This is a genomic window from Castellaniella denitrificans, assembly GCF_042653765.1.
Taxonomy (GTDB): Bacteria; Pseudomonadota; Gammaproteobacteria; order Burkholderiales; family Burkholderiaceae_B; genus Castellaniella; species Castellaniella denitrificans.
In genome coordinates this window covers 54,112-98,467 of sequence record NZ_JBHSEZ010000009.1, presented here as the reverse complement: position 1 = coordinate 98,467, position 44,356 = coordinate 54,112, and the positions used below count along the sequence as shown (strand labels likewise).

Here is a 44,356-nt window from a genome sequence, read left to right as displayed (position 1 = left end):
ACGCGGGCGCGTCCGCGCCGGGCGCCGGCGCCGCGCGTCCCGCCCAGCCGGCGCGCCTGCCCTCGGCGCCGGAGAAGGTCGTCAGCCCGGCGCCGCAGCGGCCCCGCCAAAGCCCGCAGGCCGACGCGCCCGCGCCCCGTGCCGCCGCCAAGCCGGCCTTGCGCGCGCCCGGCAAGCCCGCCCCGGCCTCCGCCGACACCGAGGAGTGGACCGAGTTCTAGAAACGCCCGAAGACCGCCCGGGCCGGCCATCCGGAGCCGGCGGTCTTCCAGTGCTTTTCATTACAATCGTGTGAGATCTGCGCACGGCCCGCAATCGCGGGCCGTGCTTCATTCAGGAGACATCCGCCGTGAACATCCGCATCCCCGGCGCCGCCCTGGCGGCCGCCCTGGCCCTGGCCTTCCCCCTCCACGCCCATGCCCAGGTGAAAGTCGGCGTGGTCGTGTCCGCCACCGGCCCGACGGCCCTGGTCGGCATCCCCCAGAAGAACACGGTGCCGCTGCTGCCGGCCAAGGCGGGCGACCAGGACATCGAATACATCACCCTGGACGACGCCAGCGACCCGACGCAGACCGTCACGGCCTTCAAGAAGCTGATCAGCGAAGCGCACGTCGACGCCCTGATCGGCCCCACCGGATCGCCCAACGCCATGAGCGTGCTGCAGTTCGCCGCCGAATCAGGCACGCCGATGCTGGCTCCCGTGGGCGCGGCCTCGGTGGTGCTGCCCATGACCGACCAGAAGAAGTGGGCCTTCAAGACCACCCAGAACACCGACATCATCGCCCAGGCGCTGGTCCAGGACATGGTCGGGCGCGGCATCAGGACCGTCGGCTTCATCGGCTTCGCCGACGCCTACGGCGACGACTGGTACCAGGTCTTCAGCCGCATGGCCAAGGACAAGGGCCTGGACCTGACCGTGGCCGAACGCTACCAGCGCACCGACAGCTCCGTCACCGGGCAGGCCCTGAAGCTGCTGGCCGCGAAGCCCGACGCCATCCTGATCGCCGGCACGGGCGGCGCCGCCGCCCTGCCGCAGGCCACGCTGGCGCAGCAAGGCTACAAGGGCCGCTTCTACCAGACCCACGGCGCCGCCCTGCCCGCCTTCCTGAAGTTCGCCGGCAAGTCGGCCGAAGGCACCATCCTGGCCGCCAGCCTGATGCTCGTGCTGCCCGAGATCCCCGACAGCAACCCGTCCAAGCCCATCGTCCAGGACTACATCCAGCGCTACCAGGCGATGTACGGCGAAAAGCCGGCCACCTTCGGGGCCAACGTCTACGACGCCGGCCTGCTGCTGCGGCACGCCATTCCCGTCGCCCTGAAATCCGCCAGGCCGGGCACGCCGGAATTCCGCCGCGCCCTGCGCGACGCCCTGGAACAGACGCACGAACTGGTGGCCACCCAGGGGGTCTACAACATGACCCCCGAGGACCACAGCGGCTTCGACCAGCGCGGCCGCGAGCTCATCACCGTCAAGGACGGCGCCTGGACGCTGCTGAAGTGATCGCCATTCGGCGCACGCCCGGCGCCTGAGGAAAAGCCCCCGCGTGTCGCACGACGGGGGCTTTTTTCCGTTTTCAGGACTGCGCGTCGAGTTTTTTCTTCAGCGCCTCCAGCGGCAGCGCGCCGTTGACGCGCGTGCCGTCGGCGAAGAACAGGGCCGGCGTGCCCTGCACGTTCAGCTTGCGCCCCAGGGCCAGATTGTCCTGGATCGGCGTGTCGCATTCGGCCTTGGCCGGGTCCTTGCCGTCCAGCATCCAGGCCTTCCAGGCCTTGGCCGGGTCGGCCGCGCACCAGATGTCGCGCGAGCGGGTGGTCGAATCCGGCGACAGGATCGGGAACAGGAAGGTATAGACCGTCACGTCGTCGACGTCTTCCAGGGTCCGGTGCAGCTGCTTGCAGTAGCCGCAGTTGGGATCCTCGAACACGGCGACCTTGCGCGCGCCGGTGCCCTTCACCTGCTTGATCGCATGGTCCAGCGGCAGGCTGCCGAAGGCCACCTGCTGCAGGGCCTCGAGCCGCTCGGCCGTCAGGTCGCGGCGCGCATGGGCGTCGATCATCGAGCCCTGCAGCACGTAGTCCACCTGGGCGTCGGTGTACAGCAGATCCATCCCGACCTGGACCTCGAAGATCCCGGTCATGGGCGTCACCCGCACGGCATCCACGTGGATCCCGGGAAAGCGCTGCTCGAAGGCGCGGGTGACGGCCTGGGCGGGCGCGGTGGACAGGACCTTGTCCTTCGCGCCGTCGCGCGCGGGCGCGGCCGGTTCGGCCGGCGCGGCTTGATCGGAGGGCGGCCGGGTGCTCAGGACCCGGTCGGCGGACGGCTGCGCCAGGGCGGAGAGGCTGCCGCACAGCAACAGCGCGGCCAGGCTCAGGGAGTATTTCATGGAAAGGACCTCAATGGGAAAACGGGCCGGCGTCCAGGGGCTGTGCGTACCGGACAGGCCCTAGTCGCCGGCGGCCGCCCGGATCAGGCGGCGTTTCAGGAAAGGCAGGCCATCGACGAAGCGCATGCCCTGGTTGCGGACCCAGGCCGTGGGGGCGTTCGAGGCGCCGAACAGCCGGTGCAGGCCGTCGGTGACCAGGCCCATGGCCCAGACGGGTTCGGCCCGGCGGCGGCGATAGCGCGCTAGGATCCGGGGATCGCCCGGCGCGCGATGGGGCTCGCGCGTCCGCAGGACGTCCACCAGATCCCGCACGTCGCCCAGGCCCAGGTTCAGCCCCTGGCCGGCGAGCGGGTGGACCCGGTGCGCGGCGTCGCCCACCAGGGCGACGCCCGGGGCGATCATCGCGCTGCGTTCCAGCGTCAGCGGAAAGCCCTGGGGGCGCGTGCGCAGGCGCAGCGGCCCCAGGCGGTCGCCCGTGATGGCCCGCGCGTGCGCGGAAAAGACAGCCTGCTGGGCGTCGACGTCCAGCGCCAGCCATTCGCGCGCCCGGCCTTCGGGCATCGACCACACCAGGGATGCCTGCGGACCGTCCGCCGTGTCCGGCATGGGCAGCAGGGCGAACACGCTGTCGCCCGTGAACCATTGGCAGGCGCGGTTCTGGTGGGGCAGGCCGATGTCCAGGTGCGCGACCACGCCCATGTCGCCATACGGCGTGTAATGGTGCTCGATGCCGGCCGCCAGCCGCACCGGGGACCGCGCGCCGTCCGCGCCCACCAACAGCGCCGCGTCCAGCGCGCGGCCCTGCCCCGTCGTGACGCGCACGCCCGCGGCGCGGGTTTCCAGGCGCTCGAAGCGGTCCTCGTGCCAGGCGATCCCCATGACCTGGACGGCCTGCTGGAGCGCGCGTTCCATCTCGCCGGACTCGACGATCCAGGCCAGGGTGTCGCGCGCGTCCTGCCAGGCGGACAAGTCCAGGCGGCCGTCGGCGTCGCCCTGGATTTCCATGGCCTCGACGGCGGTGACGCGGCGCATGTCCATCAGCCGCCAGGCGCCCAGGCGATCGAGCAGGTCGCGGCTGGCCGGCGAAATCGCATAGACGCGCGGATGATAGTCGTCCGCCGCGCGCGCGGCCGGGACCTGGCGCGGCCCCAGCAGGGCGGCGGGCAGGCCCGCCCGGGCCAGCCCCAGCGCGCAGGCCAGGCCGGCGATGCCGGTGCCGCAGACGAGTATGGGTTCCTGATTCTTCATCCGGTCATCTTACCGCGCGGCGGCGCGGCGCGCGTTGCGGCAAGCCAAGGAAAACGGGTTTTACGGGCCGGCCGCCAGGACGGCTCAGCGCGCCGACGGCGCCCCGGCCCGCGCGGGCCACAGCAGCCACATCCGGCCGGACTGCTTCATGCGGCCGGCGCGCGCGCCGGCCTCGTCGCCCGTGCCCCAATAGAAGTCGGCCCGGGCCGCGCCCTTGATCGCCGCGCCCGTGTCCTGGGCGAACACCAGCCGCCGCAGCGGTTCCGCGCCGCCCTGGGGCCCGGCTTCCAGGAAGACCGGCGTACCCAGCGGCACATAGGCCGGATCGACCGCGATCGCGCGCCGCGGCAGCAGCGGCACCCCGTAGGCGCCCCGGGGGCCGAGTTCCGGATCGACGATGGGTTCCTCGCGGAAGAACACCATGGCCGGATTCACGTTCAGCAGTTCCGGCACGCGATCGGGGTGCGCGCGCGCCCAGGCCTTGATGTTCTGCATGGACGTCTGCGCCAGCGGCATTTCGCCCTGCCGGGCCAGCCATTGGCCGATGGAGACGTACGGCCGGCCGTTGTGGTCCGCATAGGCCAGCCGCAGCACCCCGCCGTCGGGCAGGACGGCCCGCCCCGATCCCTGGATCTGCAGGAAGAAGACCTCGACCGGATCGTCCGCCCAGACGATCACGGCCGGCTGGCGGGCCGGATCGGACGCGATCTGGGCCCGCGTGTCGTAGGGCACCACCCGGCGGCCGTCGAGCTTGCCGCGTACCCGCTTGCCGGCCAGTTCGGGGTAGACCGACCCCAGGTCGATGGTCAGCAGATCGTCCGGCGTGGCATAGAGCGGCCACTGATAGGCCCCTTCGCGCGTGCGCGACGCCCGGATGAGGGGCTCGTAATAGCCCGTCACCGTGCCGCCGGCGACCTGCCCGGAGGCATCGTCGAGCCGCCAGGGGCGCAGGTGTTCCTGCAGGAACCGGCGCACAGCCGGGCCGCCCGCCTCGGGCCCCAGGCCGGACTGCGCCGCCGCCTGGCAGACCGGCTGCCAGGCCCGGGGCGCCGCGCGCGCCGGCAGCGCCAGCGAACCGGACACGGGCCGCATCAACCCCCGGCAATCGTTCAGCAGCGCCTTCCAGGCATGGGTCAGGTCGTCGCCCGCCCAGCCCGGCAGGCTGTCCCAGGAAACCGCCGTATAGCGTCCCTGCAGGGGCCGCGCGGGGGTTTCCGGCAAGGCGGAGAGCGGCGGGACGACCAGGGGCTGCTCGACCGACACGGGGGCGCCGGATTCGCCGCCGGGGGCGGCTTCCTCGGGCGGCACCGTGGAACAGGCGCTCAGGACGACCAGCGCGGCCGCGGACAACCAATGGATTTTCATCGCCGGATCGGGGGCACCCGGGGGTGCTCTAAAATGAGTGGAATGTAAAGACCGTCATCATGACATATCCGGACCCTCCTTCGCCATGACCGAACTGCCCGCCGCCCGCATCGCCCCCAGCCTGCTGTCCGCCGACTTCGCCCGCCTGGGCGAGGAAGTCGCCAACGTAGTGGCCGCCGGCACCGACTGGATCCACTTCGACGTCATGGACAACCACTACGTCCCGAACCTGACCATGGGGCCCATGGTGTGCGCCGCCCTGCGCCCCCACACCACCGCCCCCATCGACGTGCACCTGATGGTCGAGCCCGTCGACGCGCTCGTGCCCGCCTTCGCCAAGGCCGGCGCCGACATCATCAGCTTCCACCCCGAAGCCTCGCGCCACGTCGACCGCACGCTGGCCCTGATCCGCGACCACGGCTGCCGCGCGGGCCTGGTGTTCAATCCGGCCACGCCGCTGGAATGGCTGGACCACGTCATGGAACGCCTCGACCTGGTCCTGCTGATGTCGGTCAACCCCGGCTTCGGCGGCCAGTCCTTCATCCCGCACACGCTGGACAAGCTCGCCCAGGCCCGCGCCCGGATCGACCGCTGGCGGGCCGAGGGCGGCCAGGCCATCGACCTGGAGGTCGACGGCGGCGTCAAGGCCGACAACATCGCCGACATCCGCGCCGCCGGGGCCGACGCCTTCGTGGCGGGTTCGGCCATCTTCGGCCAGCCGGACTATCCCCGCGTGATCGCCGCCCTGCGCGACGGCATCGCCCGGGGAGACGCCCGGCGCCGCGCGGCCGGCGCCGGGGATTCGTAACAGGCCGCCAAACAGGGCGGCATATTCCCCGCGGTAATGATACGATGACGCCCGCCGACGCCACCCGCCCCGGCGCTCTCATGATTCACCCGGCCGCCGATCCGGTGCGGCCGCTTTCCCCGGCGCGCGACACCATGCAATTTTCCGGAATTCTGTTCGACCTGGATGGCACCCTGCTGGACACCATCCCCGATCTGGCGGACGCCGCCAACGCCATGCGCCAGGACATGGGCCTGGCGCCGATCGCCGAAGACATCATCGCCACCTACGTCGGCAAGGGCGTGGAGCAACTGGTCATCCGCACCCTCGGCCACGAAGGCAGCCCCGCCAGCGTGGACATGGTCATGCGCGGCCTGGCCCGCTACCAGGACCACTACCGCGCCCTGAACGGCCAGCGCAGCCGCCTGTTTCCCGGCGTGCTGGCGGGCCTGCAGGCATTCCGCGAGCAGGGCGCCCGCCTGGCCGTGGTCACCAACAAGGGCACCGAATTCACCGCCCCCCTGCTGCGCCAGATGGGCCTGGACGGCTATTTCGACGCTGTGGTCTGCGGCGACACCTGCGAACGCAAGAAGCCCGATCCCATGCCGCTGTTCCACGCCTGCGACCTGCTGGGCATCGCGCCCGCCCAGGCCCTGTTCATCGGCGACTCGATCAACGACGCCCTGGCCGCCAACGCCGCCGGCATGCGCGTGCTGGCCCTGCCCTACGGCTACAACGAAGGCCGTCCCGTGCAGAGCCTGCCGGTGGATGCTATAGTTGACTCCATCGTCGCGGCCGCTCAATGGGCCGCCGACGCGACCTCGCAAACCGAACACGCATGAACATCATCCGCTATTACCCGATCACCGCCGGCGCCTATTGGCGCTGGTGGTGTTTTTGTTCCGGGTAATGACGGTCACCCGGCGCGCGGGCTTACCCGCGGCGCCCGCCCCACAGCCCGGACCCATGATCGGCCGGGCTGTTTCATTTCTGTCCCGGTCCATATCCCCACCCAGAGACCACCATGACGGAAATCGAATTCAACGCACTGGCCGCCCAAGGCTACAACCGGATTCCGCTGATCGCGGAAACCTACGCCGACCTGGACACGCCCCTGGCGATCTACCTGAAGCTGGCCCACGCGGGGCCGGAGGCCGGGCGCAACAGCTGCCTGCTGGAATCGGTGGTGGGGGGCGAGCGCTTCGGCCGCTATTCCTTCATCGGCCTGCCGGCCAAGACCCTGATCCGCGCCACCGGCACCACCACCGAGGTCGTCACCCGCGGCCAGGTCGTGGAAACCCACGAAGGCGATCCCCTGGCCTTCATCGAATCCTTCCAGCAGCGCTTCCGCGTGGCCCTGCGCCCCGGCATGCCGCGCTTCGCCGGCGGCCTGGCGGGCTATTTCGGCTACGACACCGTGCGCCACATCGAGCCGCGCCTGGGACCCTGCGTCAAGCCGCGCCCGGCCGGCCAGCAGCCGGGCACGCCCGACATCATGCTGCTGCAGATCGACGAACTGGTCATCGTCGACAACCTGGCCGGCCGCACCTACCTGATCGTCTACGCCGACCCCCAGCAGCCGGAAGCCTACGCCCTGGCCCGCCGCCGCCTGAAGGCCCTGCGCGAGAAGCTGCGCACGCCCGTGGTCATCCCCTATGCCTACGCCAGCATGCAGACGCCCACGGAGCGCGACTTCAAGAAGGACGACTACCTGGCCGCCGTGCGCAAGGCCAAGGACTACATCGCCGCCGGCGACCTGATGCAGGTGCAGATCGGCCAGGTGATCGCCAAGCCCTTCCGCGATTCGCCGCTGTCGCTGTACCGGGCGCTGCGGTCCCTGAATCCCTCGCCCTACATGTACTACTGGAACTTCGACACCTTCCACGTCGTGGGCGCCTCGCCGGAGATCCTGGTGCGCCAGGACCGCGAATTCGAGAACGGCCGCGCCCGTGAAATGGTCACCATCCGCCCCCTGGCCGGGACGCGCAAGCGCGGTGCCACCCAGGACGACGACCTGCGCCTGGAACAGGAACTGCTGGCCGATCCGAAGGAACGCGCCGAGCACGTCATGCTCATCGACCTGGCGCGCAACGACATCGGCCGCGTGTCCAAGCCCGGCACGGTCGAAGTCACCGACACCATGGCCATCGAACGCTATTCCCACGTCATGCACCTGGTGTCCAACGTGCGCGGCGAACTGAACGACGGCATGAGCAACATCGACGTGCTGCGCGCGACCTTCCCGGCCGGCACGCTGACCGGCGCGCCCAAGGTCCGCGCCATGGAAATCATCGACGAGCTGGAACCCGTGCGGCGCGGCATCTACGGCGGCGCCGCCGGCTACATGAGCTACGGCGGCGAAATGGACCTGGCCATCGCTATCCGCACCGGCATCGTCCGCGACGGCATGCTGTACGTCCAGGCCGCCGCCGGCATCGTCGCCGATTCGGATCCCGAAAAGGAATGGCAGGAAACCGAGGCCAAGGCCCGCGCCCTGCTGCGCGCCGCGGAACAGGTGCAGTTCGGACTGGACGAGCCCATCTGAAAAGGGAAAGGGCCTGCGCGCGTCAGGCGCGCACCAGCAGGTCCGGGGTGATGTCGGCGATGGTGCGCGCACCGGTCAGCGTCATGGCCACGCGCATTTCCTTTTCGATCAGGTCCAGCAGATTGGCCACGCCCGCCTCGCCGGCCGTCGCCAGGGCATAGAGCCAGGCGCGGCCCAGCAGCACGGTGTCGGCGCCCAGCGCCAACATGCGCACCACGTCCAGGCCGGTGCGCACGCCCGAATCCGCCAGCAGCGTGATCCGGCCCTTGACCGCGTCGGCGATCGCCGGCAGGGCGCGGGCCGTGGACAGCACGCCGTCCAGCTGCCGTCCGCCGTGGTTGGACACCACGATCCCGTCGGCGCCGAAGCGCACGGCGTCGCGCGCGTCGTCCGGGTCCAGGATGCCCTTGATGATCATCGGCCCCTTCCAGAAGTCGCGGATCCACTGCAGGTCCTTCCAGGAGATCGAGGGATCGAAATTGGCCCCCAGCCAGCCGATGTAGTCCTCCAGGCCGGTGGGCTTGCCCAGGTACCTGGACACATTGCCCAGGTCGTGCGGCCGGCCCCGCAGGCCCACGTCCCAGGCCCAGCGCGGGTGCAGGACGGCCTGGACGTAGCGGCGCAGGGCGGCGTACGGGCCGCTCATCCCGGCATGGGCGTCGCGGTAGCGGGCCCCCGGCACCGGCATGTCCACGGTGAACACCAGCGTCGACACCCCGGCCGCCTGGGCGCGCTCCAGCACGCTCTTCATGAAACCCCGGTCCTTCAGGACGTAGAGCTGGAACCACATGGGCCGGCTGATGGCGGGCACGACCTCTTCGATGGGACAGACCGACACCGTGGACATAGTGTAGGGAATGCCCTTGCGGTCCGCCGCCCGCGCCGCCTGGACCTCGCCCCGGCGGGCGTACATCCCGGTCAGGCCCACCGGCGCCAGGGCCACCGGCATGGACAGGGTTTCGCCGAACAGCCGCGTGGACAGGTCCAGTTGCGACATGTCGTTCAGCACCCGCTGGCGCAGCGCCACGCCCGCCAGGTCGCTGACGTTGTGCCGCAGCGTGTATTCGGCGTACGCCCCGCCGTCGCCGTAATGGAACAGAAAGGGAGGCAGGCGGCGCCGGGCGGCTTCGCGGTAATCGGTGGAGGCGGAAATGATCATGATGTCAGTATGAAGGGGGGCAAACGGGAGGAACGGGCGCGCCGCGCCTCGTCTTCGTCGAGCTTGCGCACGCTGCCGTGCACGAACTCCAGGTGCCGCCAGACGGTCGCCCGGGCGGCTTCGGCGTCACCGCGCAGGATGGCTTCCATCAGCGCCTGGTGCTGGGCCGTCAACTGATCCTGGGTATGCTGGATCAGGTACATGCGCTGGCGGTTTTCGGTGACGGTGGACCGCAGCAATTCGAACACGCCGCGCATCATCTGCAGCAGCACCGCATTGTGGGAAGCCTCGGCGATGGCGAGGTGGAACCGGGCGTCGGCCTGCGCCGACAGGTCCGGGTCGCCGCGGCTCTGGAAACGCACCATGTCCTCGAAACGCCGCTGGATCTCCTGGCGATCCCGGGCCGTGGCGCGCAGCGCGGCATGCCAGGCGGTGCCGCCTTCCAGGGCGTGGCGGGCTTCCAGCACGTCGTAGCGATATTCGGGATCGTCGGACACCAGTTCGTCCAGCGGACGCACCAGATGCCGGTCGGGCCAGTCGTCCACGACGGCCTCGCGGGCCTGGACGTAGGTGCCCCCGCCCTGCCGGCTGCGCAGCAGCCCCTGGCTGGCCAGTTGCCGGATGGCCTCGCGGACCGAGGGCCGCGAGGCCCCCAGTTCCTCGGCCAGCCGGCGTTCGGCCGGCAGGCGGTCGCCGGGCTTCAAGCCCTGTTCGTCGATCAGGGCCCGGAGCTGTTCCGCGAGTCGGTCGGAAAGGCGCATGGGTGGCATGGATCCGTTCAGAGCGCCGGGATCATCCAGGGCAGGACGTAGGCCTGCACCGTCGTCATGACGCCGACGATCACGGCAAACAGGAAACTATACTTGACCGTGAAACGCAGCAGGTCGGACTCGCGCCCCACCAGGCCCACCGCCGCGCAGGCGATGGCGATGGATTGCGGCGAAATCATCTTGCCCGTGACCCCGCCGGTGGAATTGGCCGCCACCAGCAACACTTCGGGCACGCCGATCTGGTGCGCCGTGGCCGCCTGCAGGGCCGCGAACAGGGCGTTGGACGACGTGTCCGATCCCGTCAGGAACACGCCCAGCCAGCCCAGGAACGGCGAGAAGAACGTGAAGGCATGGCCCGAATACGACAGGGCCAGGGCCAGCGTCACGGACAGGCCGGAATAATTGGCGACGAAGGCGAACGCCAGCACCATGCCGATCGTATAGACCGGAATGGCCAGTTCCTTCAGGGTCTCGCCCAACACGCACGCCGCCGCGGACGGCTTCAGCCGCGCCGCCAGGATCGTGATCAGGGCCGCGATCAGGATGGCCGTCCCCGTGGCCGAGAACCAGTCGAACTTGTAGACGGCGGCATAGGCGGCGGCCTGCTCCACGATGGGCGGCATTTTCTGCACCAGCCCGTCGAGCCAGGGCACGGACACGCTGGCGATCCAGCCGTGCAGCGGCCCGTCGGCCAGGAACAGGTGCTTGAAGGGCGGAATCGACCAGATCGTCACCATCGCGGTCAGCACGATGAACGGCGACCAGGCGCGCAGGACCTCGCCCGTCGTGAACACGCGGCCCGAAGGCCGGGCCCCGGGGGCGTCGTGCGACAGGTGCTCGGTGCCCTCGCCCGTCGCGGAGAAGCGGAAGATGGACGCCGGCCGCCACACGCGCAGGAAGGCGGACAGGGCCACCAGCGCCACCAGCGCCGAGGTGATGTCCGGCAGTTCCGGGCCGATGAAATTCGAGGTCAGGTACTGCGTGACGGCGAAGCTGCCGCCCGCCACGACCACCGCCGGCCAGGTTTCCTTCACGCCGCGCCAGCCGTCCATGATCGCCATGATGACGAACAGCACGATCATGGTCAGGAACGGCAGTTGGCGGCCCGCCATCTCGCCGATGGCGAAAGCCGGGATGCCGGTCACCTGGCCGGCCACGATGATGGGGATCCCCATGGCGCCGAAGGCCACCGGCGCCGTGTTGGCCACCAGGCACAGGCCGGCGGCGTACAGGGGACGGAAGCCCAGCCCCACCAGCAGCGCCGCCGTGATGGCCACGGGCGCGCCAAAGCCGGCCGCGCCTTCCAGGAAGGAGCCGAAGGCGAAGCCCACCAGCAGCATCTGCAGCCGCTGGTCGGCCGTGAGCGACAGCACCGATTCGCGGATCGTGTCGAACTGGCCGGTCCTGACGGCGATCTTGTACAGGAAGACCGCGCCGATGATGATCCAGGCGATCGGCCACAGGCCGTAGAAGAAACCATAGACGGCCGAGGCCAGCGCCTGGCCGGCGGGCATGCCGTAGAAGAACAGCGCCACGGCCAGGGCCGCCAGCACCGTCAGGGTGCCGGCCAGCCAGCCCTTGAGGCGCAGCACGGTCAGCGACAGGAAGAACAGCAGGATGGGAAGGCAGGCGACCAGCGCGGACAGCCAGATGTTGCCGGCGGGGTCGTAATTCTGTTGCCAGATGGCGGGCATTCCAGGGAACTCCAAGAGGGTGGTGCGCGGCATGCCCGCCGAGCCTGACCAAGCGCCCAGAATGGCCTTACCAATTAGATGATTTCCGAATTCGTTGGCGGATTATAAAAATCCGCTTTTCAAGTGGTCAATCCAAACTGAAGTAGGTATTTACCCTTATTTATTCCTGTAAATCTATATTTATCATTATTTATCAAATAGATATATTAATCACGATTTTCATACGGCGGTTGAACAGTACCAAGAAAACCAATAAATGGTATGACCAATAAACCGGTATTTACCCCGCTCGACAGCGCACGCGCCGCACAGTAGAATGTTCGCCATGATTTCACACGCGACCGTGCACGCTTCGTTCTGGTGGCGCTCCTCCTAGGGGCGGCATCCTCATGCGTGATTCATCGCACCTTGCCGCCGTTCTGGCAGGCATAGGTCTTCGTGAATCTATCTCCGGTGCGGCGGCTCCTGACTCCAAGGAAGACCATGTCCTCGCCACACTCCCTCTCCCGCATCCTCCGGCTTTCGCAGCACGTGCCCGCGCGCGCGCCCGTTTCCCGACACTGACCAGGACGACCCGATCATGAAGCTGCTGATGCTGGACAACTACGACTCTTTCACCTACAACCTGGTGCAGTATTTCGGCGAACTCGGCGCCCAGGTCCAGGTCGTGCGCAACGACCAGATCGACCTCGCCGGCGTCGAGGCCATCGATCCCGACCGCATCTGCGTGTCGCCGGGACCGTGCTCGCCGGCCGAGGCCGGCATCTCCATCGAACTGATCCGGCATTTCGCCGGCAGGAAGCCCATCCTGGGCGTCTGCCTGGGCCACCAGGCCATCGGCGCGGCCTACGGCGGACGCATCGTGCGCGCCCGCGAACTCATGCACGGCAAGGTCTCGCCCATCACGCACCGGGGCACCGACGTCTTCAAGGGACTGCCTTCGCCCTACACCGTCACCCGCTACCATTCCCTGGCGATCGAGCGCGATTCCCTGCCCGACTGCCTGGACGTCACGGCCGAGACCGCCGACGGCGAGATCATGGGCGTCGCCCACAAGTCCCTGCCCGTCTATGGCGTGCAGTTCCATCCGGAATCCGTGCTCAGCGAGCACGGCCACGCGCTGCTGCGCAATTTCCTGGAACTCTGACGCCCCGAACCGGCCTATCCAAAAACACGAAGACAGAAGGAATCATCCATGCCGCCGATCACTCCCAACGAGGCCCTGGCCCGCTGCATCGAGCACCGGGAAATCTTCCACGACGAAATGCTGGAACTGATGCGCATGCTGATGCGCGGGGAAATGTCCCCCCAACTTGCCAGCGCCCTGCTGATGGGCCTGCGCGTCAAGAAGGAAACCGTCGGCGAGATCACCGCGGCCGCCCAGGTCATGCGCGAATTCGCCCTGGGCGTCGACACCCCCTACCCCGAGGACCTGCTGGACATGTGCGGCACGGGCGGAGACGGCTCGCACACTTTCAACATCTCCACCGCCGCCATGTTCGTGGCCGCCGCCGGCGGGGTCAAGATCGCCAAGCACGGCAACCGCAGCGCCTCGTCCTCGTCGGGCAGCGCCGACGTCCTGGAGGCCCTGGGCGTGCGAGTCACCGCCACGCCCGCCCAGGTCGCCGAATCCATCGAAGCCACCGGCATCGGCTTCATGTTCGCCCCGGCCCATCACGGCGCCATGAAGAACGTCGCCGCCGTGCGCCGCGAACTGGGCGTGCGCACGATCTTCAACATCCTCGGCCCGCTGACCAACCCGGCCGGGGCCGCCAACCAGCTCATGGGCGTGTTCCACCCCGACCTGGTCGGCATCCTGGTGCGGGTGCTGCAGCGCCTGGGCTCGCGCCACGTGCTGATCGTGCACGGCAAGGACGGCATGGACGAGGCCTCGCTGGGCGCGGCCACCCTGGTGGGCGAACTGAAGGACGGCGAGGTCCGCGAATACGAAATCCATCCCGAAGACTTCGGCATGGCCATGGTGTCCAACCGCAGCATCAAGGTCGCCAACCGCGACGAATCCGCGCAGCTGGTGCGCGCCGCGCTGAACAACACGGCCGGCACGGCCCGCGACATCGTCGCCCTGAACGCGGGCCTGGCCCTGTACGCCGGCAACCGCGCCGACTCGATCGCCGCCGGCATCCGCCAGGCCTTCGAACTGATCGCCTCCGGCGCCGCGCGCGACAAGCTGGAGCAATTCCGCCAATACACGCAAAGGTTCTCCGCATGAACGACATTCTGGCCAGGATCCTGGACACCAAGCGCACCGAAGTCGCCACCGCACGGCAGATGCGCAGCGAATCCGAAGTCCTGCGCGAAGCCCAGAGCCGCCAGGACATCCGCGGCTTCGCGCGCGCGATCGAAGACAAGATCGCGCAGGGCAAGCCCGCCGTGATCGCGGAAATCAAGAAGGCCTCGCCCTCCAAGGGCGTGATCCGCGAGCACTTCCGCCCGGCGGACATCGCCGCCAGCTACGCCTGCCACGGCGCGGCCTGCCTGTCGGTCCTGACCGACGTGCAGTATTTCCAGGGCGGCTACGATCACCTGCGCCAGGCGCGCGCGGCCTGCAGCCTGCCCGTGCTGCGCAAGGACTTCCTGATCGATCCCTACCAGGTCATCCACGCCCGGGCGCTGGGCGCCGACTGCGTGCTGCTGATCGCCGCCGCCCTGGCGCCGGCCCAGCTGCGCGAGCTCGAAGCCGTGGCCGCCGACCTGGGCATGGACGTGCTGGTCGAAATCCACGACCACGGCGAACTGGACGCGGCCCTGTCCCTGGACACGCCGCTGCTCGGCATCAACAACCGCGACCTGCGCACCTTCGAGACCCGCCTGGAAACCACGCTGGACATGCTGAAGGACCTGCCGGAAGGCAAGCGGGTCGTGACCGAGAGCGGCATCCTGCTGCCCGAGGACGTCGACCGCATGCGCGAACACGGCGTCCAGGCCTTCCTGGTCGGCGAGGCCTTCATGCGCGCGGAAGATCCCGGCACGGCCCTGCACGAACTGTTCTTCGCCCGCTGAGCGCTCCCCGTCCGCCAGCCCGCGTCCGTCCGCCGTCCGCGCCGGCGGACGGCGGCCCCCGATCCCGCCTCCATTTCCGCCATGGCCTTTTCCCCCGATTGCCCGCTCTGCATCCCCGACCACGACACCCTGATCTGGCAGGACGACCGCCTGCGGATCGTCCGCGTGGACGACCCCCGGCACCCCGGCTACCTGCGCGTCGTCTGGCAGCGCCACGCGGCGGAAATGACGGATCTCGACGCCCTGGGCCGCCTGCACCTGATGCGCGCGGTATTCCAGGTCGAACGCCTGCAGCGGTCCCTGCTGCGACCCGACAAGATCAACCTGGCCAGCCTCGGCAATCAGGTGCCCCATCTGCACTGGCACCTGATCCCCCGCTGGCGCGGCGACCCCTGCTTTCCGGACGCCATCTGGGCGCCGCCCCGGCACGATCCCGCCCGCGCGGCCGACTGGGCCGATTTTGCCGCCGCGCTGGCCCCGCGCGTCGAGCGGTTGCACCGGATCCTGGCGGCCCACGGCCCGGCGGCCGAAACCCCCGAGGCCGGCGCAGCCGGTCCCGGCACCGCCGGCGCCTGAGACGCCATCCACCCGCCACGCGATCACCCTTCCATGTCCGCCTCCCCTTCCGCATCCGGCGCGCCGCCCGACACCCTGGCGCGCAGCCTGAAGAACCGCCACATCCAGATGATCGCCCTGGGCGGCGCCATCGGCACCGGCCTGTTCTACGGTTCGGCCGCCTCCATCCGGCTGGTCGGCCCCGGCATCATCCTGTCCTACCTGATCGGCGGCCTGGCGATCTATCTGATCCTGCGCTTCCTGGGCGAAATGTCCACCCAGGAGCCCGTCAGCGGCGCCTTCAGCCACTTCGCCTACCGCTACTGGGGCGGCTTCGCCGGCTTCCTGTCGGGCTGGAACTACTGGCTGCTGTACATCCTGGTCAGCATGGCCGAGCTCTCGGTGGTGGGCATCTACGTGAACTACTGGCTGCCGGACTTCCCGGCCTGGGCCAGCGCGCTGATCGTGCTGCTGGGCATCACGGGCCTGAACCTGCTGAACGTGCGCCTGTACGGCGAAAGCGAATTCTGGCTGGCCTTCATCAAGATCGCCGCCATCGTCGGCATGATCCTGCTGGGCGGGGTGCTGATCGCGCGCGGCGCCGGCGGCGCGGGCGTGAGCAACCTCTGGGCCCACGGCGGCTTCCTGCCCAACGGCGCGCACGGCCTGCTGCTGTCCCTGGTGGTGGTGATGTTCTCCTTCGGCGGCACGGAGCTGATCGGCATCACGGCGGGCGAGGCCGACGATCCCCGGCGCAGCATCCCGCGCGCCGTCAACCAGGTGATCTGGCGCATCCTGCTGTTCTACGTCGGCGCCCTGGCGGTGCTGGTGACCCTGTACCCCTGGAACGAGGTCGGCCTGAACGGCAGCCCCTTCGTGCTGATCTTTTCACGGCTGGGCATTCCCGCCGCGCCGGACATCCTGAACCTGGTGGTGCTGAGCGCCGCGATCTCGGTCTATAACAGCGGCATGTACAGCAACGGCCGCATGCTCCACAGCCTGGCCGAACAGGGCAACGCGCCGCGCATCTTCCTGCGCCTGAGCCGGCGCCGGGTGCCCTGGGTCGGCGTGCTGTTCTCGTCGGCCTGCACGCTGTTGATCGTGGTCGTCAATTTCCTGGTGCCCGAAGGCGCCTTCATGCGGATCATGGCCGTGGCGACGGCGGCGGCCGCCATCACCTGGATGATGATCGTGCTGGTCCACCTGCGGTTCCGCAAGGCCCACGCGCGCGACACGCTGCTGTTCCCCGCGCCCTTCCACCCCTGGACGAACTACCTGTGCGTGGCCTTCCTGGCGCTGCTGGTGGGCCTGATGACGCAGCTGGACGACACCCGGCCGGCGGTCTACGTGCTGCCGGTGTGGCTGGGCGCGCTGTACGTGGGCTATCGCTTGCGCCGCAAGCAACCGCCCGCGCACGCATCGGCATCTAACCTTCCTTGACGGCCTGGCTGACGGTCCGGGCATCGTCGATCACGGTGACTTTGCCGTCGTCGATCACGAAGCGCATTAGGTCCTTGCCCATGGCCAGGGGCCCGTCGTAGGACTTCCGGGTGCCTTCGACGAGCACGTCCGTGGAATTGTCCAGCGACTTGCCGGCCAGCCGCACGATGATATGGGAATAGACCGCCAGTTTCGGCCTGGCCATGCTGAAGATCCGGCCGGCGTCCTCGGGCGTGGTGTGATGCGCCTGGATCTCGCGATAATTCGGATAGTTCTTGAACAGGGCCGGATCGAAATACGCGACCTCATGCACCAGCACGTCGGCGCCCTTGGCGGCGCGGGCGACCCGTTCGTCATAGGTCGTATCGCCGCTGAGTACGAACTTCTTGCCGTCATACTCGACGATGTAGCCGAAGTTCGGCTGGATCAGATCGCCATGGTGGGAATTGAACGCCAGGACGCGCACGCCGTTTTTCTCGTACACCAGCGTCGGCCGATAGGCATCCGCCGGCCCGGCATCGATATCGTGCGCATCGAACGCGATGCCGCTCAGGGGAGACTTCTCGTCGGCATGGCGGATCCGGGTGTTTTCGGCGTAGGCCAGGCTCAGGTGCTCCGTCATGGAAACCGTGCCTTTGGGGCCGTAGACCACCATCGGCGTCGTCCGGGACGCGTAGCCCGTCGGCACCCAGCCCGTCATCCACAGGTCCGCCAGCCCGTTGATGTGGTCGGAATGCATGTGGGTGATGAAACTGGCATCGATGTCGCGAAACGGGATGCCGATCTGGTTCAGGCGGATGGTGACGCCGCGCCCCAGGTCGAACAGCAGCGTCTGGTCGGCAGCCTGCACCAGGATGGACTGGCCGAAGCGATTGGGATTGGGCGCAGGCGTGCCGGTACCCAATAACGTCACGGTCAATGGCGCCGCGTGGGCGGCGGCCGCGGCCACGGACAGCGCGCCGGCCATGGCGATGCGGCCCAGGGTGCGGGCGAGTGCGGAAATGCGGGATTGCGGCATGAGGGCTCCTCTTTGTCGTTATGAAATGGCGAGGACCACTATGGACGAGGATGCGGGGCCCAACAAGATGAAGCTTCAACTATCAGCTATAGAGAACAGGCATTTCATCGCTGTCTTCATATCATCCATATCATGAATGTCATACCTCGCCGTGCGCTCCCAGGCCGACGGCGGGCGGGCATACGCCACATGCGCATGACGGGCGGCCGTCCCTCATCCGGGCAATGCGCACGGCCGACCCCGTGCCTGCGGACGCAAAAAAGCGCCCCGAAGGGCGCTTGTACCGCTTGCAGGCCGGGCCGCCGGCCGATCGATCCAGCGGGATCGGCCGGTCCCGCCGGGCCGCTCAGTGCGAGCTGCGTTTCTGGCTGAACTTGCGCGCGGCGGCGGCCTGGGCCGCCAGCATGGCAAGCTCGGCTTCCACCACGGCGATGTCGGCCTTTTCCTTGGTGTTGCGCAGGGCTTCCTCGGCGCGCTCGCGCGCGGCGACCGCCTTGGCCTCGTCCAGGTCGGCCGCGCGGATGGCCGTGTCGGACAGCACCGTCACGGCGTGCGGCTGGACTTCCAGGATGCCGCCGGCCACGAAGATGTGCTCCTCGGTGCCGTCGTCACGCCGGATTTTCAGCGTGCCGGGACGCACGCGCGAGATCAGCGGAGTGTGCCCCGGCAGGATGCCGAGGTCGCCCGATTCGCCCGGCAGGGCGACGAAGGCCGCCTCGCCGGAGAAGATCGAGGCCTCCGCGCTGACCACTTCGATGTGAAGAGTCGCCATGTGCAATCCTTATTGGAGGGTTTTGGCCTTTTCGAAGGCCTCGTCGATGCCGCCCACCATGTAGAAGGCCTGCTCGGGCAGCGCGTCGCACTCGCCCTCGACGATCATCTTGAAGCCGCGCAGGGTCTCGGCCAGCGGCACGTACTTGCCGGGCGAGCCGGTGAAGACTTCGGCCACGTGGAAGGGCTGGGACAGGAAGCGCTGGATCTTGCGGGCGCGGGCCACGGCCTGCTTGTCTTCCGGCGACAGTTCGTCCATGCCCAGGATGGCGATGATGTCGCGCAGTTCCTTGTAGCGCTGCAGCGTCTGCTGCACGCCGCGGGCGATGTTGTAGTGCTCTTCGCCCACGATCTGCGGATCGAGCTGGCGGCTGGTCGAATCCAGCGGGTCCACGGCCGGGTAGATCCCCAGGGCGGCGATGTCGCGCGACAGCACCACGGTGGAGTCCAGGTGCAGGAAGGTGGTGGCGGGCGACGGGTCGGTCAAGTCGTCGGCCGGCACGTACACGGCCTGGATGGACGTGATGGAACCGGTCTTGGTGGACGTGATCCGTTCCTGCAGCTTGCCCATTTCCTCGGCCAGCGTCGGCTGGTAGCCCACGGCGGACGGCATCCGGCCCAGCAGGGCGGACACTTCGGTGCCGGCCAGGGTGTAGCGATAGATGTTGTCCACGAAGAACAGCACGTCGCGGCCCTCGTCGCGGAATTTTTCCGCCATCGTCAGGCCGGACAGGGCCACGCGCAGGCGGTTGCCCGGGGGTTCGTTCATCTGGCCGAAGACCATGGCGACCTTGGATTCCGCCAGGTTGTCGAGCTTGATGACGCCCGCGTCGGACATTTCATGGTAGAAGTCGTTGCCTTCGCGAGTGCGCTCGCCCACGCCGGCGAACACCGACAGGCCGCTGTGGGCCTTGGCGATGTTGTTGATCAGTTCCAGCATGTTCACGGTCTTGCCCACGCCGGCGCCGCCGAACAGGCCGACCTTGCCGCCCTTGGCGAAGGGGCACACCAGGTCGATCACCTTGATGCCGGTTTCGAGCAGCTCGACCGAAGGCGACAGTTCGTCGAACTTCGGGGCGGCCTGGTGGATGGCGCGCTTTTCATCGGACTGGATGTCGCCGCGCTCGTCGATCGGACGGCCCAGCACGTCCATGATGCGGCCCAGGGTGCCGGTGCCCACGGGCACCGAGATCGGCGCGCCGGTGCCGGCCACGGACATGCCGCGGCGCAGGCCGTCGGACGAGCCCATGGCGATGGTCCGCACGACACCGTCGCCCAGTTGCTGCTGGACCTCGAACGTCAGGCCCTTTTCCGCGAATGCGGAGGACTCGTCGGTCAAGGTGAGCGCGTCGTAGATGTTGGGGATGCTGTCGCGGGGGAACTGAATGTCCACCACGGCGCCGATGCACTGAACGATGGTACCGTTGCTCATGTTTAGTCCTATAAGTATCTCTGGGTTGCCGGTGCTTGCGTCGATCAGACCGCGGCGGCGCCGCCCACGATTTCCGAAATTTCCTTGGTGATGGCCGCCTGGCGGGTCTTGTTGTAGACCAGCTGGAGGTCGCCGATGACTTTCTTGGCGTTGTCCGACGCGGCCTTCATGGCGACCATCCGGGCGGACTGCTCGCTGGCCATGTTTTCCGCCACGGCCTGATAGATCAGGCCCTCGACGTAGCGCAGCAGCAGCTCGTCGATCACGGTCTGCGAATCCGGCTCGTACAGATAATCCCAGCCGTACTGGCTCTTCAGGGCGTCCTCGTCCTGGGAGCCGGTCTGGAAGGGATCTTCCAGGCCCGAGGGCAGCGGCAGCAGGCGGATGAAGCTGGGGTCCTGCTTCATGGTGTTGACGAAGCGGCTGGTCGCCAGATAGACCGCGTCCACCTTGCCGTCGACGAAGTCGTCGAGCTGGACCTTGATGGCGCCGATCAGGCGTTCCAGGTTGGGCGCGTCGCCCAGCTGGACTTCCGAGGACACCACGTTGACGCCGACGCGGTTCAGCAGGCCCAGGCCCTTGGAACCCAGCGCCGTGGCCTGGACGCGCACGCCCTGCTGCTCGAATTCCTTGATCCGCGCCAGCACCAGGCGCGAGATGTTGGTATTCAGGCCGCCGCACAGACCCTTGTCGGTGGTGACCAGCACGACGCCCACGGACGACAGCTTCTGGCGTTCCACCATGTAGGGGTGGGTGTAATCCGGGTTCGCCTGCATCAGGTGGGCCGCGATGGCACGCACCTTGGTGGCGTAGGGACGACCCATCCGCATCCGGTCCTGCGCCTTGCGCATCTTGGATGCGGCGACCATTTCCATCGCCTTGGTGATCTTGCGCGTGTTTTGCACGCTCTTGATCTTGGTTCGAATTTCCTTGATTCCGGCCATTCCACTATCCTGTCAGGGCTGTCCGGGACGCGCGTCGCGCGCCCCGGGCGCTACTTAAAACGTGCCGTGCTTCTTGAATTCCTGGATGGCGGCGCCCAGGGCGGCGTCGTCTTCCTTGGAGAGTTCCTTCACGTCTTCGATGCGCTGGATCAGGGCTTCGTGCTTGGCCTTCAGGTAGTCCTTCAGGGCCTTTTCGAAGGCCAGCACCTGGCCGACTTCCAGGTCGTCCAGGTGACCGTTGTTCACGGAATACAGGGCGACCGCCAGTTCCCAGACCTGCTGCGGCTGGTACTGGGGCTGCTTGAGCAGTTCGACCACGCGCTTGCCGCGTTCCAGCTGACGGCGGGTGGCGTCGTCCAGGTCGGAGGCGAACTGCGCGAAGGCGGCCAGTTCGCGGTACTGGGCCAGGTCGGTCCGGATACCGCCCGAGAGCTTCTTGACGACCTTGGTCTGGGCCGAACCGCCCACGCGCGACACCGAGATGCCGGCGTTGATGGCGGGCCGGATGCCGGCGTTGAACAGGTCGGTTTCCAGGAAGATCTGGCCGTCGGTGATGGAAATCACGTTGGTCGGCACGAAGGCGGACACGTCGCCGGCCTGCGTCTCGATGATCGGCAGCGCGGTCAGCGAGCCGGTCTTGCCCTTGACGGCGCCGTTGGTGAATTTTTCCACGTATTCGGCGTTCACGCGGGCGGCGCGTTCCAGCAGGCGGGAGTGCAGGTAGAACACGTCGCCGGGATAGGCTTCGCGTCCGGGCGGGCGGCGCAGCAGCAGGGACACCTGGCGGTAGGCCCAGGCCTGCTTGGTCAGGTCGTCGTACACGATCAGGGCGTCCTCGCCGCGATCGCGGAAGTATTCGCCCATGGTGCAGCCCGAGTAGGCGGCCAGGTATTGCATGGCGGCGGAGTCGGACGCGGCGGCGGCCACGACGATGGTGTATTCCATAGCGCCGTGTTCTTCGAGCTTGCGCACCACGTTGTTGATGGTGGAAGCCTTCTGGCCGATGGCGACGTACACGCAGGTGACGCCCTTGCCCTTCTGGTTGATGATGGTGTCGACGGCCACGGCGGTCTTGCCGGTCTGGCGGTCGCCGATGATCAGCTCGCGCTGGCCGCGGCCGACGGGCACCATGGAGTCGATGGCCTTCTGGCCGGTCTGCAACGGTTGCGACACGGACTGGCGGGCGATCACACCGGGCGCGACCTTTTCGATCACGTCGGTTTCCTTGGCGTTGATCGGACCCTTGCCGTCGATCGGGTTGCCCAGCGCGTCGACCACGCGGCCGCGCAGTTCCGGGCCGACCGGCACGGAAAGGATCTTGCCGGTGGTCTTGACGGCGTCGCCTTCGGAGACGCCGACGTAGTCGCCCAGAACCACGGCGCCCACGGAATCGCGTTCCAGGTTCAGGGCCAGGCCGAACCTGTTGTTGGGGAATTCGAGCATTTCGCCCTGCATCACGTCGGACAGGCCGTGGATGCGGGTGATGCCGTCGGTGACGGATACGACCGTGCCCTGCGTGCGGACATCGGTGGATGCGCCCAGGCCTTCGATGCGGCTCTTCAGCAGTTCGCTGATCTCGGACGGGTTAAGTTGCATGGTAAGACTCCTGGAATCCTGTTGGTTGGCCCGCCATCACGCGGCCAGCGTATCGCGCAGACCGGCCAGCCGGGCCTGCACGGAAGTGTCGAGCACGTGATCGCCGACGGCGACGCGCACCCCGCCGATCAGTTCCGGGTCGATCGTCACCTGGGACTTGAGCTTGAGGCCGAACTTGCGCTCCAGCCCCTGCAGCAGGCCGGCCACCTGGGCGTCGTTCAGCGGATAGGCGCTGGTGATGCGCGCCAGGGCGGTGCCCTCGAGCCGGTTGCGCAGCAGTTCGAATTGCTCGGCCACCTGGGGCAGCGCCTGGACGCGGCCGTTCTCGACCATCAGAGCGACGAGGTTGGCCGCCTGTGCGGGAAGTTCCTGGGGCACCAGGCCCGTCAGCAGTTCGGCGCGCTGCGCATCGGACAGGCGCGGATCGGCCATGGCCTCGAGCACGTCGGGCATGCCGGACACCTGGGCCAGCAGCGACATCACGCCGGACCAATATTCGAGCCCGCGCGCGTCGCCGCGCACGGATTCGAACAGGGCCTCGGCGTAGGGCCGCGCGATAGTGGATAGTTCAGCCATGACTCGCCCTGATTCAGAGTTGCGCCTGGAGCTGGTCGAGCAGCTCGGCGTGCGCCTTGGCATCGACCTCGCGACGCAGGATCTGCTCGGCGCCCTTGACGGCCAGCACGGCCACTTCGGCGCGCAGGGTTTCACGCGCGCGCTGGACTTCCTGGGCGGCGTCCTGACGGGCCTGGGCGACGATCCGGGCCTTTTCGGCTTCGGCTTCGCGGCGGGCCTGGTCGATCAGCGCGGCGGCCTGCTTTTCGGCTTCGGCCAGACGCGCATGGTTTTCCGTCTTGGAGGCGGCCTCCATCAGACTGACGCGGGCCTGGGCCTGGGCCAGATCGGCCTTGCCCTTCTCGGCGGCGGCCAGACCGTCGGCGATTTTCTGGCGACGATCATCCATTGCCTTCGTAAGGGGCGGCCAGATGAATTTCATCGTAAACCAACCCAGAACGAAAAACACGATCATCTGGAAAAAGAGAGTCGCGTTTAAATTCACGGTCGTTTTCCTAATTTACCCGTTCGTGCCTTGCGGCGATTCCGCAAGGCACCTAATCCGGCCGTCCGCGGCCCGCAGGCCGCCGACGAACCCCTGGCCTGCGGCAAAAAGCCCAGGCCTGCGCCGTCATCAGCCCACGAAGGGGTTGGCGAACGCGAACAGCATGGCCAGGCCAACGCCGATCAGGAAGGCCGCGTCGATCAGGCCGACCAGCAGGAACATCTTGGTCTGCAGGGTGTTCATCAGTTCGGGCTGGCGAGCGGAGGCTTCGAGGTATTTGCCGCCCATCATGCCGATGCCGATGCAAGCGCCGATGGCGCCCAGACCGATGATCAGACCGCAAGCGAGAGCAACGAATGCAACGTTGGTCATAACAACTCCTTGGTAAGTAAACGTTGTTTAGTCAAAAAATCAAAAAACCAGAAATCAGGGCAAGCCCCGCGAGCCCGCCCGGGAAACCCCGGGCGAATTTTTAGTGGCCTTCGTGCGCCTGCCCGATATACACCAGGGTCAGCATCATGAAGATGAACGCCTGCAGCAGCACGATCAGGATGTGGAAGATCGCCCATGCCGAACCGGCGAGCACGTGCCCGAGCGCAAGGCTGATACTGGAAGCATTCGCCCCCGTCCAGGCACCACCCAGCAAGGCGATCAGCATGAACAGCAGTTCGCCCGCATACATATTGCCGAACAGCCGCATGCCCAGCGACACGCACTTGGCCGCATATTCGATGAGGTTCAGCAGGAAATTGAAGGGCGCCAGGATCAGCGCGGCGATGCCGTGCGCGTGGAAGGGCGCGGTGAAGAGTTCCTTGACGAAGCCGACCGGGTGCTTGATCTTGATGCCGTAGTACAGCATCAGCACCAGCACGCCCAGGGACATGCCGATGGGGATGTTCAGGTCGGCGGTCGGCAGGATGCGATGATAGTACAGCGGATCGGAATGATCGGCGCCCAGGCCAGTGACGCGGAAGATCCAGGCGGCCAGGTCGACGGGGATCAGGTCGAGCGTGTTCATCAGCGTGATCCAGAGGAACACGGTGAGGGCCAGCGGCGCGGCGAACTTGCGCGTGGTTTCGTTGGGGATGATGCCCTTGGCTTCCTCGTGGACCATGCCCACGAGCATTTCGATGGCCATCTGGAAGCGGCCCGGCACGTCGGTGGTGGCCCGGCGCGCGGCGCGCCAGAGGAAGAAGATGACGATGGCGCCCATCAGGATCGACCAGAACAGCGAGTCGTAGTTGACGACGTCGAAGTTGGCGATGATGTCCTGCTTGTGCCCGAGATTGTTCAGGTGGACCAGGTGGTGCTGGATGTATTCGGACTGAGGCGTCGTTACAGCGTCGGTCATCGGAAACCCTTTTTCGTATTCAAATCATGGCAGGCGGCGCAAGGCCAGCAACACCACGTACCCCTTCATGACACCCAGCAGGCCCAGCAGGAAGGCCAGCCAGTTCAGCCAGCCGCCCCACCGCCACGCCACCAGGACCACCACTCCAGCCACGATCAGCAGCTTGAGGAATTCGCCCCAGAAAAAGGCGAGCGATCCCGGGCGTTTCGGCCCGAAGTATCCCAGCAGCAGCCGCAAGGCGAACAGCGTATTGGGTACGAAATAGGCCCCCGCTCCGATCAGGGCGGAAACCCCGGCGTCCTTCCCCGCAATCCCCCAGGCGCCCAGCACCACCAGCATTCCCGTGAATGCCTGCGCCGCCAGCGCCCGAAACAGGCCGACTCGCGAACGGCGTGCGATCAGCGCGCGCTCCGCCTCGCCGAGCACCAGTGTGCCAGGCGAACCGGACGACCCGTCATCCAACCCACAGCGCGGATCCGATGCGGACCGATCACCCATAAAAGTCCGTTCACAGCCCGGCGCTCTTGGCGCAAGGCGATAGCAGTCAAACCATTGAATTATAGCTTTTTTTGGCCTGGCGTTCAGCACGCCACCCCAAAAGGCGCACCATTTTAGCCTAGATCGGTCGCCCCTGTCTCGCGCCCCGCCCGCCCCGACGGACTACGCCGTTTCCCCGACGGCCGGCCGGCCCCCCACCCGGAAAATGATGTAGCGCCTCCGGCCTATAGGTCCCGCACGGGCGGACTCTTAACATTTCCCCACAGATCACAGTTCGATACGTTCGGAAAAAAACGTGACCCATCGGGGAGATCGCTGTGTTTTTCGACGAGTTCCGCTTCGCGTTGGTGATGATGTCGCTGCTGACCTCGCTGGTCGCGGCGCAGGAACCTGAGCCGCCCAGGCGCAACCTCGATGAAGGGCGGATCAACACCGACCCCCTGAAGGGCCTGATCATCAACCGCACCGTCACCGTGATGGGGTGGGACTTCTACAGCAACTTCACGCAAGTGTGGCAGGCGCTGTACCCGGATTCGCAGGACACGATGACGATCATTGAACGCCCCACCGCGCAGTTCGGCAGCGAGATCTGGATCAGCTACCTGGATCAGACCGTCTTCCACACGTTCCTGTCCCCGGCCCGCTCGCGGGCCAAGGACCAGAGCCGGGAAGTCGTCCAGGCGGTCCGGGAGAACATCGACATCATCAATGCCCAAAGGCAGTTCATCCAGAACGCCGATCTAGGGCCCGAGGAGATGTAAATGAGCCAGTCCACACGCAACCCTCGCAGCGGGTCCGGCAGACCCGCCGCGATCCTCCTGGGCGCATTGATCGCGCTGCCCTGGGCATCGCCGCCCGCATCGGCGGGACAGCTGCTCTACGCCCCGGTCAACCCCAGCTTCGGCGGCAACCCGCTGAACGGTCCCACGCTGCTGCAGAGCGCGCAGGCGCAGAAGCGATATCCCTACCCCATGGACGATCTCGGCCTGGACAACATCGGACAGATCCTGCAGACCGACAACGGCTTCCTGATCCAGAAAGGCGACAAGCTCTACTGGGTCGACCTGAACGGCAATTCGCACCCCATCGATCTCGGCAATGCCGATGCCGGCAACACCCCCATCAACTGACCCGGAACCGGAAAGGCCTGCCATGGACACCCTGAAGACGCCTGGAGCCCGCGCATTCACGTCGGTGCGCGGCGCATGGATCGCCCCGGTACTGGCGCTGACCCTGTCCGCGTGCGCGATCCAGAAGCCCGCCAATGTTTCCAACGAGGCGCAGCTGACGCCCCCGACCCCGTCGGCCACCGCATTGCTGCAGCTGCCCCCGCCGCAGAAAAAGATCGTGGCCGCCGTCTACGGTTTCCGGGACGAAACCGGCCAATACAAGCCTTCTCCCAGCAGCGCGTTCTCCACGGCGGTGACCCAGGGCGCGGCGTCGATGCTGATGAAGGCCCTGAAGGACTCCGGCTGGTACATCCCCGTCGAGCGCGAGGGCCTGCAATCCCTGCTGACCGAGCGCCGGGTGCTGCGGGCCGTGGACGAGGGCAAGCAGAACAGCGGCGGAGTCCCGAACCTGCTGCCCGCCTCCATCATCCTGGAGGGCGGCGTGATCGCCTACGACACCAACACGAGGACCGGCGGCCTGGGGGCGAAGTTCCTGGGGATCGGCATGACCACGCAATACAGCGTCGACCAGGTCACGATCAGCCTGCGGGCCGTGGACGTCACGACCGGCGAAATCCTGGACAGCGTCTCGACCACCAAGGCGATCTTCTCGTACGAGATCCATCCGAGCTATTTCCGCTTCGTCAATTACTACGACCTGCTGGAGATCGAGGGGGGCTACACCCACAACGAGCCCGCCCAGCTGGCCGTGAAAGAAGCCATCGACGCCGCCGTCATGCACCTGACGGTGCAGGGCATCAAGCACAACCGGTGGCGCCTGAAGAATCCGGCGGACTGGAACAGCGCGCTGATCCAGCGCTACCTGGCCGCCGAAAACAGCGAGGTGGTGACGGTGACGCCGCGCCAGGCGGTCGACACGGACACCGCGGCCACCCCGGACCAGACCCAATAACCGCCTTGAACACGGCCTTGCCCGCCAGGAGCGCGCCATGAACACATCCTCCCTTTCCCGTTTCGGCCCACCTCTCGGCCGCATCTGCCTGAGCCTGGGGCTCGCGGCCCTGCTGAGCGCCGCGCCCCCGGCCAGCCACGGCGCCGGCTCCGATCTTTCCTCCCCCGGAGAACTGCCGCCCCTTGAACTGGTCAACGCCGGCGTGCGGGCGCACATCACCCAGCGAGGCGGCCTGAACACCGGCGAAATCAACCAGCAGGGCGCCGATTCCGCGGCGTCCATCCTCCAGGACGGCATCCGCAACCGGGCATACACCTCGCAGTCCGGCGCGGGCAACACGGCCGTGATCCAGCAGGCCGGGGCCAACAACGACGCCCAGATCATCCAGGCCGGAATGGGGATCTGGGGCGAAATCCACCAGACCGGCGTATCCAACCGCGGCCGGCTGGAGCAATACGCCAGCAACAGCTACGCGAACCTGAACCAGATCGGCAACTTCAACCAGCTGTCGGTGACGCTCACCACGCCGGGCCCGCTGGCGCCCATCACCCAGATCGGCAGCGGCCTGAAGCTTTCCGTGTATCGCTGACGCACTCGAACCTTTTCTTTCGACGACGCCCGGTTCCAAGACCGCCGGACAGCGTTTTTCCCTCACTGGTCTTGTCGACTCAAGGAGCTTCAACATGAAACATTCTCTTTGCGCACTGGCGTCCGGTCTTGCGTTGGCCTTCGCCGGCACGGCGGCCTTCGCCGGCAGCACCGGCAACACCTACCAGAACGGCTTCAACAACGACGCCGAGATCACGCAGGCATACAACGGGAACGCCACCGCGCTCATCACCCAGATCGAGGCGAGCAACGTGGCCAAGGCCAATCAGTCCAACAACTTCTTCGGCACGGCCCAGATCGACATCTACCAGAAGGGCTACAACAACTACGCCAACGCGAAACAGTCGGACAACGTGGGCGTCAGTTCCAAGGTCGTGCAAAAGGGCTGGCAGAACGTGGTCAACACGGACCAGAGCCACAACGTGAACGCCCAGTCCGATATCTACCAGGACGGCGTGAACAACTCGGCCGGCGTCACGCAGAAATGGACCGGCGACGCCAGCGCCAAGATGGTCCAGACAGGCTGGAAGAACGTCGCGAACTCCAACCAGGAACACAGCCTGGACGTGACGACCGACATCTACCAGAGCGGCGTCAACAACTCCGCCGACGTCACGCAGAAATGGACCCACGATGCCGACGCGAAGATCGTCCAGGCCGGCTACAAGAACACCAGCACGGTGACGCAGCAGTACGGGAGCAACCAGACGGCCGACCTGTACCAGGACGGGTGGGTCAACTCGGCGACCGTGATGCAGACGGGCTCCAATCTCTCCGCCACGGCGGTGCAGATCGGGTACGGCAACACCGCCACGTTCAACCAGACGGGCTGGTAAGTCCGCGGGCCTTCGCGCCAGGATCTCTGGCGGGGCCTCCATGGCCCGCCAGAGATGTTTTTCCCCTCTTCCGGAGCATGGTCATGATGGCGGCGGATCTGAACCTCCAGGTATGGCTGGACAGCGGGACCGGAGCGCAGGCCGGCATGATCGTGCCCTACGTCCGGAGTCCGGAGCACCGCGCGATCGACTACCGGATCCAGGCCATCAGGCAAGGGCCTTCGGGCTCCTCGCGGATCATGCAGAGCGGTTCCGTCGACCTTCCGGCCGACCGGCCGACCGCGCTGACGCAATTTTCCATGTCGCTCGGCGCCCGCGATCAATGCCGGATCGAGCTTCTCATCTTCTCCCAGGGTGTCCCGGCGGGCGCTTATCGCTTCGACTGCCCCCGTTCTCATTGACATCTCCATGCCATGAGACCCGCCGTGAACCACGCCCTGCGCTTCGCCGCATTTACTTTTTGCACACTCCTGGCACTTCCCGCCACCGGCGAGGAAGCCACCGCCGTCCTGCGGGCGTACGAACGGGCCGGATCGCCCGCGACGCTGCCCGCCCCCGCATTGGAAGCGGTGGCGCGCGCATACCGGGACACGCAACAGTGGCCATCGGCCATCCGATTGTTCAGCCAGGGAGAACGGCGGTTTCCCGGCCAGGCGACGTTCGCCTACGGACACGTCATGACCCTGGCGGACGCGGGACGCCCGCACGAAGCGATCGAACGCGGCAAGGCCCTCGTGGCGCACCGCCCCGACGATCCGGATGCGCATCTCGCGCTGGCTTACGCGCATGGCCGGAACGCGGAACCGTACGCGGCTCTGGAGCACGCATCCCAGGCCTACTCCCTGGCCCCGAACCGTCCTTACGTCGTGCGCGCCTACGTGCTGGCCCTGCGGGATGCGCGGCTGCCGCAAAGCGCCCTCCATCTGGCCGCCGCGCATCCGGGCCTGCTGAGCCCGGCGCAGACCCGATCCCTGCAGGCCGACGTCGCGGCCCGGCTGACCCGGACCGCGTCGGCCGACGCCCGGGGCGAAGCCGACCGCTACGTCCAGGCGGACCGGGCGCTGGCCCTGTACGGCCAGTTGATCCCGCAATGGCGCGCCCTGGGCCCGCAGGCCCGCGACGACGTGCGGCGCGCCGAGGCGGACCGCCTGCAGGCCCTGCGCGCGCGTGGCCGCATGCGGGACCTCGCGGCCAGCTACGAATCCATGCGGGCGGATGGCGCTCCCGTCCCGGATTACGTGCTGGGCGACGTGGCGAGCGCGTACCTGGCCCTGCGCCGGCCGGAAGACGCCGTACCCCTGTTCCGGCAGTCCCTGGCTTCCTCCGCCGGCCAGGACGAGGCGGCCCAAATGGCCGACCGCATCGGCCTGTCCTACGCGCTGTCCGAATCGGACCAGGCTGGCGCGGCCGGCGCTGAACTGGACCGGGCGCTGGCCGCGCCGCCCACCTGGATCCTGTACAAGGGCAACCCCGTGCGCCGCCCCAATCCCGCGAAGCTGGACGCCGAGCTGGCCCACGCCCTGGGCGCGCTGTACCGGGACGACACGCCGAAGGCCCAGGCCGAACTGGACCGGATGGTCGAGGAGGCGCCCGGCAACACCAGCCTGCGCGTCGCGCGGGCCGAGGCCTGGCGAACCCGGGAACTCCCGCGCCGGGCCGAGCTGGACCTGAAGATCGCCGAGACCCAGGCGCCCCGGTCCGTCGAGGTCGAGACCGGCCAGGCGGCAACCGCCCTCGCCCTGCAGGAATGGCGCCAGGCCAAGCTGCTGCGCGACGACCTGACGGCCCGCGTCCCGGAGGACCCCGCCGTGCGGCGGCTGAACCGGGAATGGGCCGCGCACGAGCAGGCCGAATGGCGGACGACCGCCAGCCGGGGCACGGCCTCCGGCGGCCCGGTGCTGGGCAGCCGCGACGCGAGCGTCGACACCGTGCTGTACTCGCCGCCCATCGGCGAGAACTGGCGCGTGTTCGCCGGCAGCGGCTATTCCGAAGGCCGGTTCGACGAAGGCAACGGCCATTACGCCTGGGCCCGCGCGGGCCTCGAATGGCGCGGCCGGGACCTGACGGCCCTGGCCGAAGCCTCCGGGAACCGCTACGGCCACGGCACCCGGGCCGGCGCGGCGCTCTCGGCCTTCGTGGACCTGGACGATCACTGGCGGGCGGGCGCCGGCGCCGCCCTGCTGTCGCGCGACACGCCGCTGCGGGCCCTGAAGCACGACATCAGAGCCAACAGCCTGAGCGCCTCCCTGCGCTGGCGCGGCGACGAGCGCCGGGAATGGACCCTGACCCTGACGCCCTCCTTCTTCTCCGACGGCAACCGCCGCCTGGAGGCCGGCCTGTCCGGCCGCCAGCGCCTGTACACCACCCCCCGGGTCCGGGTGGACGCGCTGCTGGACCTGTCCGCCTCCCGCAACACGGCCGACGACGCGCCGTACTTCAACCCCAGGTCGGACCTGACGATCCTGCCGGCCCTGCGCGTGACGCACACCCTGTACCAGCACGAGGAGACCCGCTGGGAACAGCAATTCCTGCTGGCGGCCGGCGCCTATGCGCAACAGGGGCACGGCACGGGCGGCCTCTACACCCTGGGCTACGGCCAACGCTACAGCCTCGGCCGCGCGTTCGAGATCGGTTTCCTGGCCTCGGGCACCTCGCGGCCCTACGACGGCCAGCGCGAGCGCAGCTTCAGCGTCCTCGTCGACGTGACGGTCCGGTTCTGACTCGGGAGCCCGCCATGCCACGATCCAGCACCTTCGGCCCGCGCCTGTTCCTCCTGGCCTGCTGCCTGGCGCTGTGCGCCGGCTGCGCGCGCGACATCCCGGCGTTCGCGCCGCCCGCCGACCGGCCCGTGGCCAGCGTCGACCGGCCCTGGCCCGCCAACCACGTGCTGGCGCTGGCCTACCACGACGTCGAGGACGACGACCCCGACCAGCGCTTCCTCGCCGTGCGCACGGACCAGCTCGTCGCCCAGCTCGAATGGCTGCGGGACAACGGCTACCAGGCGGTGTCCGTCGACCGGATCCTGGCCGCCGGCCGGGGCGGCGAACCCTTGCCGCCCAGGGCCGTGCTGCTCAGCTTCGACGACGGCTACCGCAGCTTCCGCAGCCGGGTCTTCCCCATCCTGAAGGCCATGGGCTGGCCGGCCGTCTGGGCTCCCGTGGGGCGCTGGATCGACACGCCGGCCGGCCAGCCCGTGCGCTTCGGCGACCTGCAAGTGCCCCGGGACCGCTTCGCCACCTGGGAGGACGTCCGGGACATGGCCCGATCCGGCCTGGTCGAGATCGCCTCGCACAGCGACGACCTGCACCAAGGCATCCCCGCCAACCCCCAGGGCAACGAGGAGCCGGCCGCCGCCACGCGCCGCTACGACGCCGGGACGCACGCCTACGAGACCGACGCCGCCTACCGGCGGCGGATCGCGGACGACGTCCGGCGCATCACGCGCAAGATCCGCCAGGCGACCGGCAAGGCGCCCCGCGTCTGGGTCTGGCCCTACGGCGCCGCCAGCGGCGAGGCGCTGGACATCATCCGCGGCCAGGGATACCGGATGGCCCTGACCCTGGACGAGGGCCTGGGCGCCGCGGACGCCCCCCTGTCCATGCCCCGCATGCTGGTGACGGATTCGCCCGACATGCGGGAATTCGCGCGATCCGTGCTGGGCGCCGAATCCCGGGGCGACTTCCGGGTGGCGCAGGTGGACCTGGACTACGTCTACGACCCCGATCCCGCCCAGACGGACAGGAACCTGGGCACCCTGGTGCAGCGGATCGCCGACCTGCGGATCGGCACGGTCTTCCTGCAGGCCTACGCCGATCCCGAGGGCGACGGACTGGCGCGCTCGGTCTATTTCCCCAACCGCCGGCTGCCCATGCGCGCCGACCTGTTCAACCGCGTCGTCTGGCAGCTGCGGAACCGCGCCCACGTGAAGGTCTACGCCTGGATGCCGGTCCTGAGCTTCGACCTGGCACCCGGCATCGCCCGCGTCGTCCGGGACTCCGGGAACCCGGACGACGCCCCCGGGCCGGATCCCGCGCAGTACCGCAGGCTGTCGCCCTTCGACCCGAAGGCCCGGGCGGCCATCGCGGACCTGTACGAGGACATGGCGCGCGCCGCGCCGATCGACGGCATCCTGTTCCACGACGACGCCGTGCTGAGCGACTTCGAGGACGCCGGCCCCGCGGCGCTCGCCGCCTACCGGCAAGCGGGCCTGCCGGACTCCATCCCGGCGCTGCGCGCCGATCCGGACACCCTGCGGCGCTGGACCCGCTTCAAGAGCCGCGCGCTGACCGATTTCACCCTCGAACTGGCGCGGCGCGTCCGCGCCATCCGCGGGCCGCAGGTGAAGACCGCCCGCAACCTGTACGCCGAACCGATCCTGAACCCGGCCAGCGAGGCTTGGTACGCGCAGGACCCGGACGACTTCCTGCGGGCCTACGACTGGACCGTGCCCATGGCCATGCCGCTGATGGAACGGGTTCCCGCCGCGCGGTCCGACGCCTGGCTCGACCGCCTGGTCGCGGCCATCCGGCGGCGCCCGGGCGCGCTGGAGCGCACCGTGTTCGAGCTCCAGGCCCGCGACTGGAGCCGGCCGGGCCAGCCGCCCGTGGACAGCCGCCTCCTGGCCGAATGGATGCGGCGCCTGCAGCGCGCCGGCGCCCGGCATTTCGGCTACTACCCCGACGATTTCGCGCGGGACCGGCCGGCGCTGGAAACCATCCGGCCCGCGATCTCGACCGCCTGGTATCCCCACCGCTGAGGAGCACCCGCGATGACGGACCGACTGCTCGCCCTCCTGATCCTGTGCCTCGTCGCGGGCGCGCCCTTCGGGGCAGCCCTGCTGTGGACGGGCGACCTGATCCTGGACTTCGTCTTCTTCTATCCCCTGTTCATGTCGGGCCTGTGGATGTTCGGCGGACTGTACTACTGGCTGCATTGGGAACGGCGCTGGCCCTGGGGACCGGAGACCGCCCCGCCGCACCTGCGGGGGCAGCCGCGGATCTCGATCCTGATCCCCTGCCACGACGAGGCCGAGCACGGCGCCGACACGGTCCTGTCGGCCCTGGACCAGCGCTATCCGCGGGTGGAGGTCATCGCCATCGACGACGGCTCCACGGACGGCACGGGCGCCATGCTGGACCGGCTGGCCGATGCGCACGCACGCCTGCGCGTGATCCATCTCGCCCGCAACCAGGGCAAGGCCATGGCCCTGCGCATGGGCGCGCTGGCGGCCCGCGGCGAGTACCTGGTCTGCATCGACGGCGACGCCATCCTGGAGCGCGACGCCGCGGCCTACCTGGTGGCCCCCATGATCGATCATCCCCGGGTCGGCGCGGTCACCGGCAACCCGCGCGTGCGCACCCGGTCCACGCTGATCGGCCGGGTCCAGGTGGGCGAATTCTCATCCATCGTAGGCCTGATCAAGCGCACCCAGCGCGTCTACGGCCAGGTCTTCACCGTGTCCGGCGTGGTGGCCGCCTTCCGGCGCGGCGCCCTGGACCGGGTCGGGTACTGGAGCCTGGACATGGTGACGGAGGACATCGACATCAGCTGGAAGCTGCAGCGCGACCACTGGTCGATCTTCTTCGAGCCGCGTGCCCTGTGCTGGATCCTGATGCCGGAGACCCTGCGCGGCCTGTGGAAGCAGCGGCTGCGCTGGGCGCGGGGGGGCGCCGAAGTCTTCCTGAAGAACGTCCCGGGCATCCGGGCCTGGCGCCATCGCCGCCTCTGGCCCATGGCGCTGGAATACTGCGTTTCGACGATCTGGGCCTTCGCCCTGGCCCTGTCCCTGGCGCTGTGGGCGGCCGGCCTGTTCGTGGCCCTGCCCGGCCACATCCGCGTCGAGACGCTGGTGCCGCCCGCCTTCACGGGCATGGCGCTGGCCGCGACCTGCCTGCTGCAATTCTGCGTCAGCGTCTTCATCGACCACCGCTACGAACGCGGCCTGTTCCGTTCGCTGTACTGGGTGATCTGGTATCCCCTGGCCTACTGGATGATCAGCCTGCTCACCACGCTGTGCAGTTTTCCCGGGGTCATGCTCAGGCGCCGCCGCGCCCGGGCCCGCTGGCAAAGCCCCGACCGCGGCATCAAGGCGCCCACATCATGATGATCGTCAAGACCCCCCGCTCCGCCCTCGCCGCCGCGATCGACGGCCTGCTCACGGCACTGGCATGGACCGCGTTCGGCTTCCTATTCGTGTCGGGCGTCCGGTCCCTGCTGGCGGCCCCGGCGCGCGCCGCCGGACCCGCCGTGTCCCGGCTGCTGCCCGACGCGCAGGCCCTGCTGGCTTACGCGCTGGTGTCGGCCTGCATCGGGCTGCTGCTGGCCGCCTGGGCCTGCTACAACGCCGTGCGCTTCAGCGGCCTGGACCGGCGCAAGCCGCCGGGCGACACGCCGTCCGCCGCGCTGGCGGGCCACTTCGGCGTCAGCGCCGCGCAGCTCCAGGTCCTGCGCGCCAGCCGGGCGGTCCTCATCCACCACACCGACGAAGGCCGCATCAGCATGATCGACTTCGCCCGCGGCCCCGCACCCATCGACGAATTCATACAAATGCAACAATGATTCATGGAGATTGGTTACGAACGGAAAGATGAGTCACGCATGGCAAATCAAGGATTGCCAAAACGTATCCTGAGATAAAGAATAACCACTCGCCTCACCGTGTGCGGCGTAGGTCCTTCGGAAGGGAGCTTCACAATGGTGACCATCACTGTAGTGGAGCCCAACGCGCTCTTGCGCATGGGCCTCCTGACGCTGCTGAGGACGCTCGACTGCGCCCTCACCAGCACGGGCATCGACTACGAGCAGTTGTTCCACAGTACGCCGCGGCGCACGGACACGGATCTGATGCTGCTGTCGGTGCCGGATGCCTACGACCGGATGCTCGAACTCGTCACCGCGGCGCAGGAACATCACGCGCCGCGCCGGCTCCTGCTGCTGTCCGAGGATCCGACCCTGCCCTATTCGCTGCTCAACCTGCCCCCCATGCTGGCCGGGTACATTTCCAAGCACGCCTCGCCGGACGTGCTGAAGACGTCCGTCATGCTCGTCCTGGCCGGCGGAAAATGCTTTCCTCACCCCGATGCGCGCCAGGCCGCCGCCCTGCAGCCGGACGGCCGCGATCAGCCGAGACGGCGCTGGTACGACCACCAGGGCGCCCCCCCAGCGGTCCGACACGACACCCCCCAGCCCGACAACCTCCTGCGCCTTCCGGAGGCCGAGCCCGCGCCGGTCGCGCCGCAGGGCGGGGTCCAGACGATCACCCGGGAACTCGTCTCCCGGGAAGCCGTCCTGCTGCACCTGACGCACCGCCAGTACGAAGTGCTGGTGCTCCTGGCCAAGGGCTATCCGCTGAAGAAGATCAGCCGGGAACTGAACATCTCGGTGGCGACCGCCAAGACGCACGCCGAAGCGCTCTACCAGCGCCTGGCGGTCAACAGCCGCAACGCCGCGGTCTACGCGGCCGTATCGCGCGGCGCCACGCTGGGGTGGCGGGATCCCCCCGGAATGGCGCAACGCGATACGACGGCGGCCTAGGACCTGTTCACACTAAGGCGACAGGCACCATCGCGCGATGGCCAGGGCGGCCTGGCTGGCGTCGGCGTCCGGCCTGTAGCGCGTGACGGGCTGCTTGCACGCCAAGGCCTCGTGCAGCCGCTCGTCGCGGCAAATGGCCTGCGGCAGCACGCGCGCGCCATAGTGGCGGCGCCAGTCCTTCACGACGTCGCGCTCCAGCGGACGGGACGGATCGAAGTCGTTGATCAGCAGGTGGCTGGTTTCGTCCAGGCCGATCTGCGCCAGCAGCACATGGGCGGCGATGTCCGGGCGGACGACCCGCACGTCCAGCGTGCTGTGGAACCTGAGGGCGGGCGCCTGGCGGCCCGGATAGGGCGGACAATCGAACAGCACCCAGTCGAAATCCCCGGCCAGGCCGGGCAGGGCCCGCACCCAGAAATCATCGCCATGCAGCAGGGGCGACACGCCGGAATCCTCGATGGCCGCGCGCCCGAACGGCACCAGCATCAGCCCCGGCGCCAGCTCGAACGCCTGCCGCCGCCATTCGGATGGAAGACCGGCGGCCACCCAGCCATGATCGTCTCCATGCGCCACGTCGAAATGCAGGCGCAGCAGGTCCGAGGCATTCAAGTCCACCAGCAGCACGCGCTGGCCCAGCGTGTGCAGGGCGTCCCCCAGCATCCCCGCGACCGTCGTGGTGCCCCCGCCCCCGCGCACCCCCGACAGGGTCAGGATGTTCATCGCGCCGCGTCCGGACCACCGTCCCGTGCGAGCGGCGCCCGCCGTCCCCAGGCCAGGTAGCGGTCCATCTCCGCCAGCAGGGGCCAATGGGCCGGCGCCTTGCGGAACGCCTTGCGGCCGGCCGGATCGGCCGCGCGCCGCGCGTCCGCGCCCGGATGTCCGTGCGGAACGGCCGGGACCTCGCCGCGGCCATGTGTCGGTTGCACTTCAGTCATCGCGCCCTCCGTAACCAGGATCAGGTCATTGACGACAATCTGTATCCGGTGACGATAAGGGTTTTCCGGCGCGCCCGTAAGGGACGAATGGCCGATCGGCCATTCGGGCTAGGCCCGGCCATCCGCGGGATGGCCGGGCCCCGCGAACCCTAGCGGTGCTTGAAGTCCGGCTTGCGCTTTTCCACGAAGGCGCGCATGCCTTCCTTCTGGTCTTCCGTGGAGAACAGGGCGTGGAAATTGCGCCGCTCGAACAGCAGCGATTCGTCCAGCGTGGCCTCGAAGGCGCGGTTGACGCATTCCTTGGCCATCATCACGGCGGGCAGCGGCATCGAGGCGATCGTCGCGGCGGCTTCCAGGGCCTCGTCCAGCAGACGATCGACCGGCACGATGCGCGACACCAGCCCGGCGCGCTCGGCCTCGGCGGCGTCCATCATGCGGGCCGTCAGCACCAGGTCCATGGCCTTGGCCTTGCCCACCGCGCGCGGCAGGCGCTGGGTGCCGCCGTAGCCGGGGATGACGCCCAGCTTGATTTCCGGCTGGCCGAACTTGGCGTTCTCGGCGGCGATGATGAAGTCGCACAGCATGGCCAGCTCGCAGCCGCCGCCCAGGGCATAGCCGGACACGGCCGCGATGATGGGCTTGCGGGCGCGGCGCAGCGCATCCCAGTTGCCGCCCAGGTAGTCGGCCTTGTAGACGTCCATGTAGGACCAGTCCGACATGGCGGCGATGTCGGCCCCGGCGGCGAAGGCCTTCTGGCTGCCGGTCAGCACCATGGCGCCGATGCCGTCGTCGGCCTCGAAGGCGCGCACGGCGGCCGACAGCTCATCGATGACCTCGTTGCTCAGGGCGTTCAGGACCTGGGGACGGTTCAGGGTCAGCAGGCCGACACGGCCCCGGACCTCGACCTTGACGAACGATTCGCTCATGATGCCTCCAAAGTAAACTACCGCTATGAAAAATGTGAAAGACGAACAGATGATCCAGTACCAGGTGCGGCTGGCCGACCCGGCCGGGCACCGCTACGCCATCCGCCTGACGGTCCCGCGCCCCGATCCCGCCGGCCAGGTCCTGCGCCTGCCCGCCTGGATCCCGGGCAGCTACCTGATCCGTGATTTTGCCCGACAGATCGAAACTTTGCAGGCCTCGTCCGGCGGCGCCCCGGTCGCCGCGCGCAAGACCGACAGCCACACCTGGCGCTGCGCCCCCTGCGCGGGACCGCTGACCGTGGACTACCAGGTCTACGCCTGGGATCTGTCCGTGCGGGGCGCGCACTTCGACGAAAGCCACGCCTTCTTCAACGGCTGCAGCCTGTTCCTGGCCGCCGTCGGCCAGGAATCGCAGCCCTGCCTGCTGGACCTGCGCCCGCCCGCCCACGCGCGCGGCTGGCAGGTCCACACCAGCCTGCCGTCCGCCGCCGGCCATCCGGACGCGGCGCCCCCGCGCGGCTTCGGCCTCTACCGGGCCCGCGACTACGACGAGCTGATCGACCATCCCGTCGAGATCGGCACGCCCCAGTGCGTCAGCTTCGAAGCCCATGGGGCGGCGCACGACCTGGTGTTCACCGGCCGGGTCCCCGGCCTGGATCTGGAGCGCATCGCCGCCGACGCGCAGAAGATCTGCGCCGCGCAGATCGAGCTGTTCGAACCCGACACCCGCCGCGCGCCGTTCCTGGACGGCGCCGAACGCTACGTGTTCCTGGTGACGGTCACGGGCGACGGCTACGGCGGCCTGGAACACCGCGCGTCCACGGCCCTGATCACCCGCCGCGCCGACCTGCCCGCGCGGGGCCGCGAGGCGCCCGAGGGCTACGTCACCTTCCTGGGCCTGCTCAGCCACGAATACTTCCACACCTGGAACGTCAAGCGCATCAAGCCCGCCGCCTTTGTCCCCTACGACCTAAGCCGCCCCAACCACACGGAACTGCTGTGGGTGTTCGAGGGCTTCACGTCCTATTACGACGACCTGATGCTGCTTCGCGCGGGCGTGATCGACGAACCCGCCTACCTGAAGCAGGTCGGCCGTACCCTGGACCAGGTGCGGCGCGCCGGAGGGCGCCTGAAGCAGTCCGTGGCGGAAAGCTCCTTCGACGCCTGGACGCGCTACTACAAACAGGACGAGAACTCGCCCAACGCCCTGGTCAGCTACTACACCAAGGGCGCGCTGGTCGCCCTGGGCCTGGACCTGGAAATCCGCCGCCAGTCCGGCGGCGCGCGCAGCCTGGACGACGTGATGCGCCTGCTGTGGCGCCGCTACGGCCGCGACTTCTACCGGGGCCGCCCCCGGGGCGTGGCCGAGGACGCCATGCCCGGCCTGATCCGCGCCGCCACCGGCGCCGACGTGACGGATTTCATCGCCCGCCACGCCCTGGGCCGCGAGGACGTGCCCTTGAAGGCCGCGCTGGCCCGCGCCGGCATCGAACTGTCCGCGCAGCCCGAGAACGCCCGCCCCGCGCTGGGCGTCCGCACCCAGGCCGACCCGGCGGGCCTGCGCCTGTCCACCGTGTACGAACACGGTCCCGCGCACCGCGCCGGCCTGTCGGCCGGCGACCTGCTGATCGCCGCCGACGGCCTGCGCATCGCCGACGCAGCCGGCCTGGACCGCCTGCTGGACGCGCGCCGGCCGGGCGAGCGCCTGGCCCTGCACGTCTTCCGGCGCGACGAATTGCGCCAGTACACGGTGCGGCTGGGCAAGCCGGCCGCCCTGCGCCACCAATTGCGGCGGGCCGGCTCCGGAGAAGCGGCATCCAGCGCCCCGGAGGCCGCGTGAACGCGCCGGGCCGCGCCGGCCGCCCGGAAGGCGACAGGGCCATCCGGCGCGTGATCCTCGACGACCTGCGCGTCCAGGCCCCCATCGGCATGCTGGACCACGAACGCCGCGCCGCGCAGCCGCTGACGATCCGCGCGGAATTCGAGACCGACGCTTCGCGGCCCGTGGACGATGCCGACATCGGCACGGTGCTGGACTACCGCCTGCTGCGCGCCGCCCTGGTGGAAGAAGCCACCCGCGCCCACACCGACCTGCTGGAAACCCTGGCGGACCGGTCGCTGGACCGGATCCTGCGCGATTTTCCCGGCGTCCTGGGCGTTAAAATCCGCATCTGCAAGCCGCAAGCCTTCGACGATTGCACCGTCTGCGTCGAACAGTCCCGCCGCCGCTGAACCCATCCCCGTCCGTTCCATGAACACTCCCTTTCCGGCGCCGCCCACGGCGGCTCCCGACACCGCTCCGAACCAGGCCTCCGACGCGCGGACGCCCTCCGCGCAGCCGCACGCGCCGCAGCGCCGCAGCGTCAGCGAAAACAAGCTCGTCAAGCGCCTGCTGCGCGAAACCGGCAAGGCCATCGCCGACTACGGCATGATCGAGAACGGCGACCGCGTCATGGTCTGCCTGTCGGGCGGCAAGGATTCCTACGGCCTGCTCGACATCCTGCTGACGCTGCGCCAGCGCGCGCCCATCGACTTCGAGATCATCGCCGTCAACCTGGACCAGAAGCAGCCCGGATTCCCGGAGCACGTCCTGCCCGACTACCTGAGCGCGCGCGGCATCCCCTTCCACATCGAGAACCAGGATACCTATTCCGTCGTCAAGCGCCTGATCCCGGAAGGCAAGACCACCTGTTCCCTGTGCTCGCGCCTGCGGCGCGGCATCCTGTACCGCGTCGCCCGCGAACTGGGGGCCACCAAGATCGCCCTGGGGCACCACCGCAACGACATCCTGGCGACCTTCTTCCTGAACCTGTTCTACGGCGGGCGCATGAAGGCCATGCCGCCCAAGCTAGTGTCCGACAACGGCGAACACATCATCATCCGGCCGCTGGCCTACGTGCGCGAAAAGGACCTGGCCGCCTACGCGCGGCTGCGCGAGTTCCCCATCATTCCCTGCAACCTGTGCGGCTCCCAGGAAAACCTGAAGCGCAAGGAAGTGGGCCGCATGCTGGAGGAATGGGACCGCCACTTCGCCAACCGCACCTGGAACATCTTCCGCGCCCTGTCGCACGTGGTGCCCTCGCACCTGATGGATCCGGCGCTGATGGACTTCGCCGGCCTGCGGCCCACGGGACGGGCCGACGCCGACGGCGACCGCGCCTTCGACGAAGAGGACTTCCCCGCGCCCGCCTTCTCCGAGGACGAGGACGACGAGGCCCCGGACGCGGACGGTCCCGTCGAACAGGTGATCGCCCGGCCGCGCGTGCGCAGGCCGGATGCGCCCTAAGGCCGCCATGGTCCGCTGGACCCTCGCCATCCTCGCCCTCGCCTTCATCGCGGGGGCAGTCTGGTGGCTGAGCCTGAAGCCGTCGAACGACCGCGACTGGGCCGACGAGGTCTCGCGCCCCCTGCGCGGCAGCATCCAGGGCTCCCTCGTCACGCTGCGCGACATCCGCGATTTCGACTGGCGCAGCGACACGGACTACACCGCGCGCTGGCACGACGGCGTCTACGACCTGGACGAGCTGGCGTCCGTGGACATGGCGCTGTCCTACTGGATGGGACCGGCCATCGCGCACACGCTGGTGTCCTTCGGCTTCACGGACGGGCGCCACGTGGTGTTCTCCGTCGAGATCCGCAGGGAACGCGACGAGGCCTTTTCCACCCTGGGCGGCTTCTTCAAGCAGTTCGAACTGGCCATCGTGGCCGCCGAGGAACGCGACATCCTGCACGTGCGCGCCGGCCCCCGGGGCGAACAGGTCTTCCTGTATCCGGTCCGGATGCCCGCGACGGCCATGCGCGCCCTGTTCCGGTCCTACGTGGAGCGCGCCAACCGGCTCGCGGACGAGCCGCGCTTCTACCACACGCTGACGGCCAACTGCACGACCCTGGTCTACGACATGGTCCGCCCGCTGGTCCCCGGCCTGCCGCTGGACATCCGGCTGATCCTGTCGGGCTACCTGCCCGAATACCTGCACGGCCACGGCGGCCTGGACACGAGCCTGCCGCTGGACGTCCTGCGCGCCCGCGCCGACATCACGCGCCGCGCCGCCCTGCCGGGGTCCGCCGAGGAGTTCTCGCGGCGCATCCGCGCGCCGGAACCGGCGGCCGGAGCGGCGCAGGACACGCCCGCGCAGCCGTCATGAGCGCCTCCGGAACCGGGCGCCGGACACCCCCGGCCCGCCTCGCGCGATGGATCGGCCTGCTGCTGGCGGCCTGCCTGCTGGCCGGATGCGCCGGCGTCCGGATCCGCCCCGTGAGCACCCAGGAATTCATCACCCAGCGCCGGGGCGACATCCTCAGTTCCGGCGCGCTCAGCATCGCCGCCCGCGATGCCCTGTCCATCATCGGCCAGGATCCGGCCCCCTGCCGCCGCGACCCCGCCCCCTGCATCGAAGCGCTGTCCAGCCCTTCGGGGCTGGGCACCGAGCAGCGGCTCTCGGCGCTGGCGGAACTCTGGCTGGCCCAGGCCCTGAACGAGGACGTCCCCGACAGCACGGCCGGCCTGGATACCTACCTGCGGGCGGCCCAATACGCCTACGCCTACCTGTTCCGTACCGCGCGGCCGCCCGCCCTGCGCACCTTCGAGGACCGACAGACCCAGGTGCGCGACTACTACAACTACGCCACCCAGCAGGCTTCCCTGAAAGCCTACCGCCACTACCTGGAACACCCGACCGAGGTCCGGCGCGGCGGAGCCATGCTGCGGACGGCGGGCTGGCGGCTGCGCATCCGCAATGCCGACGTGCGCCTGCCCGACGGCGAGCGCCTGCCCGGCGAACTGATCCCGGCCAGCACGCTGACGTTCAGGGGTCTGCGCAGCGTCTACCGGCGCGACGGCCTGGGCGCCGAGCTGGTCGCGGTCACCCGGCCCACCGACGACGACGACGAGGACGCCGCGGCCCCCTGGATCGAGCCCGCCTTCCCGGCCGTCACCGCCGTCCTGTCGTTCCCGGGGGACGACCTGGAGACCGTCCTGCGCGCCCGCGAGGCCACGCTCACGGTCTACGACCCCTACAAGCACGACGCCATCCGGCTGGCCGGCAACGCGGTGCCGCTGGCGGCCAACTTCACCTCCGGCTACGGCCTGTGGCTCGCCCGCTCGGGCTTCGCCGCCCAGGCCATCCACAACGTCCTGGGCGACACCGAAAGCCTGCGGACGCCGCGCATCTACCTGCTGCAGCCCTACGACCCCGAGCGGCGCATCATCCTGATGCTGCACGGCCTGGCCAGCAGCCCCGAGGCCTGGGTCAACGTGGCCAACGAGGTCCTGGGCGACGAAGACCTGCGCCGCAACTACCAGATCTGGCAGGTCTACTACCCCACCGGCCAGCCGCTGGCCTACAACAACCAGGCCATCCGCCAGGCGTTCCAGGACACCCTGGCCCATTTCGATCCCGACCGCTCGGCGCCCGCCGGGCGCGACATCGTACTCATCGGTCACAGCATGGGTGGCGTACTGGGCCGCCTGCTGGTGTCCTCGTCGGGCAGCGTCCTGTACGACGCCATCCAGGCGCACTACCGGCCGGGGCCGGACCTGCAGGCCCGGATCGTCCGCGACTTCGGCGGCCTGCTGCACTTCACCCCGGTCGCGGGCATCAGCCGCGCGGTGTTCATCGCCGCGCCGCATCGCGGCACCTCCTACGCCGACAACAATCTGGCGCGGCTGGCCTCGTCCCTGGTCCGCCTGCCCCTGACCCTCCTGGAGCAGTTCGGCGGCCTGACCCGGCTGGCGCAGCCGGGCAAGGCGGATCGCGCCCTCGTCGCCAACGGCATCGACAACCTGAGCGAGAAG

At 68.6% G+C, this 44,356-nt stretch carries 44 protein-coding genes and 1 pseudogene (1 of these 45 cut by a window edge); 26 read left to right on the top strand and 19 right to left on the bottom strand.

From position 1 onward, the window contains the following. Together ACFO27_RS10940 and ACFO27_RS10935 are read left to right on the top strand one after the other, a co-directional pair. Positions 1-221 (top strand): annotated as a pseudogene (locus ACFO27_RS10940) (methyl-accepting chemotaxis protein); the annotation flags it as partial. 128 nt (positions 222-349) lie between these two features. Further along, positions 350-1,501, top strand: a complete 1,152-nt coding sequence (locus ACFO27_RS10935; protein WP_376817367.1) for an ABC transporter substrate-binding protein — start codon at positions 350-352, stop codon at positions 1,499-1,501. A gap of 73 nt (positions 1,502-1,574) precedes the next feature. On the opposite strand, the gene ACFO27_RS10930 is transcribed toward ACFO27_RS10935, so the two are convergent. The 3 genes from ACFO27_RS10930 to mltA form a co-directional block, all read right to left on the bottom strand. Continuing rightward, positions 1,575-2,387 carry a DsbC family protein gene (locus ACFO27_RS10930; RefSeq protein WP_323026641.1) on the bottom strand — a complete coding sequence of 271 codons (813 nt, stop codon included), beginning with the start codon at positions 2,385-2,387 and terminating at the stop codon, positions 1,575-1,577. A 60-nt stretch (positions 2,388-2,447) separates the two neighbouring features. After that, positions 2,448-3,635, bottom strand: coding sequence for an FAD-dependent monooxygenase (locus tag ACFO27_RS10925; protein WP_376817366.1), 1,188 nt, complete (start codon positions 3,633-3,635; stop codon positions 2,448-2,450). 84 nt (positions 3,636-3,719) lie between these two features. Next, positions 3,720-5,000, bottom strand: a complete 1,281-nt coding sequence (gene mltA, locus ACFO27_RS10920; RefSeq protein ID WP_376817365.1) for a murein transglycosylase A — start codon at positions 4,998-5,000, stop codon at positions 3,720-3,722. Positions 5,001-5,085: 85 nt separating this feature from the next. On the opposite strand from mltA, the gene rpe reads away from it, so the two are divergent. The 3 genes from rpe (at position 5,086) to trpE (ending at position 8,332) form a co-directional block, all read left to right on the top strand. Next, positions 5,086-5,808 (top strand): ribulose-phosphate 3-epimerase, encoded by a 723-nt coding sequence (gene rpe / locus ACFO27_RS10915; RefSeq protein ID WP_376817364.1) that lies wholly within the window; start codon positions 5,086-5,088, stop codon positions 5,806-5,808. Positions 5,809-5,942: 134 nt separating this feature from the next. After that, positions 5,943-6,629: a phosphoglycolate phosphatase gene (locus ACFO27_RS10910; protein ID WP_376817363.1), complete on the top strand. Its 687-nt coding sequence runs from the start codon at positions 5,943-5,945 to the stop codon at positions 6,627-6,629. 182 nt (positions 6,630-6,811) lie between these two features. Further along, on the top strand, positions 6,812-8,332 hold the full coding sequence (gene trpE / locus ACFO27_RS10905) for an anthranilate synthase component I (RefSeq protein ID WP_376817362.1): 1,521 nt from the start codon (positions 6,812-6,814) through the stop codon (positions 8,330-8,332). Between the two features lie 22 nt (positions 8,333-8,354). Here trpE and lldD read toward each other — a convergent pair whose 3' ends face one another. Genes lldD through lldP form a run of 3 tightly spaced genes read right to left on the bottom strand, consistent with a single transcriptional unit; the run spans position 8,355 to position 11,955 of the window. Beyond that, on the bottom strand, positions 8,355-9,491 hold the full coding sequence (gene lldD / locus ACFO27_RS10900; protein ID WP_376817361.1) for an FMN-dependent L-lactate dehydrogenase LldD: 1,137 nt from the start codon (positions 9,489-9,491) through the stop codon (positions 8,355-8,357). Continuing rightward, positions 9,488-10,252 carry a transcriptional regulator LldR gene (gene lldR / locus ACFO27_RS10895; protein ID WP_376817360.1) on the bottom strand — a complete coding sequence of 255 codons (765 nt, stop codon included), beginning with the start codon at positions 10,250-10,252 and terminating at the stop codon, positions 9,488-9,490. Before lldR ends, lldD begins: the two co-directional genes overlap by 4 nt. A gap of 17 nt (positions 10,253-10,269) precedes the next feature. After that, entirely contained in the window at positions 10,270-11,955 is a 1,686-nt protein-coding gene (gene lldP / locus ACFO27_RS10890; RefSeq protein ID WP_376817359.1) for an L-lactate permease, read from the bottom strand. A 580-nt stretch (positions 11,956-12,535) separates the two neighbouring features. Between lldP and ACFO27_RS10885 the strand changes: the two genes are divergently transcribed. From ACFO27_RS10885 to ACFO27_RS10865, 5 genes are all read left to right on the top strand, one after another. Then, positions 12,536-13,102: an anthranilate synthase component II gene (locus tag ACFO27_RS10885; RefSeq protein WP_376817358.1), complete on the top strand. Its 567-nt coding sequence runs from the start codon at positions 12,536-12,538 to the stop codon at positions 13,100-13,102. A 48-nt stretch (positions 13,103-13,150) separates the two neighbouring features. After that, a complete protein-coding gene (trpD, locus tag ACFO27_RS10880) occupies positions 13,151-14,185 on the top strand; it encodes an anthranilate phosphoribosyltransferase (protein WP_376817357.1) in 1,035 nt (344 codons plus the stop codon). Then, complete coding sequence (gene trpC / locus ACFO27_RS10875; RefSeq protein WP_376817356.1) at positions 14,182-14,976, top strand: indole-3-glycerol phosphate synthase TrpC; 795 nt, start codon at positions 14,182-14,184, stop codon at positions 14,974-14,976. The genes trpD and trpC overlap by 4 nt, the downstream gene beginning before the upstream one ends. Before the next feature lie 81 nt (positions 14,977-15,057). Continuing rightward, entirely contained in the window at positions 15,058-15,552 is a 495-nt protein-coding gene (locus tag ACFO27_RS10870; protein WP_376817355.1) for an HIT family protein, read from the top strand. A 33-nt stretch (positions 15,553-15,585) separates the two neighbouring features. Further along, positions 15,586-16,971 (top strand): amino acid permease, encoded by a 1,386-nt coding sequence (locus tag ACFO27_RS10865; RefSeq protein ID WP_376817354.1) that lies wholly within the window; start codon positions 15,586-15,588, stop codon positions 16,969-16,971. On the opposite strand, the gene ACFO27_RS10860 is transcribed toward ACFO27_RS10865, so the two are convergent. The 10 genes from ACFO27_RS10860 to ACFO27_RS10815 form a co-directional block, all read right to left on the bottom strand. Then, a complete protein-coding gene (locus tag ACFO27_RS10860) occupies positions 16,958-17,989 on the bottom strand; it encodes an MBL fold metallo-hydrolase (protein ID WP_376817353.1) in 1,032 nt (343 codons plus the stop codon). The two genes, ACFO27_RS10865 and ACFO27_RS10860, sit on opposite strands and share 14 nt — an antisense overlap. 346 nt (positions 17,990-18,335) lie before the next feature. Beyond that, entirely contained in the window at positions 18,336-18,761 is a 426-nt protein-coding gene (locus ACFO27_RS10855; RefSeq protein ID WP_376817352.1) for a F0F1 ATP synthase subunit epsilon, read from the bottom strand. A gap of 9 nt (positions 18,762-18,770) precedes the next feature. Next, positions 18,771-20,192 (bottom strand): F0F1 ATP synthase subunit beta, encoded by a 1,422-nt coding sequence (gene atpD, locus ACFO27_RS10850; protein WP_269355567.1) that lies wholly within the window; start codon positions 20,190-20,192, stop codon positions 18,771-18,773. Positions 20,193-20,236: 44 nt separating this feature from the next. After that, positions 20,237-21,136 (bottom strand): F0F1 ATP synthase subunit gamma, encoded by a 900-nt coding sequence (gene atpG, locus ACFO27_RS10845; protein ID WP_376817351.1) that lies wholly within the window; start codon positions 21,134-21,136, stop codon positions 20,237-20,239. 54 nt (positions 21,137-21,190) lie between these two features. Further along, complete coding sequence (gene atpA, locus ACFO27_RS10840) at positions 21,191-22,732, bottom strand: F0F1 ATP synthase subunit alpha (protein WP_376817350.1); 1,542 nt, start codon at positions 22,730-22,732, stop codon at positions 21,191-21,193. Positions 22,733-22,768: 36 nt separating this feature from the next. After that, positions 22,769-23,308 (bottom strand): F0F1 ATP synthase subunit delta, encoded by a 540-nt coding sequence (locus ACFO27_RS10835; RefSeq protein ID WP_376817349.1) that lies wholly within the window; start codon positions 23,306-23,308, stop codon positions 22,769-22,771. Positions 23,309-23,321: 13 nt separating this feature from the next. Next, complete coding sequence (locus ACFO27_RS10830) at positions 23,322-23,792, bottom strand: F0F1 ATP synthase subunit B (protein WP_376817348.1); 471 nt, start codon at positions 23,790-23,792, stop codon at positions 23,322-23,324. 129 nt (positions 23,793-23,921) lie between these two features. After that, on the bottom strand, positions 23,922-24,164 hold the full coding sequence (atpE, locus tag ACFO27_RS10825; protein ID WP_043684944.1) for a F0F1 ATP synthase subunit C: 243 nt from the start codon (positions 24,162-24,164) through the stop codon (positions 23,922-23,924). 100 nt (positions 24,165-24,264) lie between these two features. After that, entirely contained in the window at positions 24,265-25,143 is an 879-nt protein-coding gene (gene atpB / locus ACFO27_RS10820; protein WP_376817347.1) for a F0F1 ATP synthase subunit A, read from the bottom strand. 24 nt (positions 25,144-25,167) lie between these two features. After that, positions 25,168-25,569: an ATP synthase subunit I gene (locus tag ACFO27_RS10815; protein ID WP_376817346.1), complete on the bottom strand. Its 402-nt coding sequence runs from the start codon at positions 25,567-25,569 to the stop codon at positions 25,168-25,170. 389 nt (positions 25,570-25,958) lie between these two features. Between ACFO27_RS10815 and ACFO27_RS10810 the strand changes: the two genes are divergently transcribed. The 11 genes from ACFO27_RS10810 to ACFO27_RS10760 all read left to right on the top strand — a co-directional run bounded on the left by ACFO27_RS10810 (position 25,959) and on the right by ACFO27_RS10760 (position 36,701). After that, positions 25,959-26,402 (top strand): CsgE family curli-type amyloid fiber assembly protein, encoded by a 444-nt coding sequence (locus tag ACFO27_RS10810; RefSeq protein WP_376817345.1) that lies wholly within the window; start codon positions 25,959-25,961, stop codon positions 26,400-26,402. Beyond that, entirely contained in the window at positions 26,403-26,771 is a 369-nt protein-coding gene (locus ACFO27_RS10805; protein WP_376817344.1) for a curli assembly protein CsgF, read from the top strand. A 22-nt stretch (positions 26,772-26,793) separates the two neighbouring features. After that, a complete protein-coding gene (locus tag ACFO27_RS10800) occupies positions 26,794-27,723 on the top strand; it encodes a CsgG/HfaB family protein (protein ID WP_376817343.1) in 930 nt (309 codons plus the stop codon). A gap of 37 nt (positions 27,724-27,760) precedes the next feature. Continuing rightward, positions 27,761-28,312, top strand: a complete 552-nt coding sequence (locus ACFO27_RS10795; RefSeq protein WP_376817342.1) for a hypothetical protein — start codon at positions 27,761-27,763, stop codon at positions 28,310-28,312. Positions 28,313-28,406: 94 nt separating this feature from the next. Next, positions 28,407-29,168 carry a hypothetical protein gene (locus tag ACFO27_RS10790; RefSeq protein WP_376817341.1) on the top strand — a complete coding sequence of 254 codons (762 nt, stop codon included), beginning with the start codon at positions 28,407-28,409 and terminating at the stop codon, positions 29,166-29,168. 83 nt (positions 29,169-29,251) lie between these two features. After that, positions 29,252-29,569 (top strand): curli-like amyloid fiber formation chaperone CsgH, encoded by a 318-nt coding sequence (gene csgH, locus ACFO27_RS10785; protein WP_376817340.1) that lies wholly within the window; start codon positions 29,252-29,254, stop codon positions 29,567-29,569. Between the two features lie 24 nt (positions 29,570-29,593). After that, a complete protein-coding gene (gene pgaA / locus ACFO27_RS10780) occupies positions 29,594-31,888 on the top strand; it encodes a poly-beta-1,6 N-acetyl-D-glucosamine export porin PgaA (protein ID WP_376817339.1) in 2,295 nt (764 codons plus the stop codon). A 14-nt stretch (positions 31,889-31,902) separates the two neighbouring features. After that, the gene (pgaB, locus tag ACFO27_RS10775; protein WP_376817338.1) at positions 31,903-33,924 is read left to right on the top strand and encodes a poly-beta-1,6-N-acetyl-D-glucosamine N-deacetylase PgaB; all 2,022 of its coding nucleotides are present in this window, start codon (positions 31,903-31,905) and stop codon (positions 33,922-33,924) included. 12 nt (positions 33,925-33,936) lie between these two features. Further along, positions 33,937-35,271, top strand: a complete 1,335-nt coding sequence (gene pgaC / locus ACFO27_RS10770) for a poly-beta-1,6-N-acetyl-D-glucosamine synthase (RefSeq protein ID WP_376817337.1) — start codon at positions 33,937-33,939, stop codon at positions 35,269-35,271. Then, entirely contained in the window at positions 35,268-35,726 is a 459-nt protein-coding gene (pgaD, locus tag ACFO27_RS10765) for a poly-beta-1,6-N-acetyl-D-glucosamine biosynthesis protein PgaD (RefSeq protein ID WP_376817336.1), read from the top strand. Before pgaC ends, pgaD begins: the two co-directional genes overlap by 4 nt. Positions 35,727-35,861: 135 nt before the next feature. Beyond that, positions 35,862-36,701: a response regulator transcription factor gene (locus ACFO27_RS10760; RefSeq protein WP_376817335.1), complete on the top strand. Its 840-nt coding sequence runs from the start codon at positions 35,862-35,864 to the stop codon at positions 36,699-36,701. A gap of 12 nt (positions 36,702-36,713) precedes the next feature. On the opposite strand, the gene bcsQ is transcribed toward ACFO27_RS10760, so the two are convergent. The 3 genes from bcsQ to ACFO27_RS10745 form a co-directional block, all read right to left on the bottom strand. After that, positions 36,714-37,421: a cellulose biosynthesis protein BcsQ gene (gene bcsQ / locus ACFO27_RS10755; protein WP_376817334.1), complete on the bottom strand. Its 708-nt coding sequence runs from the start codon at positions 37,419-37,421 to the stop codon at positions 36,714-36,716. Then, the gene (locus tag ACFO27_RS10750; RefSeq protein ID WP_376817333.1) at positions 37,418-37,636 is read right to left on the bottom strand and encodes a hypothetical protein; all 219 of its coding nucleotides are present in this window, start codon (positions 37,634-37,636) and stop codon (positions 37,418-37,420) included. The genes bcsQ and ACFO27_RS10750 overlap by 4 nt, the downstream gene beginning before the upstream one ends. Before the next feature lie 149 nt (positions 37,637-37,785). Continuing rightward, positions 37,786-38,562, bottom strand: a complete 777-nt coding sequence (locus ACFO27_RS10745) for an enoyl-CoA hydratase (protein ID WP_376817332.1) — start codon at positions 38,560-38,562, stop codon at positions 37,786-37,788. 25 nt (positions 38,563-38,587) lie between these two features. Here ACFO27_RS10745 and ACFO27_RS10740 point away from each other — a divergent pair, with 25 nt between their 5' ends. The 5 genes in view from ACFO27_RS10740 to ACFO27_RS10720 are tightly spaced (at most 19 nt apart) and all read left to right on the top strand, a layout consistent with a single transcriptional unit that may run on beyond the window. Next, positions 38,588-40,402 (top strand): M61 family metallopeptidase, encoded by a 1,815-nt coding sequence (locus ACFO27_RS10740; RefSeq protein ID WP_376817331.1) that lies wholly within the window; start codon positions 38,588-38,590, stop codon positions 40,400-40,402. Beyond that, complete coding sequence (locus ACFO27_RS10735; protein ID WP_376817330.1) at positions 40,399-40,794, top strand: dihydroneopterin aldolase; 396 nt, start codon at positions 40,399-40,401, stop codon at positions 40,792-40,794. The genes ACFO27_RS10740 and ACFO27_RS10735 overlap by 4 nt, the downstream gene beginning before the upstream one ends. A gap of 19 nt (positions 40,795-40,813) precedes the next feature. Continuing rightward, complete coding sequence (gene ttcA / locus ACFO27_RS10730) at positions 40,814-41,848, top strand: tRNA 2-thiocytidine(32) synthetase TtcA (RefSeq protein ID WP_376817329.1); 1,035 nt, start codon at positions 40,814-40,816, stop codon at positions 41,846-41,848. Between the two features lie 7 nt (positions 41,849-41,855). Then, positions 41,856-42,707, top strand: coding sequence for an Lnb N-terminal periplasmic domain-containing protein (locus ACFO27_RS10725; protein ID WP_376817328.1), 852 nt, complete (start codon positions 41,856-41,858; stop codon positions 42,705-42,707). Then, positions 42,704-44,356, top strand: partial view of an esterase/lipase family protein gene (locus ACFO27_RS10720; protein WP_376817327.1) — the 5' portion only. The gene runs 261 nt beyond the window's last position; the window shows 1,653 of its 1,914 coding nt (coding positions 1-1,653); it begins with the start codon at positions 42,704-42,706; its stop codon lies beyond the right edge, outside the window. The genes ACFO27_RS10725 and ACFO27_RS10720 overlap by 4 nt, the downstream gene beginning before the upstream one ends.

Coding starts and splice junctions, on each gene's coding strand:
- pgaC (WP_376817337.1), top strand. CDS start 33,937: ATGACGGACCGACTGCTCGCCCTCCTGATCCTGTGCCTCGTCGCGGGC.
- csgH (WP_376817340.1), top strand. CDS start 29,252: ATGATGGCGGCGGATCTGAACCTCCAGGTATGGCTGGACAGCGGGACC.
- ACFO27_RS10800 (WP_376817343.1), top strand. CDS start 26,794: ATGGACACCCTGAAGACGCCTGGAGCCCGCGCATTCACGTCGGTGCGC.
- ACFO27_RS10805 (WP_376817344.1), top strand. CDS start 26,403: ATGAGCCAGTCCACACGCAACCCTCGCAGCGGGTCCGGCAGACCCGCC.
- pgaD (WP_376817336.1), top strand. CDS start 35,268: ATGATGATCGTCAAGACCCCCCGCTCCGCCCTCGCCGCCGCGATCGAC.
- ttcA (WP_376817329.1), top strand. CDS start 40,814: ATGAACACTCCCTTTCCGGCGCCGCCCACGGCGGCTCCCGACACCGCT.
- ACFO27_RS10790 (WP_376817341.1), top strand. CDS start 28,407: ATGAAACATTCTCTTTGCGCACTGGCGTCCGGTCTTGCGTTGGCCTTC.
- rpe (WP_376817364.1), top strand. CDS start 5,086: ATGACCGAACTGCCCGCCGCCCGCATCGCCCCCAGCCTGCTGTCCGCC.
- atpD (WP_269355567.1), bottom strand. CDS start 20,192: ATGAGCAACGGTACCATCGTTCAGTGCATCGGCGCCGTGGTGGACATT.
- ACFO27_RS10910 (WP_376817363.1), top strand. CDS start 5,943: ATGCAATTTTCCGGAATTCTGTTCGACCTGGATGGCACCCTGCTGGAC.
- ACFO27_RS10870 (WP_376817355.1), top strand. CDS start 15,058: ATGGCCTTTTCCCCCGATTGCCCGCTCTGCATCCCCGACCACGACACC.
- atpE (WP_043684944.1), bottom strand. CDS start 24,164: ATGACCAACGTTGCATTCGTTGCTCTCGCTTGCGGTCTGATCATCGGT.
- lldR (WP_376817360.1), bottom strand. CDS start 10,252: ATGCGCCTTTCCGACCGACTCGCGGAACAGCTCCGGGCCCTGATCGAC.
- mltA (WP_376817365.1), bottom strand. CDS start 5,000: ATGAAAATCCATTGGTTGTCCGCGGCCGCGCTGGTCGTCCTGAGCGCC.
- ACFO27_RS10885 (WP_376817358.1), top strand. CDS start 12,536: ATGAAGCTGCTGATGCTGGACAACTACGACTCTTTCACCTACAACCTG.
- ACFO27_RS10930 (WP_323026641.1), bottom strand. CDS start 2,387: ATGAAATACTCCCTGAGCCTGGCCGCGCTGTTGCTGTGCGGCAGCCTC.
- ACFO27_RS10855 (WP_376817352.1), bottom strand. CDS start 18,761: ATGGCGACTCTTCACATCGAAGTGGTCAGCGCGGAGGCCTCGATCTTC.
- ACFO27_RS10745 (WP_376817332.1), bottom strand. CDS start 38,562: ATGAGCGAATCGTTCGTCAAGGTCGAGGTCCGGGGCCGTGTCGGCCTG.
- ACFO27_RS10760 (WP_376817335.1), top strand. CDS start 35,862: ATGGTGACCATCACTGTAGTGGAGCCCAACGCGCTCTTGCGCATGGGC.
- atpA (WP_376817350.1), bottom strand. CDS start 22,732: ATGCAACTTAACCCGTCCGAGATCAGCGAACTGCTGAAGAGCCGCATC.
- ACFO27_RS10750 (WP_376817333.1), bottom strand. CDS start 37,636: ATGACTGAAGTGCAACCGACACATGGCCGCGGCGAGGTCCCGGCCGTT.
- atpB (WP_376817347.1), bottom strand. CDS start 25,143: ATGACCGACGCTGTAACGACGCCTCAGTCCGAATACATCCAGCACCAC.
- atpG (WP_376817351.1), bottom strand. CDS start 21,136: ATGGCCGGAATCAAGGAAATTCGAACCAAGATCAAGAGCGTGCAAAAC.
- lldD (WP_376817361.1), bottom strand. CDS start 9,491: ATGATCATTTCCGCCTCCACCGATTACCGCGAAGCCGCCCGGCGCCGC.
- ACFO27_RS10925 (WP_376817366.1), bottom strand. CDS start 3,635: ATGAAGAATCAGGAACCCATACTCGTCTGCGGCACCGGCATCGCCGGC.
- trpD (WP_376817357.1), top strand. CDS start 13,151: ATGCCGCCGATCACTCCCAACGAGGCCCTGGCCCGCTGCATCGAGCAC.
- trpC (WP_376817356.1), top strand. CDS start 14,182: ATGAACGACATTCTGGCCAGGATCCTGGACACCAAGCGCACCGAAGTC.
- pgaB (WP_376817338.1), top strand. CDS start 31,903: ATGCCACGATCCAGCACCTTCGGCCCGCGCCTGTTCCTCCTGGCCTGC.
- bcsQ (WP_376817334.1), bottom strand. CDS start 37,421: ATGAACATCCTGACCCTGTCGGGGGTGCGCGGGGGCGGGGGCACCACG.
- lldP (WP_376817359.1), bottom strand. CDS start 11,955: ATGCCCGCCATCTGGCAACAGAATTACGACCCCGCCGGCAACATCTGG.
- trpE (WP_376817362.1), top strand. CDS start 6,812: ATGACGGAAATCGAATTCAACGCACTGGCCGCCCAAGGCTACAACCGG.
- ACFO27_RS10740 (WP_376817331.1), top strand. CDS start 38,588: ATGAAAAATGTGAAAGACGAACAGATGATCCAGTACCAGGTGCGGCTG.
- ACFO27_RS10835 (WP_376817349.1), bottom strand. CDS start 23,308: ATGGCTGAACTATCCACTATCGCGCGGCCCTACGCCGAGGCCCTGTTC.
- ACFO27_RS10795 (WP_376817342.1), top strand. CDS start 27,761: ATGAACACATCCTCCCTTTCCCGTTTCGGCCCACCTCTCGGCCGCATC.
- ACFO27_RS10725 (WP_376817328.1), top strand. CDS start 41,856: ATGGTCCGCTGGACCCTCGCCATCCTCGCCCTCGCCTTCATCGCGGGG.
- ACFO27_RS10860 (WP_376817353.1), bottom strand. CDS start 17,989: ATGCCGCAATCCCGCATTTCCGCACTCGCCCGCACCCTGGGCCGCATC.
- ACFO27_RS10865 (WP_376817354.1), top strand. CDS start 15,586: ATGTCCGCCTCCCCTTCCGCATCCGGCGCGCCGCCCGACACCCTGGCG.